This window comes from Roseovarius nitratireducens (genome assembly GCF_002925845.1).
GTDB lineage: Bacteria > Pseudomonadota > Alphaproteobacteria > Rhodobacterales > Rhodobacteraceae > Roseovarius > Roseovarius nitratireducens.
In genome coordinates this window covers 1-54902 of record NZ_PDNI01000065.1, presented here as the reverse complement: position 1 = coordinate 54902, position 54902 = coordinate 1, and the positions used below count along the sequence as shown (strand labels likewise).

At 67.1% G+C, this 54902-nt stretch carries 51 protein-coding genes, 1 tRNA gene and 1 pseudogene (1 of these 53 running past the window's edge); 23 read left to right on the top strand and 30 right to left on the bottom strand.

What is annotated here, in order from left to right; all coding sequences use genetic code 11:
* The 5 genes from CRJ03_RS13115 to CRJ03_RS13095 form a co-directional block, all read right to left on the bottom strand.
* A protein-coding gene (locus CRJ03_RS13115) for a TRAP transporter small permease (protein ID WP_104019328.1) crosses the window boundary here: on the bottom strand, nucleotides 1-483 show its 5' portion. It extends 183 nt beyond the left edge of the window; 483 of the gene's 666 nt are visible here — the first part of the coding sequence; it begins with the start codon at nucleotides 481-483; its stop codon lies beyond the left edge, outside the window.
* A gap of 92 nt (nucleotides 484-575) precedes the next feature.
* Nucleotides 576-1577, bottom strand: a complete 1002-nt coding sequence (locus tag CRJ03_RS13110) for a DctP family TRAP transporter solute-binding subunit (protein ID WP_104019327.1) — start codon at nucleotides 1575-1577, stop codon at nucleotides 576-578.
* Between the two features lie 251 nt (nucleotides 1578-1828).
* Nucleotides 1829-3058, bottom strand: a complete 1230-nt coding sequence (locus tag CRJ03_RS13105; RefSeq protein ID WP_104019326.1) for a sigma-54-dependent transcriptional regulator — start codon at nucleotides 3056-3058, stop codon at nucleotides 1829-1831.
* Nucleotides 3055-4815: a sensor histidine kinase gene (locus CRJ03_RS13100; protein ID WP_104019625.1), complete on the bottom strand. Its 1761-nt coding sequence runs from the start codon at nucleotides 4813-4815 to the stop codon at nucleotides 3055-3057. The genes CRJ03_RS13105 and CRJ03_RS13100 overlap by 4 nt, the downstream gene beginning before the upstream one ends.
* 49 nt (nucleotides 4816-4864) lie before the next feature.
* Nucleotides 4865-5449 (bottom strand): YqgE/AlgH family protein, encoded by a 585-nt coding sequence (locus CRJ03_RS13095; protein WP_240611671.1) that lies wholly within the window; start codon nucleotides 5447-5449, stop codon nucleotides 4865-4867.
* A 114-nt stretch (nucleotides 5450-5563) separates the two neighbouring features.
* Here CRJ03_RS13095 and CRJ03_RS13090 point away from each other — a divergent pair, with 114 nt between their 5' ends.
* Entirely contained in the window at nucleotides 5564-6376 is an 813-nt protein-coding gene (locus tag CRJ03_RS13090; RefSeq protein WP_104019324.1) for a protein-disulfide reductase DsbD domain-containing protein, read from the top strand.
* 133 nt (nucleotides 6377-6509) lie between these two features.
* On the opposite strand, the gene CRJ03_RS13085 is transcribed toward CRJ03_RS13090, so the two are convergent.
* The 3 genes from CRJ03_RS13085 to CRJ03_RS13075 form a co-directional block, all read right to left on the bottom strand.
* A complete protein-coding gene (locus CRJ03_RS13085) occupies nucleotides 6510-7337 on the bottom strand; it encodes an arginyltransferase (RefSeq protein WP_104019323.1) in 828 nt (275 codons plus the stop codon).
* Between the two features lie 75 nt (nucleotides 7338-7412).
* Nucleotides 7413-7859 (bottom strand): RDD family protein, encoded by a 447-nt coding sequence (locus tag CRJ03_RS13080; RefSeq protein WP_104019624.1) that lies wholly within the window; start codon nucleotides 7857-7859, stop codon nucleotides 7413-7415.
* A gap of 45 nt (nucleotides 7860-7904) precedes the next feature.
* Nucleotides 7905-8372, bottom strand: coding sequence for a YbaK/EbsC family protein (locus CRJ03_RS13075; RefSeq protein WP_104019322.1), 468 nt, complete (start codon nucleotides 8370-8372; stop codon nucleotides 7905-7907).
* A gap of 92 nt (nucleotides 8373-8464) precedes the next feature.
* Here CRJ03_RS13075 and CRJ03_RS13070 point away from each other — a divergent pair, with 92 nt between their 5' ends.
* The 5 genes from CRJ03_RS13070 (at nucleotide 8465) to CRJ03_RS13050 (ending at nucleotide 14053) form a co-directional block, all read left to right on the top strand.
* Nucleotides 8465-11257 (top strand): bifunctional [glutamine synthetase] adenylyltransferase/[glutamine synthetase]-adenylyl-L-tyrosine phosphorylase, encoded by a 2793-nt coding sequence (locus CRJ03_RS13070; protein ID WP_104019321.1) that lies wholly within the window; start codon nucleotides 8465-8467, stop codon nucleotides 11255-11257.
* Nucleotides 11258-11260: 3 nt separating this feature from the next.
* Nucleotides 11261-11533 carry a hypothetical protein gene (locus CRJ03_RS13065; protein ID WP_104019320.1) on the top strand — a complete coding sequence of 91 codons (273 nt, stop codon included), beginning with the start codon at nucleotides 11261-11263 and terminating at the stop codon, nucleotides 11531-11533.
* Between the two features lie 108 nt (nucleotides 11534-11641).
* The gene (locus CRJ03_RS13060) at nucleotides 11642-12277 is read left to right on the top strand and encodes a DUF6778 family protein (protein ID WP_104019319.1); all 636 of its coding nucleotides are present in this window, start codon (nucleotides 11642-11644) and stop codon (nucleotides 12275-12277) included.
* A gap of 37 nt (nucleotides 12278-12314) precedes the next feature.
* Nucleotides 12315-13511 carry an RSP_2647 family RNA methyltransferase gene (locus CRJ03_RS13055; protein WP_104019318.1) on the top strand — a complete coding sequence of 399 codons (1197 nt, stop codon included), beginning with the start codon at nucleotides 12315-12317 and terminating at the stop codon, nucleotides 13509-13511.
* On the top strand, nucleotides 13508-14053 hold the full coding sequence (locus CRJ03_RS13050) for an RSP_2648 family PIN domain-containing protein (RefSeq protein WP_104019317.1): 546 nt from the start codon (nucleotides 13508-13510) through the stop codon (nucleotides 14051-14053). Before CRJ03_RS13055 ends, CRJ03_RS13050 begins: the two co-directional genes overlap by 4 nt.
* A 293-nt stretch (nucleotides 14054-14346) precedes the next feature.
* Here CRJ03_RS13050 and CRJ03_RS13045 read toward each other — a convergent pair whose 3' ends face one another.
* The 4 genes from CRJ03_RS13045 to CRJ03_RS13035 form a co-directional block, all read right to left on the bottom strand.
* A complete protein-coding gene (locus tag CRJ03_RS13045) occupies nucleotides 14347-15531 on the bottom strand; it encodes a vWA domain-containing protein (RefSeq protein WP_104019316.1) in 1185 nt (394 codons plus the stop codon).
* Between the two features lie 7 nt (nucleotides 15532-15538).
* The gene (locus CRJ03_RS19950) at nucleotides 15539-15706 is read right to left on the bottom strand and encodes a hypothetical protein (RefSeq protein WP_165375314.1); all 168 of its coding nucleotides are present in this window, start codon (nucleotides 15704-15706) and stop codon (nucleotides 15539-15541) included.
* A 3-nt stretch (nucleotides 15707-15709) separates the two neighbouring features.
* Nucleotides 15710-17080 (bottom strand): DUF2927 domain-containing protein, encoded by a 1371-nt coding sequence (locus tag CRJ03_RS13040; RefSeq protein ID WP_104019315.1) that lies wholly within the window; start codon nucleotides 17078-17080, stop codon nucleotides 15710-15712.
* Between the two features lie 257 nt (nucleotides 17081-17337).
* The gene (locus CRJ03_RS13035) at nucleotides 17338-18981 is read right to left on the bottom strand and encodes a Hint domain-containing protein (protein WP_104019314.1); all 1644 of its coding nucleotides are present in this window, start codon (nucleotides 18979-18981) and stop codon (nucleotides 17338-17340) included.
* Between the two features lie 263 nt (nucleotides 18982-19244).
* On the opposite strand from CRJ03_RS13035, the gene CRJ03_RS13030 reads away from it, so the two are divergent.
* Nucleotides 19245-20303, top strand: a complete 1059-nt coding sequence (locus CRJ03_RS13030; protein WP_104019313.1) for an aminoglycoside phosphotransferase family protein — start codon at nucleotides 19245-19247, stop codon at nucleotides 20301-20303.
* A gap of 844 nt (nucleotides 20304-21147) precedes the next feature.
* Here CRJ03_RS13030 and CRJ03_RS13025 read toward each other — a convergent pair.
* Nucleotides 21148-21594: a tellurite resistance TerB family protein gene (locus CRJ03_RS13025; RefSeq protein WP_104019312.1), complete on the bottom strand. Its 447-nt coding sequence runs from the start codon at nucleotides 21592-21594 to the stop codon at nucleotides 21148-21150.
* A 182-nt stretch (nucleotides 21595-21776) separates the two neighbouring features.
* Here CRJ03_RS13025 and CRJ03_RS13020 point away from each other — a divergent pair, with 182 nt between their 5' ends.
* From CRJ03_RS13020 to ribD, 3 genes are all read left to right on the top strand, one after another.
* Nucleotides 21777-22346, top strand: a complete 570-nt coding sequence (locus tag CRJ03_RS13020; RefSeq protein WP_129590283.1) for a hypothetical protein — start codon at nucleotides 21777-21779, stop codon at nucleotides 22344-22346.
* Between the two features lie 135 nt (nucleotides 22347-22481).
* Nucleotides 22482-22955 carry a transcriptional regulator NrdR gene (gene nrdR, locus CRJ03_RS13015; protein WP_104019310.1) on the top strand — a complete coding sequence of 158 codons (474 nt, stop codon included), beginning with the start codon at nucleotides 22482-22484 and terminating at the stop codon, nucleotides 22953-22955.
* Nucleotides 22930-24057, top strand: coding sequence for a bifunctional diaminohydroxyphosphoribosylaminopyrimidine deaminase/5-amino-6-(5-phosphoribosylamino)uracil reductase RibD (gene ribD, locus CRJ03_RS13010; RefSeq protein ID WP_240611670.1), 1128 nt, complete (start codon nucleotides 22930-22932; stop codon nucleotides 24055-24057). The genes nrdR and ribD overlap by 26 nt, the downstream gene beginning before the upstream one ends.
* Nucleotides 24058-24161: 104 nt before the next feature.
* Here the strand turns inward: ribD and murD are convergent, their stop codons facing one another.
* From murD to CRJ03_RS12960, 10 genes are all read right to left on the bottom strand, one after another.
* Entirely contained in the window at nucleotides 24162-25589 is a 1428-nt protein-coding gene (gene murD, locus CRJ03_RS13005) for a UDP-N-acetylmuramoyl-L-alanine--D-glutamate ligase (protein WP_104019308.1), read from the bottom strand.
* A 337-nt stretch (nucleotides 25590-25926) separates the two neighbouring features.
* A complete protein-coding gene (locus tag CRJ03_RS19945; protein ID WP_104019307.1) occupies nucleotides 25927-26148 on the bottom strand; it encodes a tetratricopeptide repeat protein in 222 nt (73 codons plus the stop codon).
* A 492-nt stretch (nucleotides 26149-26640) separates the two neighbouring features.
* A complete protein-coding gene (gene mraY / locus CRJ03_RS12995) occupies nucleotides 26641-27723 on the bottom strand; it encodes a phospho-N-acetylmuramoyl-pentapeptide-transferase (RefSeq protein ID WP_104019306.1) in 1083 nt (360 codons plus the stop codon).
* On the bottom strand, nucleotides 27723-29159 hold the full coding sequence (locus CRJ03_RS12990; protein WP_104019305.1) for a UDP-N-acetylmuramoyl-tripeptide--D-alanyl-D-alanine ligase: 1437 nt from the start codon (nucleotides 29157-29159) through the stop codon (nucleotides 27723-27725). The genes mraY and CRJ03_RS12990 overlap by 1 nt, the downstream gene beginning before the upstream one ends.
* On the bottom strand, nucleotides 29156-30637 hold the full coding sequence (locus tag CRJ03_RS12985) for a UDP-N-acetylmuramoyl-L-alanyl-D-glutamate--2,6-diaminopimelate ligase (RefSeq protein ID WP_104019304.1): 1482 nt from the start codon (nucleotides 30635-30637) through the stop codon (nucleotides 29156-29158). Before CRJ03_RS12985 ends, CRJ03_RS12990 begins: the two co-directional genes overlap by 4 nt.
* A 24-nt stretch (nucleotides 30638-30661) precedes the next feature.
* Entirely contained in the window at nucleotides 30662-32446 is a 1785-nt protein-coding gene (locus CRJ03_RS12980; protein ID WP_104019303.1) for a peptidoglycan D,D-transpeptidase FtsI family protein, read from the bottom strand.
* Nucleotides 32443-32790, bottom strand: a complete 348-nt coding sequence (gene ftsL, locus CRJ03_RS12975) for a cell division protein FtsL (RefSeq protein ID WP_206018369.1) — start codon at nucleotides 32788-32790, stop codon at nucleotides 32443-32445. Before ftsL ends, CRJ03_RS12980 begins: the two co-directional genes overlap by 4 nt.
* Nucleotides 32790-33785, bottom strand: coding sequence for a 16S rRNA (cytosine(1402)-N(4))-methyltransferase RsmH (rsmH, locus tag CRJ03_RS12970; protein WP_104019301.1), 996 nt, complete (start codon nucleotides 33783-33785; stop codon nucleotides 32790-32792). Before rsmH ends, ftsL begins: the two co-directional genes overlap by 1 nt.
* A 3-nt stretch (nucleotides 33786-33788) precedes the next feature.
* On the bottom strand, nucleotides 33789-34292 hold the full coding sequence (gene mraZ, locus CRJ03_RS12965; RefSeq protein ID WP_104019300.1) for a division/cell wall cluster transcriptional repressor MraZ: 504 nt from the start codon (nucleotides 34290-34292) through the stop codon (nucleotides 33789-33791).
* Between the two features lie 765 nt (nucleotides 34293-35057).
* Entirely contained in the window at nucleotides 35058-36278 is a 1221-nt protein-coding gene (locus CRJ03_RS12960; protein ID WP_104019299.1) for a multidrug effflux MFS transporter, read from the bottom strand.
* A 202-nt stretch (nucleotides 36279-36480) separates the two neighbouring features.
* Here CRJ03_RS12960 and CRJ03_RS12955 point away from each other — a divergent pair, with 202 nt between their 5' ends.
* The 5 genes from CRJ03_RS12955 (at nucleotide 36481) to CRJ03_RS12940 (ending at nucleotide 39647) form a co-directional block, all read left to right on the top strand.
* On the top strand, nucleotides 36481-38013 hold the full coding sequence (locus tag CRJ03_RS12955) for an acyl-CoA carboxylase subunit beta (protein WP_104019298.1): 1533 nt from the start codon (nucleotides 36481-36483) through the stop codon (nucleotides 38011-38013).
* Between the two features lie 86 nt (nucleotides 38014-38099).
* On the top strand, nucleotides 38100-38438 hold the full coding sequence (locus tag CRJ03_RS12950) for a hypothetical protein (RefSeq protein WP_104019297.1): 339 nt from the start codon (nucleotides 38100-38102) through the stop codon (nucleotides 38436-38438).
* Nucleotides 38435-38836: a DUF6497 family protein gene (locus CRJ03_RS12945; RefSeq protein ID WP_240611669.1), complete on the top strand. Its 402-nt coding sequence runs from the start codon at nucleotides 38435-38437 to the stop codon at nucleotides 38834-38836. Before CRJ03_RS12950 ends, CRJ03_RS12945 begins: the two co-directional genes overlap by 4 nt.
* A 223-nt stretch (nucleotides 38837-39059) precedes the next feature.
* Nucleotides 39060-39197 (top strand): hypothetical protein, encoded by a 138-nt coding sequence (locus CRJ03_RS19940; RefSeq protein WP_164989188.1) that lies wholly within the window; start codon nucleotides 39060-39062, stop codon nucleotides 39195-39197.
* Nucleotides 39198-39287: 90 nt separating this feature from the next.
* Nucleotides 39288-39647, top strand: coding sequence for a hypothetical protein (locus tag CRJ03_RS12940; RefSeq protein ID WP_104019296.1), 360 nt, complete (start codon nucleotides 39288-39290; stop codon nucleotides 39645-39647).
* A 248-nt stretch (nucleotides 39648-39895) separates the two neighbouring features.
* On the opposite strand, the gene CRJ03_RS12935 is transcribed toward CRJ03_RS12940, so the two are convergent.
* On the bottom strand, nucleotides 39896-41143 hold the full coding sequence (locus tag CRJ03_RS12935) for a DcaP family trimeric outer membrane transporter (RefSeq protein ID WP_104019295.1): 1248 nt from the start codon (nucleotides 41141-41143) through the stop codon (nucleotides 39896-39898).
* A 253-nt stretch (nucleotides 41144-41396) separates the two neighbouring features.
* On the opposite strand from CRJ03_RS12935, the gene CRJ03_RS12930 reads away from it, so the two are divergent.
* Entirely contained in the window at nucleotides 41397-43442 is a 2046-nt protein-coding gene (locus tag CRJ03_RS12930; RefSeq protein ID WP_104019294.1) for an acetyl-CoA carboxylase biotin carboxylase subunit, read from the top strand.
* 4 nt (nucleotides 43443-43446) lie between these two features.
* The gene (locus CRJ03_RS12925; RefSeq protein ID WP_104019293.1) at nucleotides 43447-43965 is read left to right on the top strand and encodes a hypothetical protein; all 519 of its coding nucleotides are present in this window, start codon (nucleotides 43447-43449) and stop codon (nucleotides 43963-43965) included.
* Between the two features lie 14 nt (nucleotides 43966-43979).
* On the opposite strand, the gene CRJ03_RS12920 is transcribed toward CRJ03_RS12925, so the two are convergent.
* Complete coding sequence (locus tag CRJ03_RS12920; RefSeq protein WP_104019292.1) at nucleotides 43980-44429, bottom strand: DUF4174 domain-containing protein; 450 nt, start codon at nucleotides 44427-44429, stop codon at nucleotides 43980-43982.
* Nucleotides 44430-44580: 151 nt separating this feature from the next.
* Between CRJ03_RS12920 and CRJ03_RS12915 the strand changes: the two genes are divergently transcribed.
* Nucleotides 44581-45519, top strand: coding sequence for a hypothetical protein (locus tag CRJ03_RS12915; RefSeq protein WP_104019291.1), 939 nt, complete (start codon nucleotides 44581-44583; stop codon nucleotides 45517-45519).
* On the top strand, nucleotides 45491-47620 hold the full coding sequence (gene scpA, locus CRJ03_RS12910) for a methylmalonyl-CoA mutase (protein WP_104019290.1): 2130 nt from the start codon (nucleotides 45491-45493) through the stop codon (nucleotides 47618-47620). The genes CRJ03_RS12915 and scpA overlap by 29 nt, the downstream gene beginning before the upstream one ends.
* Nucleotides 47621-47647: 27 nt before the next feature.
* On the opposite strand, the gene CRJ03_RS12905 is transcribed toward scpA, so the two are convergent.
* The 3 genes from CRJ03_RS12905 to putA form a co-directional block, all read right to left on the bottom strand.
* Entirely contained in the window at nucleotides 47648-48019 is a 372-nt protein-coding gene (locus CRJ03_RS12905; protein ID WP_104019289.1) for a GFA family protein, read from the bottom strand.
* Entirely contained in the window at nucleotides 48016-48762 is a 747-nt protein-coding gene (locus tag CRJ03_RS12900; protein ID WP_104019288.1) for a rhomboid family intramembrane serine protease, read from the bottom strand. The genes CRJ03_RS12905 and CRJ03_RS12900 overlap by 4 nt, the downstream gene beginning before the upstream one ends.
* 106 nt (nucleotides 48763-48868) lie before the next feature.
* Nucleotides 48869-52300, bottom strand: coding sequence for a bifunctional proline dehydrogenase/L-glutamate gamma-semialdehyde dehydrogenase PutA (gene putA / locus CRJ03_RS12895; protein ID WP_104019622.1), 3432 nt, complete (start codon nucleotides 52298-52300; stop codon nucleotides 48869-48871).
* A 104-nt stretch (nucleotides 52301-52404) separates the two neighbouring features.
* Between putA and CRJ03_RS12890 the strand changes: the two genes are divergently transcribed.
* From CRJ03_RS12890 to CRJ03_RS12880, 3 genes are all read left to right on the top strand, one after another.
* Nucleotides 52405-52884, top strand: coding sequence for an Lrp/AsnC family transcriptional regulator (locus tag CRJ03_RS12890; protein ID WP_104019287.1), 480 nt, complete (start codon nucleotides 52405-52407; stop codon nucleotides 52882-52884).
* A gap of 31 nt (nucleotides 52885-52915) precedes the next feature.
* Nucleotides 52916-53467 carry a tetratricopeptide repeat protein gene (locus CRJ03_RS12885; protein WP_104019286.1) on the top strand — a complete coding sequence of 184 codons (552 nt, stop codon included), beginning with the start codon at nucleotides 52916-52918 and terminating at the stop codon, nucleotides 53465-53467.
* A gap of 66 nt (nucleotides 53468-53533) precedes the next feature.
* A tRNA-Leu gene (locus CRJ03_RS12880) sits at nucleotides 53534-53619 on the top strand.
* A 142-nt stretch (nucleotides 53620-53761) separates the two neighbouring features.
* On the opposite strand, the gene CRJ03_RS12875 is transcribed toward CRJ03_RS12880, so the two are convergent.
* Nucleotides 53762-53860: a helix-turn-helix transcriptional regulator gene (locus CRJ03_RS12875; RefSeq protein ID WP_104019285.1), complete on the bottom strand. Its 99-nt coding sequence runs from the start codon at nucleotides 53858-53860 to the stop codon at nucleotides 53762-53764.
* Between the two features lie 180 nt (nucleotides 53861-54040).
* Nucleotides 54041-54271, bottom strand: coding sequence for a hypothetical protein (locus CRJ03_RS20150; protein WP_129590281.1), 231 nt, complete (start codon nucleotides 54269-54271; stop codon nucleotides 54041-54043).
* 299 nt (nucleotides 54272-54570) lie between these two features.
* Here CRJ03_RS20150 and CRJ03_RS12865 point away from each other — a divergent pair.
* A pseudogene (locus tag CRJ03_RS12865) lies at nucleotides 54571-54902 on the top strand (hypothetical protein); the annotation flags it as partial.

The following is a 54902-nucleotide window of genomic DNA, read 5'->3' as shown; positions in this document are numbered from 1 at the left end:
TTCCTCGCCGTAGTTGATCCAGTCCTCGACGAACCGCAGAACCTCGGGCATCGGCACGCTCTCGACCTCATACCAGCCCTGCCCGCGGGCGTCGAAATTGAGCCCGGTGGGGAGCCAGCGCCCGGTGGTGGGTGGCAGTTCGGCAAACACCGACCAGTAATCCCACGCGCCCTTGAGCAGAAAGAGAGAGAAAACGAGACAGCACGCCACCGACACCAGCGCAAGCACGCGGCGTGCGGGTGGCGTCAGCATGTTTAGCACCACATCGACGCCGAGATGGGCGCGTTTCTTGACAGCGTAGGACGCGCCGAGCAACACCAGCCAGGCGAACATGAACACGGTCAGTTCCAGTGCCCAGAGAATATTCGAGTTGAACAGGTAGCGCGCGACGACATTGGCGAAGGTCACCACTGTCATCAGGCCGAGAAGCGCGGCGATCAGCGTCTCCTCGATCCGGTCCACCATGCTGTGACGGGTCTGCATCGTTCCCTCCTCCCCGGAGTACTTGCAAAAGGGGCGGGCCAATCGATTTTGGCCCGCCCCGTAGGCCGCGCGCTCAGGCGCGGCACGCGATCTTACATGCTGGCATTGATCGCCTGGGCCGCGTCGATGTTCTCCTGGCCGACATCGTCCGTGAACTGATTCCAGACCGGCTTCATCGCGTCTACCCAAGCGCTGCGTTGCTCGGGCGTGAGCGTGCGCACCTCGCCGCCGGCGTCGATAACCGCCTGCTTGGCAGCCTGGTTGACCTCGTAGGACTCCTTGTTGCGGGTCTCGGTCACCTCGTCCAGGATCGTCAGAAACTGATCACGCACCTCCGGATCGAGGCTGTCGAGCCAGTCGACGCTGGTTACCACCAGATAGTCGATGATGCCGTGATTGGTTTCGGTCACGCCGTCCTGCACTTCGAAGAACTTCTTGCCGTAGATGTTCGACCAAGTGTTCTCCTGCCCGTCCACGACCCCCTGCTGGAGCGCACCATAGACCTCGGAGAAGGCCATCTTCTGCGGGTTGGCACCCAGCTGCTCGAACTGTGCCACCAGCACGTCGGATTGCTGTACGCGGAACTTCAGCCCCTCGGCGTCGGAGGGCTCGATCAGCGGTACGTTGGCCGACATCTGCTTCATGCCGTTATGCCAGTAGGCCAGTCCCTGAAGGCCACGGCGCTGCATGGAATCGAGCAGCGCCTGCCCGTTGTCGGAGGCCTGGAAGGCATCGACGGCGTTGATGTCCTTGAACATGAAGGGCAGGTCGAACAGGCGAAACTGCTTGGTGAACTTCTCGAATTTCGAGAGGCTCGGCGCGGCGAGCTGCACGTCGCCCTGAAGCATTGCCTCGAGCACCTTGTTGTCGTTGTAGAGCGTGGAGTTGGGGAACACCTCCATGCACATCGTGCCGTCCATCTCTTCGTTGACGCGCTTTTCCAGCAGCGAGGCGGCGATGCCCTTGGGGTGTTTGTCGGTGTTGGTTACATGGCTGAACTTGACGACGATCTCGCCGTCGTCGCAGGCGGCCATCGCGGTGGTCGCGCCCGCGGTCAGAGCCAGTGCCGATACGGCAGCGGTCAGGAATTTCATCTTGGGTCTCCTCCCATAGGTTCTGAGTCTTCCACAGCGCCAGTGCGGCGCGGTACGGCCATGGTGGGAGAAACTGGCGCGCCACTCAAGTTTTTGTGCAATTGTCGGGCGTGCTGCCTGTTTTTGAAGCGTGTTCAGGCTATTACACACCACTCTTTGCATGGCGGCCTTGTACTTGCGTCATGGCTTGTGCGGTATTCCGCACTGGGGGCACAGTGATCGTGCGGATTTCCGCACAGTTTACTGGCGGCTTAGCGGCGGTAATCCTCGGGGCGAATCCCGTAGCGCGCCAGCTTGTCGTAGAAGGTCTTGCGTGGCAGCTTGAGCGCCTCCGCCGCCTGCGCTGCCCGCCCGTTCTGCCGCCCCAGTGCCGCGATCAGCAGCGAGCGTTCGAGCCGCGCCATCTGTTCGGCGAGACCCAGCTCCGCCGTGTCGGCACCGCTGTCGGGCATACCCAGTACGAAGCGCATCGCCGCTGACATGAGCGAGCGGGCATTGCCTGGCCAGTCCTGCGCCATCAGCGCGGCGAGGTGATCGGGGTTGATTTCCGGCGCGGCGAGCCCCGCCTGCTCGGCGGCCTGCGCGACGTAGTGACGAAACAGTACCGGAATGTCCTCGGGCCGCTCCGACAGCGCCGGGATGCGGACACGCAGCACCTCCAGCCGGTAATAGAGATCGGCGTTGAAGCGTCCGTTGGCGGCGGCCTGCGCCAGGTCGGCGGTGCTGCCTGCGATGAGCCGCGCCTCGCCGCCGGGGTCGAGCCGGTCGAGCAGGGCGTATTGACTCTCGGTGGGTAGGACCATCACTTCGTCGAGAAACAGGTTGCCGCCCGTCGCTTGCCCGTAAGCGGCATCGAGCCCGTCCGGGGTGAGTCCGGCCGCGGCGCGCTTGATGAAGGGGCCGTTCGCGCCCTTCGACATCAGGTGGATAACCTCGGCCACCTTGGACACGCCCGCACCGGGTGGGCCGGTGACCAGAACCTCGGTGCCCGCGCGCGCCGCCTGCCGCACCGTGTGACGCAGGCTCTCGGACAGACCCGAGGTGCCGAAAATCATGCGCGCCGCCGGATCGCCGGTTTCCAGCTGTGCCTTGAGGTGGCGGTTTTCCAGCACGAGGCGACGGGTGTTGAGCGCGCGGTCGATCACCGCGACGAGCTGTTCGGGCGCGCAGGGCTTTTCGAGAAAGTCGAAGGCGCCCGCGCCCATCGCCTTGACCGCCATCGGGATGTCGCCCTCGCCGGTCAGCAGGATGACCGGCAGTTCGGCGTCGATCCCGTGCGCGTGGTCCAGCAGGTGAAATCCGTCGCGCCCCGGCATGCGGATGTCCGAGAGGATCACGCCGGGGAACTCGGCGGCGATATGGTCCTTTGCCTCGATGAACGATCCGGTGGCGCGCACATTGCAATCCGCCAGTTCCAGAGTCTGCGCCAGCGCTTCTCGCACCGGGCGGTCGTCGTCCACGACGAGTACCTCGCGGTTCATGCCGCGCTCTCCCGCGCGTCGTTCCACTGGTCGAGTTCGATTGTGAATTCCGCGCCGCTCCCGGTGTTGCTGCCGGTGATGCGACCACCAAAGCTCTGCACCAACCCGTAGGAGATCGACAGCCCTAGCCCCATGCCCTCGCCGCCGACATCCTTGGTGGTGTAGAACGGATCGAATATCTTGTCGGGCTCATCGATTCCGGGGCCTGTGTCCCGCAGGCTCAGACGCACCGGTGCGCCGTCGGCGTGTTCGACCGTGATCGCGATGCGACGCTCGGGGCTCTCGCGCATGGCGTCGGCCGCATTGGTCATCAGGTTGACCAGAACCTGCCCCAGCCGGACTTCGCCGCCTTGGACAAAAACCGGTTGCGGCGGCCGCTCCCAGTCGATGGTGATCTTGTCCTTGCGGAGCCGCTCAGTCATCATGTCGAGCGCGGCATCCACCACGGCGCGGATATCGACGCGGCCCATTGGTTCGTTCTCGTTGCGCACGAAGGCGCGCAAGTTACGGATGATACGGCTCATGCGGTGTGCCATCTCATCGATGCGCGCGAGGTTCTCGGCGGCGCGGTCGGGGGCGTCGCGGTGCAGGAAGGCGGCGGCGTTGCTCGCAAATTGGCGGATTGCCATGAGTGGCTGGTTGAGCTCGTGGCTGATGCCGGCGCTCATCTTGCCCAGCGCGCTCAGCTTGCCGGCCTGCACCAGTTCGGCTTGCGCGCGGCGCAGGGCGGCCTCGGCCTCCTGCCGCTCGCCGATCTCGCGCTGGAGCGCACGGTTCGTGCGGCTGAGCGTCTCGGTGCGCTCGGCCACGCGGTGCTCGAGATCGGCATTGGCCGCGGCCAGCGCGCGGCGGCGTTCCTGCGCCAGCAATAGCAGCATTCCGAAGAACAGGAACAGCGCCGCCACCGCCCCTGCCTGAAGCGCGGCAAGCCGGCGTGCCGGGGCGGTATCGACAAGCGCCGCGCCGGTCATGCCGATGCGCGGCACGTCCTGAGCCACTCGCAGCGCCTGCCGTGGCAGGTAGTTGCCGAGGTCGATGTGCCAGATCTCGTGTGGTCCGCCCTCGCTTTGCTCCATCGGCACGGGCGCGCCGCCCGGCGGGATCAGTTGCGCCCGGTCCGATGCCTTGCGCCAGCCCAGAAGCTCGGATCGGTTGGACAGGAACACCGTCCCCGCGCCGTCCACCAGGAACACCGCCGTGCTCATGCCGCGCCAGCCGAACTCCATGTGCTCGGCCGCTGCCACCGAGATTACCGCGCCGGAGACGCTCCCGTCGCGTGCGAAGGTGGGAGCGGCGAATTCGAAGACCCTGCCGCCATGTGCGCGGGCGTCGGCTCGGGCGGTCCCGAGCGCGCCATCCATCGCGCGCTTGAACACCGCGGTGCCGGTAAACGCGCCGCCATGCACATCGGTTCCCGCGAGGATATTGCCCCCGGTATCGGTGTAATATAGGGCTGCCGCTCCGGTGCGGTCCGCAGCGGCGGTCAGAAGGCGCTCGGCCCGGTTCCGCGCTTGCGGCGCCGCCGGTCCGGTAAGCGCCACCAGCGTGGGGTGATCGGCCATCGCCACAACCTGGTCGCGGTAGCGTTGAAGATCGGCCACCAGCCCGCCCACCACCAGCGACAGGTCGGCCTTTCCGCGCTGCACGAGATCGTCCAGGGCCTGCCGGTATCCATATTGCCAGACCGCGCCGGTGATCATCGCCGATACCAGCAGGAACGGAATAACGAGGAAAAAACGTGGGGTCGCGCGCAGCATGGTGCGCAGATTACCGCGTCTGCCGCGCGGTTGGCCAGTGCCAACCGTCTCAGGCGTGCCCGGCATCTGACGACAGCGTCAGCGACGAGATGCCGAGGCGGGTGAGCGCGGTTTCCCATTTGTCGGCATCAATGCTGTCGAAGACCAGATCGGCATCGGCGTCGCAGGTTAGCCAACCGTTCTCTGCCAGCTCTGATTCGAGTTGCTCGGGCCCCCAGCCGGCATATCCCAGCGCCAGAATGGCCCGATCCGGCCCGCGGCCTTGCGCGATATCCTCGAGAATATCGAGCGTCGCCGTCATCCCGAACCCCTCCGCCACATTGAGCGTTGCGATGTCCGAGCGGTAGCCGTCATCGTGCAGCACGAAGCCCCGGCCATGCTCTACCGGGCCGCCGAAATGCACCGGCATGTCGCGCATTTTAGGGCCCGGGGTGATTGACAGGTGTTCGAGCAGGTCGCACATCTGGAGGTCCTGTGCGGGTTTATTGACGATCAGTCCCATGGCACCCTCGGCGCTGTGCGCGCAGAGATAGACGACCGAGTAGGCAAACCGCGGATCGCCCATTCCGGGCATCGCGATCAGGATCTTGCCGGTCAGGTCGACCGGCGCGGTGGACGGCATGGGAGCGCTCATACCCCGAGAATGGGGAGGGGAGCGGGACTGTGCAAGCGGTGTGTTGACGCGCGTGCAGGAATTCTCGCCTGTTTGTGAGTTGGCTTTGATCTCAAAATGCCCCATGTCAGGCCCATGTTCGCGAGATATCTCCTGTCTATCGTCCTCTTGGCGGTAACCGTGGTCGCACCGGCGTCGGCGCGCACGCCGCAGGATATGGTTGCGGTCAGCATCCTTCCGGGCTGGCGCATGGCAGATGGCACGCTAATGGCGGCGCTGCGATTCGAGCTGGCACCGGGATGGAAGACCTACTGGCGCGCGCCGGGCGAGGCGGGCATCCCGCCGCGGTTCGATTGGCGAGGGTCGCGCAATGTCGGCGCGGTCGAGGTTCTGTGGCCCACGCCACAGCAGACCACCACCAACGGGTTGCGTACCATCGGCTATTCGCACGACCTGATCCTGCCGGTTCGCATCACACCGGCGCGGACGGGGGAGCCTGTTTCGCTTGCCGGTGATCTGGAGATTGGCGTGTGCAGCGATATTTGTGTGCCGGTCGAGACGGAGGTGAGCCTTGATCTTCCGCTCGGCGGCGACGGCGACCGCGATCCACGGATCGCGGCGGCGCTTGCCGCGCGACCCTACACAGCCACCGAGGCCGGTGTCGGGCAGGTGATCTGCCGGGTTGCGCCGGTGGCGGGTGGCATGGAACTTGCCGTCGAGATCGAGATGGCGCAGATGGGCGCGCGCGAGATGGTGGTGGTCGAGAGCGGCGACCCCGAACTGTGGGTGGCGCAGGCCGAGACCGCGCGCGCGGGCGGTCGGATCAGCGCACGCACCGAAATCTACCATGTCGACGGGCGTGGCTTCGTGCTCGACCGCAGCGCGTTGCGCTTTACCGTGCTCTCCACCGGCGACGCCGTCGATATCCGGGGTTGCACGGGACGCTGAGGGTGTTCGCGCCCGCGGCGTGACACGTTTTCGCGCTCCCGCGCCCGGAGGCATTCGTTGATCTGGCATGTTCGGGTGGCTCGAAACCGGCATGTACGCCCAGGCAGGACGCCGCGGCACGGTTCAGACCCATTCAACCCCTGCGCCGCACCGGTCCGGTATCGGGTAGCGAGATATTGGCGACCTGTTCGGCGATCGGGTCGTTGACCAGCGGATGCGCCCGTGAGCGAAAGGCGTCGGGGTCATGGACGCGTTGCCAGCGCCCGCCCGCATAGACATCCAGCCCCGCAAACGCCGCCTTGTAGCCCATCTTGTCGCTGCCCGGCACCCAGTAGCCCAGGTAGACGTAAGGCAGCCCGATCTCGCGCGCGATCTCGACATGATCGAGGATCAGGTAGGTCCCGAGCGACGCCTTGGGCAAGTCCGGTTCGAAGAAGGAATAGACCATGCTCACCCCGTCATCGAGAATATCGGTGAGGCTGGTGGCCACGAGAGCGCCGGTCTCGGGGTCGAGATATTCCACCACGCGCGTGCGGATCGGTGTCTCCTCGATCATCGCGGCGAATTCGAACGTGTCCATGTCCGCCATGCCGCCGCTGGCGTGGCGGCTCTCGAGATAGCGGCGGAAGAGGGCGTATTGCTCCTCGGTAGCCCAGGGCGAGGCGACCTGCCGTTCGAGACCGGCGTTTCGACGCGCAACGCGCCGCTGCGTGCGCGAAGGGGAGAAATCCGCCACGTCGATCCGCGCCGAGAGGCACGCCGCGCAATCGGCGCAGGACGGGCGGTAGAGCACATTCTGCGACCGGCGGAATCCCTGTTTCGACAGCCCGTCATTGAGCCGCTGCGCCCCCTCGCCCTGAAGTGCGGTAAACAACTTTCGCTCCATCCGGCCCGGCAGGTAGGGGCAGGGCTGCGGCGCCGTCACGTAGAACTGGGGCGCTATGGGAAGCGTGTGTCTCATGCGGGTGTCCAGTGGTATTCAGCCCTGACGTTAACAACGAAACCCCGGCCCGCCAAGGGGAACGTCACCGCGCTGTTACATCGTGGCGCGACGGTTGAGCGCGACCGTGCCCAGCACCAGATCGCTCAATCCTTCGCCGCGCGGACGCGTCAGCATCAGCACAATCGAGATCACCTGCAACAGCGGCAGCGCGAAAGAGATCGCGAGCCCCAGCGTGTGCGCAAAGGCCAATCCGAGGTCGAAGCGGCGGCCATCGGCGGCGCGGAACTCGATCGCGACGAGGCGCATCCCCCATGTGGCCGAGCCGCGCGCGATGGTCACGACGCGATAGGCAAACCCGATCACAGCCATCAGAACCGGGAAGAAAAAAAGCCCGGTGAAGGCGGTAAAGGGCACCACCAGAAGGCTCAGCACGATGATTACGAGCGTATCGACGACAAAGGCCACCAGCCGCTTGGCCGCGACATCGGCGTAGAATTCGGGTTGCGTGTCGGGGTCGGGCAGGGCCCATGTGTCGTGCATCGCCATGCGCTATAGCTTGGCGAGGGGGCCGCCGATTGCAAGAGGTCAGGCGGTGAAATCCGCGCGTTGAGCCCCGGAAATCTCCATGAGCCGCCCCGGAGCGATCCCGAACAGGTGGCGCGGCGTGCCCGCCGCGGCCCAGACCTCATCGAAGCGCAGCAAATGCGGATCGAAGAAGGCACGCGGCGGCGTCAGGTGACCCACGGGCGAGACCCCGCCGATGGCAAAGCCTGTCTGCGCGCGGATCAGCGCGGCATCGGCGCGGCCCAGGGGCACGCCTGCCACAGTGCCTGCCGCCGCCAGATCGACCTGATTGGCACCAGAGGTGACGAACAGGATCGCGTCGCCGCTGCTTTCGTCGCGGAACATGATCGACTTGGCGATCTGCGCCACGTCGCAGCCCACGAGGTCCGCGGCCATCTGCGCGGTGGTGGCGTTGCCGGTCTCGATCGGCTCTATATCCAGACCGGCGCCGGCGAGGGCGCGGCGCACGCGGGCGACACTTTTGCTCATCTGTATCCTGTCGGTATTCCGTCGGTATTGCATCAGTGTTTCACGACGCCGGGCCATTGACCAGACCCGCCGCGCCTGTATCACTCGCGCTCATGACACTGGCAGATCGCCTCACCCGCAGCCCGCGCGCCTATTCCCCCGAAGAGGGGGCCGAGGCGCTGCGGCACGCGCCCGGCATGAGCGGCCCGGTGGCTGACCTCGTCACCGGGGCGGCGGGGAGCAGCCCGTTCTTGAAGTCGCTCGTGGAGAGCGAGGCCGATTGGCTGGTCGGCGCGGCGCAGGCCCCCGAGGCGGCGCTGGAGGCCATCCATCACGATCTGCGCGAGACCGGGGCCGACCGGCTCGGCCCCGAGTTGCGCCGCGCCAAGCGGCGGGTGGCGCTCATCACCGGGCTCGCGGACCTGGGCGGCGTGTGGTCGCTGGAGGAGATCACCGGGCACCTGACCGATTTCGCCGATCTTGCCTGCGATCTCGCGCTGCGCGCGGCGCTTGGCACCGAGATACGGCGCGGCAAGCTGCCGGGTATGGGCGAGGATGACATCGCCACCGGCGCGGGTATGGTCGTTTTCGCGATGGGAAAGATGGGGGCGCGCGAGCTCAACTACAGCTCGGATATCGACCTCATCTGCCTGTTCGACGAGACCCGGTTCGAGCGCGACGATTTCCACGAGGCGCGTTCCTCGCTCGTGCGTGCCACGCGCAGGATGTCGGCCATGCTCAACGACCGCACCGCCGATGGCTACGTGTTTCGCACTGACCTGCGGCTGCGCCCCGATCCGTCGGTCACGCCCGTGTGCATGGCGATGGCGGCGGCGGAGACCTATTACGAGAGCCTCGGGCGCACATGGGAGCGCGCGGCGTGGATCAAGGCGCGGCCCTGCGCGGGCGATCTCGCCGCCGGAGAGCGGTTCCTCGCCACGCTACGGCCCTTCGTCTGGCGCAAGCACCTGGATTTCGCGGCGATCGAGGACGCGCACAACATGCGGCTGGCCATTCGCGCACACAAGGGGTTGGGCGGCGCGTTCTGCCTTGAGGGGCACAACGTCAAGCTGGGCCGTGGGGGTATCCGCGAGATCGAGTTTTTCACCCAGACACGGCAGTTGATCGCGGGCGGGCGCGACCCGGACCTGCGGGTGCGCGGCACGGTAGAGGGGCTGGCACGGCTGGCGGAGAAGGGCTGGGTGCCGCAAGAGGCGGCGGATACGCTGACGGAGAATTACCGGTTTCATCGCGAACTCGAGCACCGCGTGCAGATGCTGCGCGACGCGCAGACCCATCTGTTGCCCAATTCGGCCGCCGAGTTCGACCGGCTCGCCGCCTTCATGGGGCGCGAGACCGGCGAGCTGCGTGACGAGATCGCCGAGCGTGTGGCGACGGTGGATGACCTGATCGAGGGGTTCTTTCGACAGGAGGCGCCGGGTGGGGACGCGGCGGAAGAGGTGCCGGAGGCCGCGTTCGACGAGGAGGTGATCGCGCGCTGGCACGGCTACCCGGCGCTGCGCTCGGAACGCGCGCAGCAGATATTTGAGCGGCTGCGCCCGGAGATCCTCGCGCGCCTCGCCCGTGCGGCCAATCCTGACGAGGCGCTTCTCGCCTTTGACGGGTTCCTGCGTGGGCTGCCCGCCGGGGTGCAGGTCTTTGCACTGTTCGAGGCAAACCCGCAGCTTATCGACCTGCTGGTTGATATCGTCGGCACCGCACCGTCGCTGGCTCAATACCTGTCGCGCAACGCGGGCGTGTTCGACGCGGTGATCGCAGGTGATTTCTTTGCGCCCTGGCCCGGGCGCAGGGCGCTCGAGACGGCCCTGGCCGAGCGGCTGGAGGCCGAGCCCGATTACGAGCGTGCCCTCGATCTCGCACGCCGTTGGCACAAGGAATGGCATTTCCGCGTCGGCGTGCACCACCTGCGCGGGCTGGTCGATGCGGCGTGCGCGGGCACGCAATACGCCGATCTTGCCGGGGCGGTGATCGGTGCGCTCTGGCCGCGCGTGGTGGCGCAGTTCGCCACAAGGCACGGGGTGCCGCCGGGGCGTGGCGCGGCGGTGATCGGGATGGGCTCGCTGGGGGCGGGGCGGCTGCACGCGCGCTCGGACCTCGACCTTATCGTGATCTATGACGCGGGCGATGCCGAGGGTTCGGACGGGCCGCGCCCGCTGTCGGTCCGGCCCTATTACGCGCGGCTCACGCAGGCGCTGATTACCGCGCTGACCGCGCCGATGGCGGAGGGGCGGCTTTACGAGGTGGACATGCGATTACGCCCCTCGGGCAACCAGGGGCCGGTGGCGACAAGCTGGCCGAGTTTCCGGAGCTATCAGGCGGACGAGGCCTGGACGTGGGAACACCTGGCGCTGACGCGGGCGCGGGTGATCGCCGGGGATGCCGGGCTGGCAGACGATTTCGAGGCGTTCCGAACCGCGCTCATCGCCGACAAGGCCGCGCGGGGGCCGGTGCTGCGGGCCGTGGCCGACATGCGCGCGCGCGTGGCCGGCGCCAAGCCGCCGGAGGGGGCTTGGGACGTCAAGCTGGGGCGCGGGCGGCTGTTGGAGCTGGAGCTGGTCGCGCAGGCTGGCAACCTTCTGGTCGGGCATGGCGCGCGTGATCCGGTCTCGGGGTTGCGCGGGGCTGTCGCATCCGGGTGGTTGGATGCCGCGGGCGGTGCAGCGCTCGAGGCCGCGTTCGGGCTTTGCTCCACCTTGCAGATGGTGGCGCGCCTCTTTGGGGACGGCCCGCTCGATCCCGACCGGATCGGCAAGGCGGGGGCGGCCTTTGTGCTGCGTGAAACCGGGGAGGAGAGCCTGGAGATGCTCGCGCATCGGCTTGACAGAACATGCGACGAGGCCGCCTGCGTGATCGACGCGGCGCTTGGCGCGGGCGAGGGAGGCTAGGCGATGGCGCGTGGCGACGCACTCGATCCCAAGGGGCTCATTCGCGAGGCCTATCGCATCGATGGCATCGACGAGGGCGAATGCCGGTCGATCTTTCTCGACTGGGCGCTATCGCTGCCGCAGGGGCAGGAGGTCCCCGCCGCGCTCGAGGCGCTGCTGGTGCGCCATGCCACCGACGCCCCCGACCACCCGATGACGGCGGTGCTGCGCGCAGGGCTCGCGCAGGCGGAAAGTCCGCGCCGCCGCGGCGGCTGGCGCGGGCGCAAGCGGGACTGAGCCCCCGCGCGGTGCCTGCCCGCGAAATGCACAGGGTTTGTCTAAAACGAGCCGTATTCTGCGTGCACAAAGAGCCTCGTTAATGAGGCTTTGTCCACGGAGACGACCATGTACCTTGTCAGATTGATTGCCGCACTCATGCTCGGTCTGGGCCTTTCGGCCTGCGCCAGCGTCGAGACCGCCACGAGAAACGCCCCGCTGGATGCGCCCGCGCTGCGGCCCGCCGCGGTGTCGCTCGACGTGCAGGAGGTACGCGTGCGCGTGCCCCGCAGTCTCAGGGTGTCGGAGGCCAACCGCTACCTTCCCGGCGGCGATATCGTCTGGCGCGAGGACCCGCCCGGAGATCGGCACGCGCAGGTGGCGGCGATCCTCGAGCAGGGGCTCGAACGCGGCGTCGCCGCGTTGCCCGTGGGCGTGGTGCCGGTGGTTCTCGATGTCGAGCTGACGAAATTTCACGCGCTGAGCGAGAAGGCACGCTATACCTTCGGCGGGGTGCACGCGATCCAGTTTACCTACACGTTGCGCGATCCCGAGACCGGTGTCGCGCTTACCGAGCCGAAATTCGTCAAGGCCGATTTCAAGGCGCTTGGCGGGCAGAAGGCGATTGCGGCCGAACGGCGCGGCATTACGCAGAAGGTGCGCATCACCGGGCAGTTGGCGAACGTGATCCTCGCCGAGCTTGGCGCCGGGGACGGCTATCGCGCGCAGGCGCTCGGCCTCATCGGCGCGCTCAACCAACTCTGAGCTTTCCGGAACAATCGAAACGGCGTAAGGGGGCGGCATGACATCGTCCCCTTATCCCGTGATCCGCCTGCGCCCCAAGGCCGAAGCCCGCGCCATCCGCCACGGCGCACCGTGGGTATTCGACAATGAAATCGTCACCGACCGGCGCACCCGCGCTCTGGCCCCCGGCACCATCGCGGTGCTGGAGGATGCCGAGCGTGCGCCGCTTGGTCTGGTCGCGGTCAATCCGGCCTCGCGCATCATGGGGCGGATGCTGGATCGTGACGCGGCCGCGCGGATCGACTCGGAGTGGATCGCGGCGCGGCTGGCGCGCGCCCACGAGATGCGGGCGCGGCTCTACGATGCGCCGTTCTACCGGCTGGTTCATGCCGAGGCCGATGGCCTGCCCGGCGTGGTGATCGACCGCTTCGACGATATTGCCGTGATCCAGCCAAACGCGGCTTGGGCCGAGGGTCTGCTGCCGCAGATCGTGGAGGCGGTGCAGGCGGTCACCGGCGTCACGACCGTGCTCAAGAACGCCGCCGGGCGCGCGCGGACACTGGAGGGGCTGGACGAGGAGAGCTCTGTTCTCGCGGGTCGCGCGCCTGAGGGGCCGATGCCGGTGCCGATGAACGGGGCCACCTACATGGCCGATCTCTTGGGTGGGCAGAAAACCGGGATATTCTACGACCAGCGGCCCAACCATGCCTTTGCCGCGCGGCTGGCGCGGGGGGTGCGGGTGCTCGACGTGTTTTCCCATGTCGGCGGTTTTGCCCTTGCGGCGCTTGCGGGCGAGGCGACGCATGCGCTGGCGGTGGACGGCTCGGCCCCGGCGCTCGACCTGGCGCGGGAGGGCGCGGAGCGGACGGGGGTGGCTGACCGGCTAGAGATCCGCCGCGGCGATGCGTTCGCGGTGATGGAGGCGCTGGCGGGCGAGGGCGCGCAATTCGACGTGGTGATCTGCGATCCACCGGCGTTCGCGCCGTCGAAGAAGGCCCTCGAAAAGGGGCTGCGCGCCTACGAGCGGGTGGCCCGGCTGGCCGCCGGGCTGGTGGCACCGGACGGCTACCTTGGCCTGTGCTCGTGCTCGCACGCCGCCGATCTTGCCCGGTTCCGCACCGCCTGCACGCGCGGTATCGGACGGGCAGGGCGCGACGCCGCGCTGATTCACACGGGCTTTGCCGGGCCGGACCATCCGCAGCACCCCCACCTTGCCGAGAGCGGCTACCTAAAGGCGCTGTTCTACCGGCTATGAGGGTGCTTCTGGATACGTGCGTGATCTATCCCACGGTGATGCGCGAGATGATCCTCGGCGTGGCCGGGGCGGGGGCGTTTGTCCCGCTCTGGTCCGAGCGGATCATCGGCGAATGGCTGCACGCGGCGGCGAAACTGGGCCCCGATGCGCAGGCGCAGGCGGCGGGCGAGGCGGCGCTGATGGGCGCGCGCTGGCCCGAGGCAAGTGTTGCCTGGAAGCCGTCGCTGGAGGCGCGGCTGTGGCTGCCCGATCCCGCCGACACCCACGTTCTGGCCGCCGCCATTGCTGGGTCGGCGGACGGTATCCTGACCCTTAACGCCCGCGATTTCCCGCGCAATGTGCTGGCCGAGGAGGGGGTGTGGCGGGCCGATCCCGATGGGTTCCTGCATGGCATCTGGCAGGCGCAGCCGGGGATGGTGGCGGAGGTGGCCGATGGTGTTCTGGCCAAGGCGCGGCACCTGTCGAAGGGAGATTGGGAGATGCGCCCGCTGTTGAAGAAAGCGCGGCTGCCGCGACTGGCCAAGGCGCTGTCGGGAGGGTGAGAGGGTGGTTTTGGCCGGGGGTGTTGGCCTGAGCGGTCTTTGGATGCAACGCTTGGGAATCCGCGCAGCGCCCGACCGCCGGGTGGGCGCAGTTCGGATTGTGTTATGCGATTTATGGTGCAAGATACTTCACAGATTACAGCTACTTGCGACGTTGAGGAGCGCCCGCCCGATGGGGCGGTCGGGCGCTGCGCGGCGGCGCGTTCCGCGCCTTGATTCCGCGCAAGTAGGCCAAGACCGGAAGGTCCGGTCCAGGCCAAGACCACCCCCAACCCCTGAGCACGGACGCCCCCTCAGCGCACCAGTGCCTTCATCCCCTGGTCGAGCCCTTCGAGCGTCATCGGTACCATGCGGTCGTCGAAAATCTCGCGGATCATGGCGATGGAATGGGTGTAGTCCCACTCGCGCCGGGGCACCGGGTTGATCCAGAGGTGGTCGGGCCATTGCGCGCGGGCGCGTTCCAGCCAGACCTGCCCGGCTTCGGCGTTCCAGTGCTCGTTGGCGCCGCCGGGATAGGCGATCTCGTAAGGTGACATGCTGGCATCGCCGACGAAGATGCACTTGTAATCCGGCCCGTAGGTGTTGAGCACCTCCCAGGTGGGCGTCTGCGCGTTCCAGCGCCGGGCGTTGTCGCGCCAGACGCCCTCGTAGAGGCAGTTGTGGAAATAGTAGTATTCGAGATGCTTGAACTCGGCGCGCGCGGCCGAAAACAGCTCTTCCACCACCTTGATATGCGGGTCCATCGAGCCGCCCACATCGAGAAACAGCAGCACCTTGACGGCGTTGCGCCGCTCGGGTCGGGTTATCACGTCGAGATAGCCATGCTCGGCGGTGGCGCGGATCGTGCCGTCGAGGTCCAGCTCTTCGTTTGCACCGTCGCGCGCCCATTGCCGTAGCCGCTTGAGCGCCACCTTGATGTTGCGGGTGCCGATCTCGACGCTGTCGTCGAGATTGCGGAATTCGCGCTTGTCCCAGACCTTGACGGCGCGGCGGTGGCGGCTCTCGTTCTGGCCGATGCGCACGCCCTCGGGGTTGTAGCCGTAGGCGCCGAAGGGCGAGGTGCCAGCCGTGCCGATCCATTTCGACCCGCCCTGGTGGCGGCCCTCCTGTTCGCGGAGACGGTCCTTGAGCGTTTCCATCAGGCGCTCGAAGCCGCCAAGTGCCTCGATCTCGGCTTTTTCCTCTGGGGTGAGGTGCTTCTCGGTCATCTTTTCCAGCCAGTCGGCGGGCAGGTCAACGGCTTCGAGCACGTCCTCGGCGCTGATGCTTTCCAGCCCCTTGAAGCTGGCGGCAAAGGCGCGGTCGAAGCGGTCGATGTGGCGCTCGTCCTTTACCATCGCGCTGCGCGCGAGGTAGTAGAACGCCTCGATGTCGTAAGTGACGAGCCCGGCGCGCACCGCCTCCAGAAAGGTCAGGTACTCGCGCAGAGAGACCGGCACGCCGCCCTGTCGGAGGGACTCGAAGAAGGGCAGGAACATCGTTGCCTCACACGGAGGCGCGGTGCAGGATCAGGGTGAGGAACAGACCCGCAAGCGCGAAGATCAGACCGTAGACGAAGGCGTAGAGCAGGATGTCGGCCAGCTTGCCCTTGCGCCGCCACGCGATCATGCTGCCCCCCGCGGCCCCGAGTATTGCGCCGATAATGACGATCATCGCCTATCCGTTCGGTCCCCTCAGAGGACTGAGCGCCCCCACTTCGCGGAGCTTGGCCTGCACGGCCCAATCCGCCCCATAGCCGTAGCGCGCCCAACCGAGACTGTCCAGCCTGACCGACTGTGCCTCGGCGACGCGGTTCTCGATCTCGAGCGCCTCGGCCTGGAGCATCTTGAGCGTGGCGACGAGCGCGGCATTTTCGAACCGTTCCGCCACGGCCACCTGCGGGGTCAGCATTTCGAGCGCCTCCTCGCCGTCGCCCCGGGCGATGGCATGGCTGGCAAGCTGTGCTGCCACGTAGGCGCGGTGCAGCCCGGTGCCGGGCATCGTGGCGTAGAATTTATCGGCGATCACGAATTGCTTGCGGGCGAAATCGGGGTCGCTGGATTGCGCGAGACGCCCCAGCGCGAAATGGCTGAAGGCGCGGCGGTGGTCGGTCCAGCCGACGGTCTGCGCGATGCGCACGGCGTCGATCGCGGCGGCGCGGCGTGCGGATGTGCGCGCGCCGGGGCCGAGCGCGGTCTGGATCGCGTCGATCCAGGCGCGTGGCGTCGGACCGGCGAAGCGCGGCGCGATCCGGTCGCCTGCGGGGTTGAGGCGGCTGAGGATCGCGGGCAGGCGCTGCGCCACCTCCTGGCGGGACATGCCCGCGCGCAGTTCGGGTGCATAGTAGGCGCGCAGGATCAGCATGTCGAAGCCCGTCAGAACGGCGTGCACGTTGTCGTCGTTGAACACGCTGTCGGAAAGCCGGTAGAGATCGTTGAGGGGCCCGAGCGCCTGCGCCAACTCCTCGTGGAGGCAATCGCGTGTTTCCTGCGGGCTGGCATCGTTGGGCACGAAGATCGCGATCTTCTCGCGCCGGGTGATGCGGGTCCAGTCGGTGGCTTGTGTGCCCCGGGCGCGGCGGTATTCGGCGAGGCTGTCGACATTGGGCACCACGAAACAGGCGGCGCTTGGCAGGTTGCGGCGGATGTCGTCGCGGCTCACCGCCTCGATGGTGATGTTGGCCGCACCACCCGAGACGCGGCGGATGTCGATCCGTGCCTCGTCGCGCAGCCGGTGGATCACCCGGTTGAGATCGGCCATCAGCGTGATCGGCACATCACCGGTCACGCGCACGGTGACGGGGCCCTCGAAGCGCGAGAACCGCTCTAGAACCCGCCCCGATTCCATCTGGAAGGCGAGATCGAGAAAGTCGCGCAGGATGTCGCGGTTCGCGCGTTGCGGCGGCACCGGGTTCGGGGCCGAGAAGCTCTTCATCGGGGGCAGCGCGCTGTCGTGTGACGGCGCTGCGCGCGACGCGGTATCCGACTGATACGAGGCGGGAACACAGGCGCCGAGAACCAGGCAGATGGGCAGGAAGACGTGGCGCATGGTTCCCTCGACTTGCAAATTCCCTGTGAACGCGCGCAAACGCGACGGGAACCAGCACTGGCCGCGGTTCCTGTTCTGGTTAAGGAGCGGCCAAGGCGAAACTGTGACACAGCCCCCGGTGTGGATCAAGCACGCGCCCGGGGGGCGTTCGATGGCTGCAATTCCAGCGCGTGGGTTTCCAAAATAGAGACAATCCCGGCGCACTGGCCGGGATTGTTTTGTTTTCCATAAGGCGGTTTTGCGTTGGCAGCGCGGGATCACTCCACCAACAGCCGAGCCTCGTGGTGCTTGAGAGAGCGGCGCGCGGCCTGGTAGGCCTCGGCGCTCGTGCTTTCCCGCAATTCGGGGAACAGGGTGAAGATTTCCTCGCGCGAGGCATCGCCCATGCTGTCGAGCACCTGCTCGCCGGGCTGAAAGCTCTCGGTCCAGGCCCCGTCGGACAGCACCACCTCGTGCCGGTCGCACATGAAGTGGATGTAGGTCGTGCCGTTGGCACGGACCTCGTCAATCCCCTCGATCCCGGTGAGGTGCTTGGCCGCTGCCAGGACCTCGCGTTCGCCGAAATAGAGCGCGGCACGCTCGGAGGTGAGCAGCAAGCGGTGCTGCGGGCTCACGAGCATGTCGCGCTCGGGCAGGCCGTGGCCGAGAGCACCGGCGCGGATCAGCACGGGCCGAAGATGCGGCGCTGTTTCCATGTCTGCGGCCCCGAGCGCACGCGCGCCCACCCAGCGGATTTCCTGCAGGCCGTTGTCGCGGGTGATGATCCGGTCGCCCTCGCGCAGATCCTCGACCGCCACCTCGCCGCGCGGCGTCGCGATCCGCGTGCCGGGGGTGAAGCAGGGGATGATGTTCTCGATATTCTTGAAGTCGACCTGGCCGGTCTTATTACCGTCACCATCGAAATACCGCACGAAACCGTCGTAGCCGTTTCCGTCACTGTCAGGACCGGTGATTTCGACCTTAAGTGTGCCGTCGCCCGCCGTGCCGGTCAAGTCGAGCGTGTCGTCGTCATTGCCGCCCGCCCCGCCGAAAACCACGTTCTCGGCGTCATTATCGAAGCCCTTGAACGTGTCGGCATCGTCACCGCCGCGCGACACGTCATTGCCGGATGCAGCCACGATCGTGTCATCGCCGCTGCCACCCTCCAACTGATCGTTGCCGTCGCCACCGTCGATGAAATCATTACCAGAGCCACCCGTTATCTGGTCGTTTCCGGCACCGCCCAAAAGGGTGTCATCGCCGTTGTCACCCGAGATATGATCGTCGCCATCCCCGCCAAGGATCGAATCGTTGCCATCCCCGCCGATCAGCACGTCATCGCCACCGCGCCCGTCGATCGTATCGTCGCCGGCGCCGCCATCGAAGAAGTTGCTGTACACGTCCGGGTCCGAGGTTCCCTGATGGTCGAACCCGGTGAGCACGTCGTCAAAGTCCGAGCCGATCACGCCGTCGATGCCGCCGATGATCGTGTCGTTGTCGGCATCCCCGCCCGACAGGCTGGAGGTGGAGAGGTCCACATTCACGGCCGCGCCGGAGCCGGAGTAGTCGATCACGTCCTCGTCGCGGCCGCCGTCGAACTTGTCGGCACCGGCGCCGCCGATGAAGACGTCGTCCTCGTCGCCGCCGCGCAGGATATTGGTGCCCTCGCCGCCGGACAGTGTGTCGGCGCCTTGTCCACCTTCGACCGTATCGTTGCCAGCACCGGCATCGACGTAATCGTCGCCCTCATAGGCGAAAATGACATCGTCGTCGCCGTCAGCGCCGTCGACCTGGTCGCCATCGACATCAATGAAGAGCGGCAGGATCACATCATCGTTTGTCGTTCCGTCGACAATCCCGTTCGGGCCTATCCCCGATCCCGAGCCTGAGCTTGAGCCCGATCCAAATCCAAAACCACTCATTTGCGAAATCCTTCTGTTTCCAGACCCGTAGATTCATGCTGCGACCCGCGGGCTGTCATGCGTGCCGACAGGTCGTGGTTGCCCACAACGCTGTCCCCCGGCAACAACTGGTCCTCACACGTCTCTTCCGGACGATGTGAAAAGCGATTAAGACTGCCGGAAAAAGCAGCGGCATGTGCGCTCGACGCGTTTCGACCACCCCATGCGCGGCGAGGTGGTGCTGCCTGGCCGGACGGGCAAGATACTGACTGAGGGAGAGCGCCATGACAGACGGCGAAACCGAGGCGGAGGCCGCCGAGATCGCTCGACGGGCCTCTAAGCTGCTGGGTCGGCGGGTGTTGCGCATCACCGCACCCGCCGCGCGCGATCAGGCCAGTTGGCGAATTCATCTGTCCGACGCCACCGTGATCGTCACCCGCCGCCCGGACCCGGAGCGAGCCGCACGCGAGCGGCTGGTCCTGACCCGGCTGGCACCGTTGACCGACGCGGTTCCGCGCCTTCTGGCCGCCGAGGGCGAACTGACGATCCAGTCCGATCTTGGCCGCGACCGCCTGAGTGTTGCGGCACATCGCGCCGACATCCGGCAGCGGCGCATATTGGCACAGAGCGCGGTCGCCTCGATTCTTTCGGTGCAGCGTGCGGCGGTTACGGCCGGGCTGGCCGACGAGCCTGCGCTGCCTGCGGTTGGGCTCGATGCCCAGATCACCGGTCGCCGTCTGGACATGATCGCGGCGCTGGCACATGCGCTCGGCGCGGAGCCGCCGGCCATGGACCGCACTCTGGTGACCGAGGCGATGGCCGTTGCCCCTGCCGGGTTCGTGCGGGGCGACTGCCGCGCGGGCAACGCCGTGCTGGACGCCGCCGGGAGGGTGCGTTGGTTCGATTTCGAGGACGCCGGTCGCGGTCCGGGGGCTGAGGATTTCGTCCGCCTTATTAACGACGAGACATGGCCAGTGCCGCCCGAGGAGATGCTGGATATCATCGCTGCGGGTCTCGACCCGCGGGATACCGATGATCCATCCGCTTACATCGCCGATCTGCGTGCCCGCGCAGTCCTTCATGCGGGCGGTCGTCTGGGCCGGATTCTGCGCCGTGCCCATCGCGAGGGCTGGCAGAGCCCCGCGGACATCCTGCGCCGCGACCGGCTGGGCGCGCATCCGGCGATGGCCGCTGCTCTCGCCGACCGGGCGGCGCAACTTGCTGCGGCCTGTCCGCTCTGCCACGGCGCGGCCCCCGTGTTCGTCATGGCCGGGCGCGCCGTGCGCGCTGTCTGGAAAGAGCCCAAGTCGGACGAAATTGCCAACCCGCCGGGCAGCACCTAGAGCTTCGTCAAACGGGACAGGTGTTTGCAAATGCTGGCCAACAGGCATGTCCTCGTGGCCATCGGCTTCGCTGTTGCGGTTATTCTGGGGGACGTCGAGAAACAAGTCGACAAACAGGTATGCACCGTTTTTGCCTTCGACCCTATGCATCGCCATGTCACAACTCCAATTTCGCGAAGCGGCCGGGACGACCGGTTCTCCGACGTTCGAATCCTCTGCCCCGGACCGATGAATATGCCGAAAGGCCGCGACGACCGTCGTAACCGCGAACGAGAGGGAAATGGCCTAGCGTCACGGCGGTGCCGTGCGATTTTGGAGGCCGGTCGATCGACCGGCAATCAGGCGATCACCTCTCCGTATGCGCGACGGATCGCGCAGCGGATACAAGCGGTCGCCCCCGTGACCTATGAACATGACCCCCCAGTTGGGCTGAGACCGTTTTACGTCAGTGCAAACGTTAGCCCAAGAAGAATCTTGTCATAATTGGGCCCGCAAACAGCAGGTTTCGAACGATTTTCGCCATCTTTGCCATGATCTTGCCATGATTGCCCGGGGGGATTGTTTCGCGCAACATACCCAAAAGTTGCGCCAATACCGGAAAAATCAGGCGTATCCGTTGGCTTTCACGCGTTCTGCCGGGCAACAGGGGCGCGATTGTTTCCAATACAAGGCCGTCGGTCCCATGTGCCGATGTCTGCCGCCATACGAGGCAAATGGTTAGTGTCGCCGTCTACAAAGCGGGACCAATTCGTTCAAAGACGTGTAATTGTTTCCAGTTTAGGGGCAATCCTGCCGGATGGCAGGGGCTCTTCCTGATTCGTCGGTGCCCGTAATCACGTTTGCGTTAATCCTGTCCCCGCCCCTCGGCGCGCGCGCGTGCCGCGGAACTTTCGGCCTCGCCCAGACCCATTGCGTCGCGCGCGAGGTCGAGCACGGCGACCTCTTCGGGCGCACAGTTTCCGTCCGACAGCACGACGTCCCACAGGGCTTCGAGCGCGGCGCGGCGCGCGTCGATGGTGACGCGGTCGCGGATCATGTGGCCGAAACGGTCGGTGTCCGGGGCGGCGCGTTCGAGTCGCTCACACGTCGCGCGCATGCGCGCCGCCTCGATCGGTCCGATCCCGTAAAGCGCTGCGAGCAACCGGTCGATTCGCTTGATTTCAGCCAGAGCATAGTCGCGGTCTGACTTGGCGATGCGCACCATCAGCGCCCCGAGGGCGAGCCGCTCGTCGGGTTCGGGCAGCGGGGCGGGTTTTGGCGCCGATAGCGCGGTGAGGATGCGGGACCACATACGTAAAGCCTAACCGCGCGTGCCGCAGGGCCAAAGCGGAAATTCGGCACGAACACTCCGGTGTGAACACTCTGTTCACAACCCACCCGTTTCTGCCGCATCGTTGCCACGATTGTTCCAAAGAAATCGCGTGTTGCGGCCAGAGCTTGTGCGGGATGCCCAATTTCACAGGATGATTGCATATGACAAGACCATTGTCGGCCCACGCGCGGAGTGATGAGACAAGCTCGGAGATTGGCAGGCTGGAGCCCCTGTCGGGTGACGCCCTCGCGGTGGCGCTCAACTCGATCGACTGGTCGGAGAGCCCGTGCGACGGGCTCGGACGGATCATGGCGCGCCGCGATGTCGATCTCGCGACCGCGCTGTGCGTGTTCTTTCGCGGCGCGCCGGAGCGGTTCAACTACCTGCCCAAGCCGCATGTGCCGGACGGGTATCGCGCGGTCGCGCGCCATCTCGACAACATCTGCCTGCGCATCAACAGCGGCTTTTACCTGCCGCAGCCTGACGGTCGGCTGGGGTGCCGGGATACGCTCGACCGGTGGCTCGACTATCAGCGCGCCGACCGACAGGAGGGGCGGTGTGGCCGGTGGGTGCTGGACGAGGCGGTGCTGATGCCGCTTTTTGATTCCGCGTGGTATTGTGAACCACGGTCGCACCACCGCGAACGGGATGCGCCAAGTCTGTGGCACGCGATCCTGGGGTCGTTGCGCGACCTGCGGGGGCCGCGCGCCTTCATGCGACTGCGCAAGTGACGGATGCGTCGGGCCCCTTGATCTGGGGGCGGCAAATCCCCCCTACCCAAAACCTTGCGGCTGTCCTATAGTGCCTGTGGATAACCGGGCGGCAGACCCACGATCCGAGAGGCAGAGAAGAAAAGGGGGACGGGGATGCGCTGCCCGTTTTGCGGAAATGTCGACACGCAGGTCAAGGATTCCCGCCCCGCGGAAGAGCATGTCTCGATCCGCAGACGGCGGTTCTGCCCGGGCTGCGGCGGCCGGTTCACCACCTATGAGCGTGTGCAGTTGCGCGACCTCGTGGTGATCAAGACCAACGGGCGGCGCGAGGATTTCGACCGCGACAAGCTCGAACGCTCGATCCGCATCGCCATGCAGAAACGCCCCATAGAGCCCGAGCGCGTGGAGCAGATGATCTCTGGCATCGTGCGTCGGCTAGAGAGCATGGGTGACACAGACATCCCCTCCAAGACCATCGGCGAGATCGTGATGGAGACGCTCGCGCGGATCGATACCGTGGCCTATGTCCGCTTTGCCAGCGTCTACAAGAATTTCCAGGCTGCCGACGATTTCGACCGCTTTGTGAGCGAGTTGCGCCCCGATGACGGTGCGCAGGCAAAAGACTGACGGCGTGCCCCACGACGATACTCGCTTCATGGCGCTGGCGCTGTCGCTTGGGCGGCGGGGGATGGGGCAATGCGCGCCCAACCCGGCCGTTGGCTGTGTCATCGTGCGTGACGGGCGCATCCTCGGGCGCGGGGTGACGGCACCCGGCGGGCGGCCCCATGCCGAACCGCTGGCCCTGGCGCAGGCCGGCGCGGCCGCGCGCGGGGCCACCGCCTATGTCACGCTGGAGCCGTGCGCGCATCACGGGGCCACCCCGCCCTGCGCCGAGGCGCTGATCGCGGCAGGTGTGGCGCGGGTGGTCGCCCCCTTCGACGATACCGATCCGCGCGTCTCGGGGCAGGGCTTTGCCGCGCTGCGCGCCGCCGGGATCGAAGTGGAGACCGGCATGCTCGCCGAGGAGGCGGCGCGCGAGCACGCCGGGTTCCTGCTGCGCAATGCCGAGGGGCGGCCCATGGTCACGCTCAAGCTGGCGACGAGCTTCGACGGACGGATCGCCACCGCCTCTGGGCACAGTCAATGGATCACCGGCCCGCAGGCGCGGCGTGCGGTCCATGCCATGCGCGCGCGCCACGACGCAGTGATGGTCGGCGCGGGCACGGCGCGGGCGGACGATCCGATGCTGACGGTGCGCGGTATGGGCGCGCGGCGGCAGCCGGTGCGCGTGGTGGTGTCGCGCAGGCTCGACCTGCCGCTGACGTCTCAACTGGCGCAGAGCGCGGGCGAGGCGCCGCTGTGGCTGTGCCACGGCGACGCGGTCGATCCGGAGCTCGCGGCGGCGTGGCAGGGGCTGGGTGCGCGGCTGCTGCCCTGCGCGGTGGTGGCGGGGCAGGTGGAGCCGGGATCGGTGCTGCGCGCGCTGGGGGCGGCGGGCCTCACGCGGGTGCTGTGCGAGGGCGGCGGGGCGCTGGCGGCGTCGCTGATGTCGGCGGGGCTGGTGGATGAACTGGTAGGCTTCACCGCCGGGCTTGTCATCGGCGCCGAGGGCTTGCCGGGGCTGGGCGCGCTGGGTCTGTCACGGCTCGACGAGGCGCCCCGGTTCGAGCTGGTCGAGACGCGGCCCTTGGGCGGCGACGTGATGCACCGCTGGATGCGGGCGGGGTGAGGGGTACGGGGGACAGGCCCGGTTGGCCTTGAGCGGACGTTTGGGATTTGGTCCCGGCGCGGCTCACCGCAACGACCGCTCAAGGCCAACCGGGCCTCCCAGGCTCATCCCCCCGCTGCCGAGTTCCCGTCGGTGCCAAGCCGTGTGCGCACCTCGGCGATGAAATCTTCACCGCGCCGTTCGAAATTGTCATACTGGTCAAAGCTTGCCGCCGCGGGGGCGAGGAGCACCACCTCGCCGGGCTGCGCCTCGGCTATCGCGGCCTCCACGGCGGCGGACATGGTGGTGCAGATCGCCGCCTCCACCCCGTCGAGCCCGAGCGCGAACTGCGCCGCCTCGCGCCCGATCACGTAGGCCTTGACCACGTGGGGCAGGCCGGGGGCGAGGGCGGCGAGGCCGCCCTCTTTTTCCAGCCCGCCGCAGATCCAGCGGATGCGGGGGAAGGCGAGGAGGGCCTTGAGCGCGGCATCGACGTTGGTGGCCTTGCTGTCGTTAACGATCCGCACGCCGCCCGTTTCGGCCACGAGCTGGCTGCGGTGGGGCAGGCCGGCAAAGCTGTGAAAGCCCTGCTCGATCACGCGCGGGGCAAGCCCCGCGGCGCGGCAGGCGGCATAGGCGGCGCAGGCGTTCTGGTGGTTGTGCGCGCCGGGCAGGCCCTTGACTTCGCGCAGGTCGATGGCGCCCACCTGCTTGCCCTTTCGGGTCTCGGCGAGAAAGCCCTTGCGCGCGAACACGGCCCATCCCGGCCCGGAGAGCTTCTGCCCCGAGGAGACGCGGATCACCCGGTCGTCGGCGGGGGCTTCGCTCAGTTGCCCGGCGAGGAAGCGGCCCTCGTCCTCGTCCACGCCGATCACCGCGCGGTCGGGCCCGCCCTCGGCAAAGAGCCGCCGCTTGGCCGCGAAATAGCCGCCGAGCCCGCCATGGCGGTCGAGATGGTCGGGGGAAAGGTTCGTGAAAACAGCGATATCGGGGGTGAGGGCGCGGGCCAGTTCGGTCTGGTAGCTGCTGAGTTCGAGCACGATCATGCCGCCATCGCCCGGCGGGTCGAGATCGAGCACGCCGCGCCCGATATTCCCGGCAAGCTGCACGGGCTTGCCCGCCTGTGCCAGGACATGGTGGATGAGGGCGGAAGTGGTTGATTTCCCGTTGCTTCCCGTCACCGCGATCACCTTTGGCGGGGTATCAAAACGGTGCCACGCATCGGTCGCGAGCGAGCGGAAGAAGAGGCCGATGTCGTTATCCACCGGGATACCAAGGCCAAGGGCGGCGGCGACCACGCGGTTGGGGGCGGGGTAGAGATGCGGGATGCCGGGCGAGACGATGAGCATGTCGAGCCCTGCCATCGCGCCGTCGCGGGTGAGGTCGGCGATGGCGATGCCCTCGGTTTGGGCGGCGTCGCGGGGGGCGGGGGTGTCGTCCCAGGCCACCACCTCGGCGCCCCCGGCCATCAGGGCCCGCGCCGCCGAGAGGCCGGAGCGGCCCAGCCCCAGCACCGCCACGCGCCGCCCGGATACCCCCTGAACCTCGATCATCGCGCCCTGTCCCCCTCGGATATGCCAGCGCGGGGCAGAGTGCCCCGGCGGGGCGGCGCGCGCAAGCGGGTTAACGAGAGGTTGCGCAGGGCGCGCGGGGGGATGGGTGGGGAGGGGCGAATCAGCAGGTTAACAAGGGGGATGGGGGGAAATGGCACGTCGGTATCGCGTCGGTATTCCGGCGGTATCGCGACGGTGCGAGGGGCGGGGAGAGGGGGAGGTTAACGGCGCGCGCGGGGGTGTGCAGGCGTCATTCTCCGGCTTGACCGGAGGACCAGTTGCCGGGGAGGTCCTCGGGTCAAGCCCGAGGATGACGGTGGTGCAGGGGGGGCGGAGGTCAGTCGTCGGGGAGGGCGGCGAGATCGCGTTCGACCACCCCGAATTGCGGATGGTTGGTGGGAAGCGTGGCGCGGAAGATGGCGAGCGCCCGCTCCAGCAGCGGCCGGGTCTCTGCGGCCCGGTTCAGTTTTACCAGCACACCCGCGAGGTTGTTAAGGTGGGTGGTGATGGCCCAGGTGAACAGAAGTACGGCAACCAGCCCCCCCCCCGGTTCCGCCAAGTTCCTTGCTGTGGTCAGAGAGAAAACCCAGAAATGCATCCAACATCGGTAAACCGTTCGCTTGCTGCTCGCGATCACAATACCCGTTTGAGGCGATGTGGGAAGGGTCGCATCCCCCGCGCGGAATCGAGGCGCGCCCTGCGCGCCGCCGCGCATCGTCATGCCAGAGGCATGCCTTCGGCATGACGCCGCCCCCCGGCCCGGCGATATGACTGCCACCTGCGCGCCGCGCGGGCCTTTTTCGGATTTGGCTGCCATAAAGTGCGGCAGAACTACCGTTGGATCGCCGCGCCGCGGCCCGTCGATGCGCGGCTTGTCCGACCGCCCCCTCGGGCAGGCGCTTTTACAACGGTGCAAATAGCTGACAGATAGCAGGTATCTTGCATCATAAATCGCAGAGCGGAAGCGGGCTTGCGCCCACCCGGCGGTCGCGCGCTCGCGCGGCTCAGCGCGTGATGCTCGACGGCAGGTCCAGGCTGGAAACGCCCGCCCCTACCGCAATTTCAGCGTCGCCAGCCCGATCATCGCCAGTATCAGCGCGATGATCCAGAAGCGGATGACGATCTGGGGCTCGGCCCAACCCTTCTTTTCGTAATGGTGGTGGATGGGGGCCATCAGGAACACGCGCTTGCCGGTGCGCTTGAAGTAGATCACCTGCACGATCACGCTGAGCGCCTCGGCCACGAACAGCCCGCCGACGATGCCGAGAACCAGCTCGTGCTTGGTGGCCACGGCGATGGCGCCCAGCGCGCCGCCCAGCGCGAGCGAGCCGGTATCGCCCATGAACACCGCCGCCGGCGGCGCGTTGTACCACAGGAAGCCCAGGCCCCCGCCCACGAGCCCCGCCACGAAGATCAGGATCTCGCCGGTTCCCGGCACGTAGTGCAGCCCGAGATATTCGGTGAAGTCGGTGCGCCCCACCGTGTAGGCGATGATGCCGAGCGCGCCCGAGGCGATCATCACCGGCATGATCGCGAGCCCGTCGAGCCCGTCGGTGAGGTTGACCGCGTTGGCCGAGCCGACGATCACGAACATGGCAAAGGGCATGAAAACCCAGCCCAGGTTTACCAGCACGTCCTTGAACACCGGCAGCGCCAGTTGAAGCTGCAACTCGGCGGGGTGGTGCCAGGTGGCCCAGCCCGCGGCGGCGAGCGCGATGGCAAAGCCGAGGATCAGCCGCACCCGCCCCGGCACGCCCTTGACGTTGCCGCGCGAGACCTTGGCGTAATCGTCGGCAAAGCCGATCAGCCCGAAGGCCAGCGTGACGAACAGCACCAGCCAGACATAAGGATTGTCGAGCCGCGCCCACAGCAACGTCGAGGTGACCAGCGCGCCGACGATCAGCAGGCCGCCCATGGTGGGCGTGCCGGCCTTGGTGAAGTGGGTCTCGGGCCCGTCCTCGCGGATCGGCTGTCCCTTGCCCTGGCGGCGGCGCAGCGACAGGATGAGCGGCGGCCCGAACAGGAAGCCGAAGGTGAGCGCGGTGAGGAACGCGCCACCCGCGCGGAAGGTGATGTAGCGAAACAGGTTGAACACGTCGCCGCCATCCGACAGGAGGGTGAGCCAGTAGAGCATTAGCCTTGGTCCTTTTCCTGATGGCGGTCCGCGCGGCGCAGCGCCTCGGCGACGAGGCTGACGCGGCTGCCCTTCGATCCCTTGACGAGCACGACATCGCCCGCGTCCACGAGCCGGTGCGCGCGTGTGGCGAGTGCCTCGGCGGTGGCGGCCTTGTGGCCGCGCTTGGCGTCGGGCAGGGCGTCCCACAATGCGCGCATCCGCGGGCCCACGCAATGCACCTCGTCCACCGCCTGCATGGCAGGCAGTTGGGCGAGGGCGGCGTGGAGCGCGGCCTCGGTCGGGCCCAGCTCCAGCATGTCGCCGAGGATGGCGATGCGGCGTCCGCGCGCCACGCGGCCCACGTCGTCGAGCGGGCGGGCGGCGGCGAGGATGTCGAGCGCGGCCGCCATCGAGGCGGGGTTGGCGTTGAAGGCGTCGTCGATGAGGTCGATGCTCATGCCGTCGGCGGCGAGGTCGAGCACCAGCCGTTCGCGCGTGCCGCGCCCCTCGGGCGGGGCCCAGGCGGCGAGGTCGGCGATGGCCACCGCGCGGTCGAGGCCGAGCGCCTGAACGCAGGCCAGGACCGCCAGTCCGTTCATCGCGAAGTGCCGCCCCGGCGTGCCGATCTTGTAGAGCAGCGGCGTGCGCCAGGCGCGGGCGCGCGCCACCGTGGAGGTGGCGTGCAGGTCGGCCGACAGCAACCGGTGATGCGCGCCGCGCGCGCGGCCAAAGCTGATGGTGCGGGTGGCGTGGGTCGTGGCGGCCGCGCGCAGGATCGGGGCGGTGTCCACGTCGGCGTGGTAGAGGGCGGTGCCGCCGGGCTCCAGCCCCTGAAAGATCGACGCCTTCTCGCGGGCGATGCCCGCGAGATCGTCGAACGCCTCGAGATGGGCGGCGGCGACGGTGGTGATCAGCGCGATATGGGGCCGGGCCATGCGCGATAGCGGCGCGATCTCGCCCGGCGCGTTCATGCCGATCTCGATCACCGCGAATTCGGTGTCGGCGGGCATCCGTGCCAGCGTCAGCGGTACGCCCCAGTGGTTGTTGTAGCTCTGGACCGAGGCGTGGGTGCGGCCCTGGTGCGACAGCACCGCGCGCAGCATCTCCTTGGTCGAGGTCTTGCCGACCGAGCCGGTGACGGCGAGCACGCGGGCGGGCGTGCGCGCGCGGCCCGCGCGGCCCAGCGCCTCGAGCCCCGCCTGCACGTCGGCCACCACGAGGAGCGGCGCGTCGGCGGGGGTGCCCTCGGGGACGTGGCTGACCATCGCTGCCGCCGCGCCCCTGGCCAGCGCGTCGGCCACGAAGTCGTGGCCGTCGCGTGCCGCGCTCAGCGCCACGAAGAGATCGCCGGGCCGAAGCGTGCGGGTGTCGATGGAGACGCCGCTGGCGGCCCAGTCAGCCGTGTTGTGCCCGGCGGTGGCAGCGGCGGCGTCTGTCGCGGTCCAAAGCGTCATGCCACGCCCCCGTCGAGGACCGAGACGGCGAGGCTCGCCTGTTCGGCGTCGTCGAAGGGCAGCACGTCGGCGCCCACGACCTGCCCGGTCTCGTGCCCCTTGCCGCAAATCAGGAGCGCGTCACCGGGGCCCAATGTGTCCACCCCGCGCAGGATCGCCTCGGCGCGGTCGGCGACCTCGGTCGCGCCGGGACAGCCCGCGCGTACCGCGGCGCGGATCGTGGCGGGATCCTCGGTGCGGGGGTTGTCGTCGGTGACGATCACCGCGTCGGCGAACTGGGCTGCGGCCTGTCCCATCAGGGGCCGCTTGCCGCGGTCGCGGTCGCCGCCCGCGCCGACGATGGCGGTGAGCCGGCCCATGACGTGCGGGCGCAGTGCCTTGAGCGCGGTGGCCACGGCGTCGGGGGTGTGGGCGTAATCGACGAATACCGCCGCGCCGTTGCCGCGCGTCGCGGCAAGCTGCATCCGCCCGCGCACGGTGGTCATCGCGGGCAGGGCGGCGATCACGCGGGTGGCATCCGCCCCGGCGGCGATGGCGAGGCACGCGGCAAGCGCCGCGTTTTCCGCCTGGAACCCGCCGATCAGGTCGAGCCGGACCTGGTGGGCGCGATCCTCCCAGTCGAAGCGGAGCACCTGCCCGGTGGCGTCGAAGCGCTGGCCGGTGATGTGCAGATCGGCCCCCGGGCGGCGGCCCACGGTGATGAGGTCCTGCCCGCGCGCCGCCACGATCTCGGCCATGTGGGTGCCGTGGGGGTCGTCGATATTGACCACGGCCACCCCGTCCTCGGGCAGCACACGGTCGAAGAGCCCGGCCTTGGCCGCGAGATAGGCGGCGAAATCCGGGTGATAATCGAGGTGGTCCTGCGTGATGTTGGTGAACGCCGCCGCCGCGAGCCGCACCCCGTCGAGGCGGCGCTGGTCGAGCCCGTGCGACGAGGCCTCCATCGCGGCGTGGGTGACGCCCTGGGCTGCGCAGTCCGCCAGCAGCCGATGGAGCGTCACCGGCTCGGGCGTGGTGTGGCTCAGGGGCGCACGCACCGCCCCCTCGACGCCCGTGGTGCCGAGGTTGACCGCGGCAAGGCCCAGGGCCTCCCATATCTGGCGGGTGAAGGTGGCCACCGAGGTCTTGCCGTTGGTGCCGGTGACGGCGACCATCACCTCGGGCTGGGCGCCGAACCACAGCGCGGCGGCATAGGCCAGCGTCTGGCGCGGGTCTTCGGCGATGACGAGCGCGGCATCCGAGCCCGCGAGCGCGTCGGCGGCGAGGCGCGCGCCCGCGGCATCGGTCAGGATCGCGCCGGCGCCCCGGTCAAGCGCGGTGGCGATGAAGCGTGCGCCGTGGGTATGCGTGCCGGGCAGGGCGGCGAACAGCGCGCCGTCCTCGACCGCGCGGCTGTCGGTGGCGAGCGCCGTGACGCGTGCCTGCCGCCCGCCCTGCGCGGTCAGCCCCAGTTCTGCCAGTGTTCGGATCTGCGCCACGCGCCTGCCACCCCGGTTGTCATCTCAGTTCGATGCCCGCCTTATAGCAGCCGCCCCGACCTGTTCAATCGCGGGCCTGAGGCCCAGAAGCGGTGCGGTGCGGCGGATGATCTCGGCGGCCACCGGCACGGCGGTCCACCCGGCGGTGCGGCGCGGCTCCTCGCCCGAGGTCTCGACCGGCTCGTCGAGGGTGACGACGATCACGTAGCGTGGATCGTGGGCCGGGAACATGCCCGCGAAGGTCGCGATCACCCGGTCCTCGTGATAGCCGCCGCCACCGGCCTTTGGCTTGTCGGCGGTGCCGGTCTTTCCGCCCACGGCATAGCCCGGGACCTCGGCGAGGCTGGCGGTGCCATCGGTCACCACCCGGCGCAGCAAGTCGCGCATCGTGGCCGATGTCGTCTCGGAGATGACACGCGGCCCGGGCGCGCGATCCGGATCGCGCAGGAGCGTGGGCGTCACCCGCCGCCCGCCGTTCACTACCGTGGCATAGGCGGCCGCAAGATGCAGCGGGCTGATGGCAAGGCCATGCCCGTAAGAGATGGTCATGGTCGACAACTCGGACCATTTCGGCGGCAGGAGCGGCTGGCTGCCGCTGGCCTCGGTGATCTCGAGCGGCACGGGATCGAGCAAGCCCAGCGTGCGCAGAAACGCCTGCTGCCGCTCGGCCCCGATCTCGACGGCGATGCGCGCGGTGCCCACGTTGGAGGATTTCACCAGCACCTTCTCGACGCTCAACTCGCGTCCGTAGTTGTGGAAATCGCGGATCCGGTACTTGCCCCATGTCATCGGGCTCTGGGTGTTGATCATGGTGTCGGGTTCGACCTGCCCGCGTTCCAGCGCCTGCGCGATGGTGAAGGTCTTGAAGGTGGAGCCGAGCTCGTAGACGCCCTGCACCGCGCGGTTGAACAGCGGGCTGTCGTCGGGATTACCCTGCGCGGGTGGCGCGGGCCGCTGGTTGGGGTCGAAATCCGGCAGCGAGGCGATGGCGACGATCTCGCCGGTGTCCGCCTCCATCAGGATGCCCGCGGCGCCCTTGGCGTTCATGATGCTCATGCCGCCGGCGAGCACCTTTTCCATCGCCGCCTGCACGCTGAGATCGAGCGACAGCGCCAGCGGCTCGTGGGCGCGGGCCGGATCGCGCAGGCGCGCGTCGAGCGCTTTTTCGATCCCGGCCACGCCCACGATCTCGGCGGCGCTGACGCCCTCGTCGCCAAAGCTCGCCCCGCCCAGCACATGCGCGGCGATCTGTCCGTTGGGATAGAGCCGCATCTCGCGCGGGCCGAACAGCAACCCCGGCTCGCCGATGTCGTGCACGGCCTGTTTTTGCTCGGGGCTGAGGGTGCGGCGGATCCACAGGAACTTGCGCTTGCCGGTGAAGCCCCGCAGCAGCCGCGCGCGGTCGAGGTCGGGGAAGATGGCGGCCAGTTGTTCGGCGGCGCCCTCGGGGTCGATCATCTGCTGCGGCTGGGCATAGAGGCTGTAGGTGTCGAAATTCGTGGCCAGCACGCGGCCCCGGCGATCGGTGATATCGGCGCGCTGGGCGAGGATGCGCGCGCCGCTCGCCCCGGCGCGGGGTTCGGCCGGTTCCGACTGTGCCAGCACCGCCATCTGCCCGCCGATCACCGCGAACCCGGCGAGAAACAGCCCCGCCAGCACCAGCAGCCGCCCCTCGGCCCGGCGGCGGGCACGGTCGCGCATTTCCTCGTGGCGCAGGCGGATGTTTTCGCGCTCGATCGCGTCGGGGTTCTCACCCTTGCGGCGGGCATCGAGGATACGCGCGAGCGGGCGCAGCGGGGTGCGGATCATGGGCGCCCTCCGTCGCTCATGACATCGACGGGGTTCGTGATGGTGAAATCCGGTTTGGTCTGCGGGTAGGCGACCTGGTCGATGCGCCCGAACTGATGCGGTTGCAACGGCATCAGCCCGAGCCGGTCGTAATTCATCTCGACCAGCGCCGCGAGCCGGTCGGGGCGGTTGAGATACGCCCATTCCGCGTTGAGCATCCGCAGCCGCTGGCGTGCGGTGGCGATGTCGGATTGCAGCGTGTCGGCGCGCGCGAGCGCCTCTTGGGTGCGGTAATTCTCGCGGTAGGCCCAGAAGGCGAGGCCGATCACGGCGAGCGCGGTGAGGACGTGAACGAAGCTGCGCATCATCTCTCTCCTGCGAGCAGGGGCAGCCCGAGCGCGGTGCGGTCGCTTGTGCCCGGCGGGGCGTCGGTGCGGATGCCCATGCGCAGCCGCGCCGAGCGGGCGCGCGGGTTGGCGTCCAACTCGTCGGCATCGGCGGCGATTGGCTTGCGCGACGGCAGGGTGAACTGCGCGGGTTTTGCCGCGGCCTCGGGGGCGTGGCGGCTGCCGCCGCCGCCGTGTCCGGCGCGGTCCTGGAAGAAGCGCTTGACGATGCGATCCTCGATGGAATGGAAGGTGACGACCGCGAGCCGCCCGCCGGGGACCAGCGCGCGCTCGGCGGCCTCGAGCCCGTCCACGAGGGCGCGATATTCGTCGTTGACGGCGATGCGGATGGCCTGAAACGTGCGGGTGGCGGGATGTACCTGCCCAGGCTTGGGGCGCGGCAGGCAGCGTTCCACGATGGCCGCGAGCGCGCCGGTGGTCTCGAAGGGGGCCTCGGTGCGCGCCCGCACGATGGCGCGGGCGATACGCCGGCTGGCGCGCTCTTCGCCGTAGAGGAAGAGGATGTCGGCGAGGCGGGCCTCGGGGGTTTGGTTGACCAGATCGGCGGCGGTGGGGCCTTGCTGGCTCATCCGCATGTCGAGCGGGCCGTCCTTTTGGAAGGAGAACCCGCGTTCTGGCCGGTCGAGCTGCATTGAGGAGACGCCAAGATCGAGCACGACGCCGTCGAGCGCGTCGGCATAGCTGTCAAGTTGCGCGAAATTGCCCTGCACGAGGCTGAGCCGGTCGCCATATTCGGCCCCCCAGTCCTGCGCCATTTCGATGGCCAGAGGGTCCTGGTCGACGCCGATCACGTGCTCTGCCCCCGCGTCGAGCAGCCCGCGCGCATAGCCGCCTGCGCCCAGCGTGCCATCAAGCCAGGTGCCGCGCACCGGGGCCACCGCCGCCAGCAGCGGGCGCAAAAGGACGGGGACGTGCGGGGCAGGAGAGGGCGGTGTGGCAGCGGCAGCGGCCATCGTTCAGGCGCCTTCGGGATTGTCGAGCAGGATGAGCGGGTCGAAATCGTCGGGGAATTCGTCGAGCCATTCCTCGGTCTTGGCGAGTTCCTCGGACTCGTAGGTCTCGGGCTTCCATATCTGGAAGGTATCGCCCGCGGCGATGAAGAACGCCTCGCCCTCGAGGTCGATCTTGCGGCGCAGCTTGGCGGGCAGCACCAGCCGCCCGGTCTCGTCGATGCTGGTGGGAAAGCTCTGGCCGTGGAACAGCCGCTGAAGATGCTTGCGCGCGTTCGAGCCGCGGGGCAGGGCGGCGATCTTCACATCCACCTCCTGCATCGCCTCGACCGTGTAGCATTCGAGGAAATTGCGGCGGTGGTCGCCGTAGACGATGATGAGCTCGGGGCTGAGGCCGTCGGTCCAGTTGGGGTCGGAGGCCTCTATCACACGGCGATAGAGGGCCGGGATCGATACCCTGCCCTTTCCATCCACCTTGTGGAGGCTCTCGCCCCTGAATATTCGGCCCACTGTCCCGCTGGTCCCTTGTTGCGCCCCCGCGTCCCGAAAACCGCCCCCCCGATACGAAACAGCGGGTTGATCTGCTGCCACTGATCAACCCGCCGCCCTCGTCCCGCCTGAGCGGGGGGTCCGACTGCGCGCGCCACCTGGGGGGATGTCTGCTCGCCCGCGCGCCGGAACTCTTTGTTCGATGAAGCCGGGTGCCTGTATGAAACCTGACTTGGGAGTTCTCCGGAGGTCTTGATGCCTCTCTATGATCCCGTCCTCATCGTGTTTCCTAGATAATATGGGAAATCATCCCATGGCAATCATTTTCTGCGTTTCTCTGCATGTTTTGATGCCCTGTGTGCCCTCTCGGAATAAGAATGTGTACCAATATTCAGATATTTTTCCCTTCATATAGGTCTTGATTATCAAAATGACGCAATATATGCCACTCATTCGAAACTTCCCATGATTTCCAAGAAAGTTGTGAATTTGGCTTGGAAAATGCTCGGAAACATCGCGATTCCTGAGGTTCAACCGGCCTGGGGCGTGGAGTCTGGTGCGAATCGCGTGTGATTTGATTCGACTTTCCGGCCTTCGCTGGCCGCGCTCGTGTTCGCGCCAGATGTCGGCCCACGATTTCCCGTGGGAGCCGTGATGTGCCGGTGAGGTCGGACGGTGTGGGCGGCTGTGCTGTTTTGAAGCGCCCGGGGTGGAGGTGGGGTTCGCGGGCCTTGGGCTGACGGTGGGTGGATCGCGCGGAGCGCTGGTGCCGATCAGCCGCGCCTTCTAGCCTGCCAGCCCCAACCGCCGCTCGCGGCGCATGACCAGCCGGATGGTGACGACGCCCGCGACCCCGGTGGCGAACATCAGCCACAACAGCGGGAATGCCCCGCGTTCGGGCGTCAGCAGCAGCCCCGCCAGCGCCGAGAGCACGGCCCCCAGCCCGATCATCAGCGCGCCCGAAAGGCCGCTTGCCGTGCCGGCGAGGTCAGGCCGGATCGATAGCGCGCCGGCGGTGGCGTTGGGGATCACCATGCCGTTGCCCAGCCCCATGAACATCATCAGCCCGAAGAAGCTGAGCGGCGTGCCGAAGCCCGCGTAGAAGAGCGTGAGGTTGAGCCCGATGCCACCCGCGTTGAACAGTGCCCCCCATAGCACCATCCGGTTGACGCCGATCCGCGTGGAAAAGCGCCCAGAGGCGAAATTGCCGAGGAAATAGCCAACGGCGGGCGCCCCGAACAAAAGCCCCAGAAGCGAGGGCGACAGCCCGAACACCTGGTCGCCGACAAAGGGCGCACCGCCGAGATAGGCGAAGAACGACCCCGAACTGAGCCCCGCTGCCAGCGCGTAGCCCCAGAACCGGTAGGAGGTGAGAAGCGCGGGATAGTCGCGGAACTGCTGTGCCAGGGTGCGCCCCGAGAGCGGCGCGGTCTCGCCCAGGTCGTACCAGCACAGCCAGAACAGCCCGGCGCCCAGAACTAGGAGCGCCCAGAAATTCGCTTGCCAGCCGAACGCCTCGTCGAGCAGTCCGCCGAACGCCGGGCCGATCATCGGCACCACCGCCATGCCCATCGTCACATAGCCGATCATCGAGGCCGCGCGGTCCTGGGGCACCATGTCGCGCACGATGGCACGCGACAGCACCATCGCCACGACGATGCTGGCCTGCACCATGCGGAAGGCGAGAAAGACCGTGACGGTCGGTGCGAGCAGGCAGCCGACCGTGGCGACGAGGAACAGCCCAACCCCCCATAGCACCACCGGGCGCCGCCCCCAGCGGTCCGAGACCGGCCCCATCAGCAATTGCAGCCCCGCGTTCACCGCGAGATAGAGCGCCACGGATAGCTGGATCAGCCGATACTCGGTGTCAAAATACGCCACCATCCCGGGCAGGGACGGCAGGAAAATGTTGATCGCCAGCGCCGACAATCCCGCCATCAGGATCAGCGTGACGATATGTGGTGGGGTTGAGCGATCCAGAAACCGGACCTTGACCTCGGACTGCATGGCGGCACGCTAGGCGTATCGAATGGAGATGTCCATTTGCATAGGGTGCAAAACCGGGGTTGATTTGCCGATTTGCAGATATTCAAGAATTTGTTCGCAGCAATTTGCAAATTTGCGGGATTCCGTTTGGCCCCGTGATCCCGACTGCGTATGGTGCGCGCCAACGACGGCCGGGGAGGCCCGGTGAGGAAAGGGGACCGCCATGAAAGATATCCTTCAGGAACTCGAAACCCGCCGGGCCGATGCGCGGCTCGGGGGCGGGCAGGCGCGCATCGACGCGCAGCACGGGCGCGGCAAGCTTACCGCGCGCGAGCGGATCGAGCTGCTCCTTGACGAGGGCAGCTTCGAGGAATTCGACATGTTCGTCGCGCATCGCTGCACCGATTTCGGCATGGAGAAGAACCGCCCCTACGGCGATGGCGTGGTCACCGGCTGGGGCACGATCAACGGTCGGCAGGTCTATGTCTTCAGCCAGGATTTCACCGTGCTGGGCGGCTCGGTCAGCGCCACCCATGCGCAGAAGATTTGCAAGATCATGGACATGGCCATGCAGAACGGTGCGCCGGTCATCGGCATCAACGATTCGGGCGGCGCGCGCATCCAGGAGGGGGTGGACAGCCTCGCGGGGTATGGCGAGGTGTTCCAGCGCAATATCGAGGCGTCTGGCGTGATCCCCCAGATCAGCGTCATCATGGGCCCCTGCGCGGGCGGCGCCGTCTATTCCCCCGCGATGACCGATTTCATCTTCATGGTGAAGGACAGCTCTTACATGTTCGTCACCGGCCCCGACGTGGTGCGTACTGTGACCAACGAGCAGGTGACGGCGGAGGAGCTGGGCGGCGCGCTCACCCATACGCGCAAGTCGAGCGTCGCCGACGGGGCCTTCGACAGCGATGTCGAGGCGCTTGCCGAGGTGCGGCGGCTGGTGGATTTCCTGCCGCTGAACAACCGCGAGAAACCGCCGGTGCGCCCGTTCTTCGACGAGCCGGGCCGCGTCGAGGCGAGCCTCGACACGCTGATCCCCGAGAACCCCAACATGCCCTATGACATGAAGGAGCTGATCCTGAAGATCGCGGACGAGGCGGATTTCTACGAGATACAGGAGGAATTCGCCAAGAACATGATCACCGGCTTCATCCGGCTGGAGGGGCAGACCGTGGGCGTGGTGGCCAACCAGCCGATGGTGCTGGCGGGGTGTCTTGATATCGACAGCAGCCGCAAGGCGGCGCGGTTCGTGCGGTTCTGCGACTGTTTCGAGATCCCGATCCTGACGCTGGTGGACGTGCCCGGCTTCCTGCCCGGCACCGGGCAGGAATATGGCGGGGTGATCAAGCATGGCGCCAAGCTGCTCTTTGCCTATGGCGAGGCGACGGTGCCCAAGGTCACGGTGATCACCCGCAAGGCCTATGGCGGGGCCTATGACGTGATGTCGTCAAAGCATTTGCGCGGCGATTTCAACTATGCCTGGCCGACGGCAGAGATCGCGGTGATGGGCGCCAAGGGCGCGACCGAGATCATCTACCGCGCCGATCTCAAGGACCCCGAGAAGATCGCGGCGCATACCGAGAGCTACGAGGATCGGTTCGCCAATCCGTTTGTCGCCGCCGAGCGCGGCTTTATCGACGAGGTGATCCAGCCGCGCAGCACGCGGATGCGCGTGAGCCGCGCGTTTGCGTCCTTGCGCAACAAGAAGATCGCGCTGCCCTGGAAGAAGCACGACAACATCCCGTTGTGAGGCAATGGGGGCGCTGCCCCCGCCGCCGCGAGCGGCGCCTCCGCCGGAGTATCTGGATCAAGAAGAAGCAAGGAGAGGCGCAGGACATGGCCCGCGACCGATGGCATCTGACCCACGAGGAGGACGGCGCGCTGACGCTGGCGCGGCGGCTGCCCGTGCGCTTCGATCTGGCGGTCGAGGGGCGGGTGCCAGAGGCATCGCGTGCCCGTGTCGCGCACCGGTTGCGGCAGGACATGTGGCGGGCGCTGCGGCATTTGCGCGGCTTTGCCCCCGTGGTGCGGGTGTGGCGCGTGCCTGGCGGCCTGCATGTGCGCGCGGGCGGCGCGGTGGCGGGCCGGTTCGCGCGGGCGGAAGCGGAGGCGCGGATCGCCGCGCTGTTCCAGGATCCGGCGCGCGTGGCGCGCTGGACGGGGGTGGGCGGATGAGGCCGCTGGCGGGCATGGTCGCCGGCGCGCTGCTGGCGCAGGCCCCCGCAGCCGCAGCGCAGGAGGAGGCGCTGCGGCTGCCCTCGGGGCTGGAGGCGCGGCTCTTCGAGGTGGTGAGCGACCGGCCCTCTGGCGGCGGGCTGATCTATCGGTTCCGCTATGTCGCCGATGGGTTCACAGCCGTGGCGGAGCGGTTCGATGCCATCTCCGGCGATCTTGTGTGGCTGTGCGAGACGCACGCGCTGCCCCGGATTTCGAATATCGGCCCGCAGCCCGGGCAGGTGGTTGTTTCGCTGGCCGACCGCGAGTCGGAATTCGGCGTCTACGACGAGGCGGTCACGCAGGTCTTCGAGGCCTACCGGATCGAGAATGACCGTTGTACATGGGAGATGTTCTGATGTCGTCGCGATATCGCTCACGCAAATGGACCGGCCTTTGGCGAGGTGCGTCTTTGGGGACACATGCGCGTGGGATCGCGCATTCAATGTATTCAAATCGCTCGATTTCCGCTAGCGTTGTCTCAGGTTGCGCCCAAGCGACCTTTACCTCGCCAACGTGGCGGGTTTCGGCATTGTGCCCGAACGCGCCATCAACCGAAGACACGAGAGACAGGAGTATTACATGTCCAAGACCCTCAAGAGCGTTCTCGCCCTTGGCTTCGTTGCCGTCGTCGCCGCGTGCGCACAGCCGGCCGAGGAAGAATTCGTCGTGGTCGAGCCGGTCACGACCGAGCCGGAGCAGACCGGCAAGTACAAGTAAGCCCTTCGGGCTGACGGCGGGACGGGCGGTATCGTCCGTCCCGCCACACCTGCCAAACGTGCCGCACCTCTGCGTCTTTGGAGGTGCAACATGTTGAAACATCGCGGTTTTCCGGGGCGTCTTGCAGGTACAGACTACCAGTTCACAATCAGGCGGGGCAACCCGCGCGGGATCACGCCGCTCATCGCGCGCGAGCGCTATCGTGACCGCAAGCCAATTGACAGGCGTGCCGATACCGAGTTCCTGCGCGCCATCTGGGAGCATTTCGGCGACCAGCCCTTTGAACGGGGCAACCTCGATGCCGGGCGGCTGAGCTGGCTGCTGGGGCGCGAAATCAAGCCCGCAGAGGACCCGTTCGATCCGAAAAGTTACGAGGCGTTGCTGGTACTTGACCTGGGCGTTGCCCGGCAGAGCTTTCCCGAGGTGTTCGACGGTGGGGATGCACCATGAGTCGGGCCGGGATCGGCGGAGTCTCGCGCAGCCGGGCCGGTTTCCGGCGGTCGCATGCCGAGTGCGGGGCGCGTGTGATGCGGGGCTTGGCCCGGGCCGCCGTCGCTGACAGTCTTTTTGGAGCCATGGATCGTCTTTCCCCGAGCGCGCCATTTCGGCGCTTGGTCCATGGTGTCCCCTCTTGCGGGCAGTCCGGTGCCAGGTTGGTCTCCGGGCTGCCCCTTTTTGTGGGTGCAGGTGCCCGGGGCTCAGAAGCTGAACTGAACCGAGGTTTGCAGGCGCGTGGCGTCCTCCGAGGCGCCGCTGACAAGCTCGCGCTCGACCCAGCTCAGTTCTGCGCCGACGGTCATGCGATCGACCGGCTTGTAGAAGATCGACGCGTGCACCGTCTGGTGCTGGTCGCTGTCGGTGGGCGCGAAGGTGTCCTCGACCGAGTAGAAGCCGTAAGACAGCCCCGCCGTCACCTTGTCGGAGAAGTCGTGCGACACCTGCGCGGTGGCGCCGTAGGACTCGATGGTGTTGAGCCGTCCGGTGGCATCGACGAACGCATCCTGCCCGGCGCCGTCGATGATGTACCGGCCCACGCCGTCGCCATAGGTGAACGAGCCGACGATCCGGCCTCCCGCCCAGAGCGGTGCGCCGCCGGCGATGTTGATGCCCCAGCCGGTATCGCTGTCGCCGCCCATCTGGCGCGGGGCTTCGAGGTCGCGCAGTACCAACGCCCCGCGCAGGAGGGTGTCATCCTGCTGCCACTTGGCCGCGAGCACGAGGTCGGGCGACTGGTCGAAATCCGAGTTGTTGCCCGAGAAGGCACCGCCGATGGTCTCGCCGATGGGCACGGTCGCACCGCCGACCACGCCGCGACCGGAGAATTCGCCGTTCTCGAGCGCGACGGAGACATCGAGCCCCTTGCCCGCCGGGAAGGTGTAGCGAAGCTGCGCCTGCCGGATGAAGGGAATGCCCGAGGGGCCCTGGAAATCGACCGTCGAGGGGTAGGCCTCGATCGGCATGAACGTGGTCCAGGTCTGGCCCGCGGTCCAGCCGTTCCAGCGGCCATAGGCGTGGCGCAGGCGCGGGCGGTGCGAGCTGGACTGCACATCGTTGCCGCGGGTGCCGAAGAAGTCGATCTCGACGAAGGTGGTGAGCGGCCCCTTGTCGGTCTGGGTATCGGTGCGGAAGTTGAGCCGCGTCTGGCGCACATGGGCGTCGAAGCCGCCGCCATCGGGCGCACCGATCACGAGTCCGGGGACGAAGGTGGTGTCGCCCTGTCCCTGGTCGAAATCGTAGATCAGGTCGAGCTTGGTGTAGCCGCCGAAGGTGAGTGTCGTGCCCGCGGGCAGGTTGACGTGCCCGCGATCCTCGAGTTCGTTCACACGTTCGGTCAGCGCGCGCACCTGTTGCTTGAGTTCCGCGTCGCTCTCGGCGAACGCGGGGGCGGCATGGATTGCCACCAGCAGCGCGGATGGCGCAAGGGCCATTGCGACGTGTCGTTTCATGGGGTGGTCTCCTCCCGGTTGTGGTGTCAGGCGGGCACGCTGCGCGCCCCGCAGGCCGCGTCGCACAGGCGGCCTGTCCCACAATGGCAAGCGGTTGGATCACGCGCCCCTAACGTCAAGGTGATCTACGAGAATGTGTAAGCGTTTGAAAAAAAGTGATAATAAATCTTTCGTTACAGGCCCGTTACGGGAATGTGACACTGTCTGCGCGCCCCGCCGCGCGGGCCGGAACCGCTAGAGGAAGGGACGAGGAATGTTCAAGAAAATCCTGATCGCGAACCGGGGAGAGATCGCCTGTCGGGTGATAAAGACCGCGCGCAAGATGGGGATCGCCACCGTCGCGATCCATTCCGATGCCGACGCGCAGGCGCTGCATGTGCAGATGGCCGACGAGGCGGTGCATATCGGTCCCTCGCCCGCCAACGAGAGCTATATCGTCATCGACAAGGTGATGGACGCGATTCGCAAGACCGGCGCCGAGGCGGTGCATCCGGGCTATGGCTTCCTGTCGGAAAACCCCAAGTTCGCCAAGGCGCTGGAGGCCGAAGGCGTGGCGTTTGTCGGCCCGCCGGTGCGCGCGATAGAGGCGATGGGCGACAAGATCACCTCCAAGAAAATCGCGCAGGAGGCGGGGGTGAGCACGGTGCCCGGCGTGATGGGCCTGATCGAGGACGCGGACGAGGCGGTGAAGATTTCCGGCGAGATCGGCTATCCGGTGATGATCAAGGCGAGCGCGGGCGGCGGCGGCAAGGGCATGCGCATCGCGTGGAATGACGAGGAGGCGCGAGAGGGCTTTCAAAGTTCGAAGAACGAGGCGGCCAGCAGTTTCGGCGACGACCGCATCTTTATCGAGAAGTTCGTCACCCAGCCGCGCCATATCGAGATACAGGTGCTGTGCGACGCTCATGGCAACGGCATCTACCTGGGCGAGCGCGAGTGCTCGATCCAGCGCCGGAACCAGAAGGTGATCGAGGAGGCGCCGAGCCCGTTCCTCGATGAAAAGACCCGCCGCGCGATGGGCGAGCAGGCGGTCGCATTGGCCCATGCCGTGGGCTATGCCAGCGCCGGGACGGTGGAATTCATCGTCGACGGTGAACGCAATTTCTTTTTCCTCGAGATGAACACGCGCTTGCAGGTGGAGCATCCGGTGACCGAGCTTGTCACCGGCGTGGACCTCGTCGAGCAGATGATCCGCGTCGCGGCGGGCGAGAAGCTGTCGATCACGCAGGACGACGTGACGCTCAAGGGCTGGGCGATGGAGAGCCGCCTTTATGCCGAGGACCCCTATCGCGGCTTCCTGCCGTCGATCGGGCGGCTCACGCGCTATCGCCCGCCGCAGGAAATCGCCGCCGGGCCGCTGCTGGAGACGGGCAAGTGGCAGGGCGATGCCCCGAGCGGAGAGACCGCGGTGCGCAACGATACCGGCGTCTACGAGGGCGGCGAGATCAGCATGTATTACGACCCGATGATCGCCAAGCTATGCACATGGGCCCCGGACCGTGCGCAGGCGATCGAGGCGATGCGCGTGGCGCTCGACAGTTTCGAGGTCGAGGGGATCGGGCACAACCTGCCATTCCTCAGCGCGGTGATGGATCATGCGAAATTCGTCTCGGGCGACATCACCACTGCGTTTATCGCCGAGGAATATCCCGACGGCTTTCACGGGGTGGAACTGGCCGGAGACATCCTGCGCCGGATCGCGGCAAGCACGGCGGCGATGCACCGGGTGGCGGAAATCCGGCGCACGCGCATCTCGGGGCGGATGGACAACCACGAGCGCCACGTCGGCGAGGACTGGGTCGTGAGCCTTCAGGGCGAGAGCTATCCGGTCACCGTCTCTGCGGACCGGGAGGGCGCGAGCGTGCGCTTCGAGGATGGTGCCATCCTGCGCGTCGCCAGCGACTGGACGCCCGGCAATCAGCTTGCGCGGCTGGACGTGGATGGCAGCCCGCTGGTGCTCAAGGTGGGCAAGATCACGCAAGGCTTCCGCATCCGGAGCCGCGGGGCCGATCTCAAGGTCAATATCCGCACGCCGCGGCAGGCGGAACTGGCGGCGTTAATGCCCGAGAAACTTCCGCCTGATACGTCGCGGATGCTGCTCTGCCCGATGCCCGGCATGATCGTGAAGGTCCACGTGGCCGAGGGCGACGAGGTGCAGGAGGGGCAGGCGCTGTGCACCGTGGAGGCGATGAAGATGGAGAACATCCTGCGCGCCGAGCGCAAGGCCGTGGTCTCATGCGTCAATGCCGCGCCGGGCGACAGCCTCGCGGTGGACGAGGTCATCATGGAGTTCGAGTGAGGGGATGACCCGCGCCCCGCGCCATAATCCCGTGCCGGTGGCCTGTCTTGCCGCGCTGGTCATCCTCGCCGCCTGTCAGCGCGAGCAGGAGGCGGCGCAGCGGGTGTGGCTGGGGCATTGGTTCGCGCTGGGCGAGACGCTGTCCTTCGTGGCAAGGCGGGACTGTGCCGTGGGGCTCTACTCTGTGGTGAACGCGGAGGTGAAATCGGCCCTGCCGGTTACCCGTGACGTGGCGCAGATGCGCCGCGAGATCGCGGGACGGGGGGCGGCGGCGCTCGATCTGCCGGGGCAGGCGGCGGATGTGGCGCTGGTGGCGATGGCCAACCACCACCGCGAAACCGGCATGGCGATGCGCCGTGCCGGGATCGAGGCGCGGGCCTGCATGGACGCGCGCAGCGAGAGCGTGTTTCGCCATGCGCTCGATGACGGAGAGACGGTGCTGGCCTGGGACGGGGCGCGCCGCGCGCTCCTGCTGATGATGCCGGGCGAGGGGCTGCTCGTCGTGGCGATGGGGGAGGGCTGAGCGATGACCTGTGGTCAGCTTTCGCCCGCCTTGCCCTCGCGCATCTCGCGCTGGCGCGCCGGCAGCTTGTCGATGGAGCGCACGATCTCGCGCACGTGCCACGGCGCGGGCTTGCGCAGGTATATCTCGCCGTCCTTGCCGATGAGCACGAGGTTGAAGCCGCGCGGGCGCAACCGCTGCCGCACCTCCGAGCGCGCGGACGGGTCGGCATCGGTAATCACCACGACGTCGCGATACGTCAGCGCGTCGAGCCGGTCGGTGATGTATCCCATCTGCTCGATATATTGCGGATCGGCGGGCGTGTCGGAGAACACCACGAGCAGGCGCTTGATCCAGAGGAAATCGGTTGAATCGACCTCCTCGGCGTTCATGATCGAAGGCACCTCCTCATCGGGCGCGCTGTCCTGTGCGGTGGCGGGGACCGCCGCGAAGGCAAGCAGAGTGAGGGCGAGTAACGGTTTCATGCGATCTCCTGTCCGGCAAGATATAGGCGGATCGTGCCGGAATGCGAAGCCCGTTTGGCCGCATCGGGAAAAAACGACGCGGTTAATCCCGCGCTCACGTGTTGGTGGCATCCTGCGACCGGACGCCGGGCAGCAAGGGACGCGCGCGATCATGGATATCATTCTTCACCTCGGGGCCCACCGCACCGCCACAACGAGCCTGCAACGCCACGCGCAGGCGCAGACAGCCGCGCTCGCCGCGCACGGGCTGGCGTTCTGGGGGCCGCCGGTCACCCGCGATGGGCTGCTGGCCGGGGTAATTCCAGCGCCGGGCGACCATTTCGAAGCTGCGCGGGCCGCGCGCGCCCGCGGGCGGATCGCCCTGCGCGTGGCGCAGGCGCGGGAGGCGGGCGTGACGCGGCTCGTGGTCAGTGACGAGAACTTGATCGGCGCGCCGCGCACCTGCCTGCGGTGTCACCGGCTTTATCCCGGGGTGGGCGAGCGCATGGCGCGCCTCGGCGATGCCTTTGGCGGGCGGATCACCCGCGCCGTTCTGTCGATCCGGGCGCAGGACGCGTGGTGGGCCTCGGTGCTGGCCTATTCGGTGGCGCGTGGCCACCGGCTGCCCTCGGCGGGTGATCTCGACCGGCTGGTGACGGCGGGGCGGCAATGGCGTGACGTCATTGCGGACGTGGCCTGCGCGCTGCCGGGGGCCGAGATCGTGATCCTGCCGCATGAGGAATTCGCTGATCGTCCTGCCGCGCGTCTGGCGTTGATGACGGGCGAGGCCGACACGGGACATGGGCACGAGGCCGCCGCATGGCTGGGCCGCGCGCCCGACCTGCCCGCGTTGCGCCGCGCCGTGGCGCGCCGGGGCGGCGATGCCGCGCGCCTGCCCGGTGGCTCCGGGCGCTGGCACCCGTTCGGTGCCGCGCAGGCCGCCGCACTGAAAGAGGCTTATGACGACGATCTGTTCTGGCTGCGCGCCGGGGCGGACGGGCTGGCACGACTGGCCGGGGAAACCGGACCGTTGAACGCGGGGATACAGCCGCGCGACGGTCATCCGACAAGAGGACAAGACGATGGCATCGAAGAAAGACACCTGGCGTGAACTGGCCGAGGCGGAACTGAAGGGCCGCCCGCTTGACGACCTGACATGGCAGACGCTCGAGGGGATCGCGGTCGAACCGCTCTACACCGAGGAGGATGTCGAGGGGCTGCCGCACATGGGCAGCATCCCCGGGCAGGCGCCCTTTACCCGCGGCGTCAAGGCGACGATGTATGCCGGCCGCCCCTGGACGATCCGGCAATATGCCGGGTTTTCCACGGCAGAGGAATCGAATGCCTTCTACCGGCGCAACCTGGCCGCCGGGCAACAGGGGGTTTCGGTCGCCTTCGATCTCGCCACCCATCGCGGCTATGACAGCGATCATCCGCGTGTCGAGGGCGATGTGGGCAAGGCGGGCGTGGCCATCGACTCGGTCGAGGACATGAAGATCCTGTTCGATGGCATCCCGCTCGACAAGGTTAGCGTGTCCATGACCATGAACGGCGCGGTGATCCCGGTGCTGGCCAGTTTCATCGTCGCGGGCGAGGAGCAGGGGCACGACAAGGCGCTACTCTCGGGCACCATTCAGAACGACATTCTAAAGGAATTCATGGTGCGCAACACCTATATCTACCCGCCCGCACCGTCGATGCGGATCGTGTCGGATATCATCGGCTACACCGCCGAGCACATGCCGCGATTCAACTCGATCTCGATCTCGGGCTACCACATGCAGGAGGCGGGCGCGAACCTCGTGCAGGAGCTGGCCTATACGCTGGCCGATGGACGCGAATACGTGAAGGCGGCGATTGAGGCGGGGATGGATGTAGACCGCTTCGCGCCGCGGTTGTCGTTCTTCTTTGCCATCGGCATGAATTTCTTCATGGAGGCGGCCAAGCTACGCGCCGCGCGGCTGCTGTGGCACCGGATCATGACGGAATTCGGCGCGAAATCCGAGAAATCCAAGGTGCTGCGTACCCATTGCCAGACCTCCGGTGTCAGCCTGCAGGAGCAGGACCCGTACAACAACGTGATCCGCACCGCCTATGAGGCGATGAGCGCGGTTCTGGGCGGCACGCAGTCGTTGCACACCAACGCGCTTGACGAGGCGATCGCGCTGCCCACGGATTTCAGCGCCCGGATCGCGCGCAATACGCAGTTGATCCTGCAGGAAGAGACCGGCGTGACCAACGTGGTCGACCCGCTGGCGGGCTCTTACTACGTCGAGAAGCTGACACATGACCTGGCCGAAAAGGCGTGGGAGCTGATCGAGGAGGTCGAGGAGATGGGCGGCATGACCCGCGCGGTCGAGAGCGGCATGCCCAAGCTGCGCATCGAGGAGACGGCGGCAACAAGGCAGGCGATGATCGATCGGGGCGACGAGGTGATCGTCGGCGTGAACAAGTATCGCAAGGAGAAAGAAGACCCGATCGACATTCTCGATGTCGACAACGTCAAGGTGCGTGACAGCCAGATCAAGGCGCTGGAGCGCATCCGCGCCAGCCGCGACCAGGCGGCCTGTGATGCTGCACTCGATGAGCTCACTCGCCGCGCGGTCGAGGGCGGCAACCTGTTGGATGCGGCGGTCGAGGCCGCGCGCGCACGCGCCACTGTGGGGGAAATCAGCATGGCACTGGAAAAGGAATTCGGTCGGCACCGCGCCGAGGTACGGACGCTCGCGGGCGTCTATGGCGCGGCCTACGAGGGCGATGCGGGGTTCGCCGCGATCCAGCGCGATGTCGAGAAATTCGCCGAGGACGAGGGCCGGCGACCGCGCATGCTGGTGGTCAAGATGGGACAGGACGGGCACGACCGCGGAGCCAAGGTGATCGCCACGGCGTTTGCCGATATCGGCTTTGACGTGGATGTGGGGCCGCTCTTCCAGACGCCGGAGGAGGCGGCGCAGGATGCCATCGACAACGATGTGCATGTGGTCGGAATCTCTAGCCAGGCAGCGGGGCACAAGACGCTGGCGCCCAAGCTGATCGAGGCGCTGCGCGCGCGCGACGCGGGCGACATCATCGTGATCTGCGGCGGGGTCATCCCGCAGCAGGATTACGAGTTCCTGCAAAAGGCGGGGGTCAAGGCGATCTTTGGGCCCGGCACCAACATCCCCGACGCGGCGCGCGATATCCTCGATCTCATCCGCGCGGCGCGCGGCTGAGGCAAGGTGTCAGAGCGGGGATAAGGATCAGCGGTCAGAGGGGTGGTTGACGCCGTCCTCCCACGGGATGGGGTCGAAATCGCGCGGGTTCACCCCCTCGATCGCGCCGAGATTGACGCCGTATTCGTTCGGGTTGGACCGGCGCCGGTGATGGGTGTAGATGCCGCAGCGGCTGCAGAACCAGTGCTGCGCCGTGCCGGTGCCCCATTGGTAGAGCGTCAGCGCGGCTGCGCCCTTCACGATCTCCAGATCGCCCAAGGCGACGCTGATCGTGGCCGGGCCGCGCCGTCGGCAGAAGCTGCAGTCGCAGCGATGCGCATCGCCGAGATTGGGGTCGACCGGGCGCAGGCGCAACTCGACCGCGCCGCAATGGCAGGTGGCCTTGAGCGGGGCGGTCATCGGCGTCTCCCGACGCGCGGTATGGGCGTGCGGCGAAAGCGGTAGCGTGTCCCGGGGTTGGGCGGCACCCCGTCATGGAGCGCCCAGAACCGCGGCCCGCCCAGCCGCAGGAACACCGGCAGTGTCAGGATTATACCAGCGACGAAGCCGCCGGCATGGGCCCAGTAGGCCACGCCGCCCATGTCCGGATCGCTGCCCAGCCCCGCGACCACCTGGATGGCGAACCACAGCAGCAGCACCAGCGCCGCCGGGATCGTGATGATCCGCACGAAGAAGATGATGATGATCAGGATATCGACCCGCGCGCGCGGAAACAGCAGCATGTAGCCCCCCATAACCCCCGCGATCGCCCCAGATGCGCCCACCGTCGGCACCATCGAGCCCGGTGCGCCCATTACCTGCGTGGCCCCCGCCGCCAGCCCCGAGGCGAGGTAGAAGGCGAGGAAGGGCAGGTGGCCCATCCGGTCCTCGAGATTGTCGCCGAATATCCACAGGAACAGCATGTTGCCCGCGAGATGAATCAGCCCGCCGTGCAGGAACATCGAGGTGAACAGCCCCGCATACTCTCCCCGTGCCGTGACCAGCGCGGGGATCATCGCCCAGTCGCGAAAGAACAGCCTGAGCGCGCGCTCGTCCGAGAAGAGCTGCCAGTAGCTCAGGAACACAACCACGTTGAGCGCGATGAGCGCCCAGGTGACATAAGGGGTCGACCCCGACGGGTTGTGATCGCGGATCGGGAACATGGGCGAAAGCTAGCGCGCTTTGCCCGGCTGGGAAAGCAGGGGCACCGCTTTCTTGAAAAGAAAGCGGTTCGAAATCTTTTGAAGATTTCGGGGCCCAGCCCTGCCGTCAGGACATGCCGCCCAGAAGCGCCGCGTTGCCGCCCGCCGCGGTGGTGTCGACGCAGACATGCCGCTCGAGCAGGGCGTGGCCCAGGTCGGGCATGCCTGTGACAAGCGGCAGGATCGGCCCCGCGCGGCGCGCAAGCGCGTCCGCGTAGGCGCGGGCGTCTGCGTCGTTGCCCCACCAGAGTGCGCCGGACATCCCGCCGAGCGTGACGAGCGTTTCGGGATCCACCCGGCCCGTGGCCGCAACCGCGACGCCGCCGAGCGCCTCCACCGCTTGTTTCTGCGCCTTCGCCGCCTCCTTGCCCGGCCCGAGACACAGAAGCGCTGCGCGCAGATGGGTGGTGAGCCGGTTCGATTCACCCGTGGGCCCCGGCAGAACGAGCGCCTCGCGCGGGCCGTGCGGCGCGGCGTTGGCGCGGTCGAGCGCCTCTTGCACCGATGCCACCGGCATCGCCGCGTCCCATTTCTCAGCCCGTTGCGAGGCGGGGTTGGCCGAAAAGCGCGCGAGATAATGCGGCCCGCCGGCCTTGGGTCCGGTGCCGGACATGCCCTCGCCGCCGAATGGCTGGCTTCCCACGATGGCGCCGATCTGGTTGCGGTTGACGTAGATGTTGCCTGCGTGCACGGCTTCGGTGACGTGCTGCACGCGGTCGTCGATCCGGGTCATGAGGCCAAAGGTCAGCCCGTAGCCGGTGGCGTTGATCGCCCCGATCACCCGGTCGAGATCGCGCGCCTTGTAGGTGGCGAGGTGCAGCACGGGGCCGAATATCTCGCGCTCCATATCGGCGATGCCGTTCACGCGGATCAATGTCGGCGCGATATAGGTGCCGGCGTTGGGCGTCTTCAGTTCGTGCATCAGGCGGCCCTCGGCGCGCGCCTGCTGGATATGCTCGGCGATGCCCGCGCGCGCCTCCTCGTCGATCACCGGGCCGCAATCGGTGCTGAGATTCCACGGGTTGCCGACCACGAGCGCATCCATCGCGCCGGTCAGCATCTCGGTGAAGCTTTCGGCGATATCCTCCTGCACGTAGAGACAGCGCAGCGCCGAGCAGCGTTGTCCGGCGGATTGAAAGGCCGATTCCATGATCGCCTGCACCGCCTGTTCTGGCAGCGCGGTGCTGTCCACGATCATGGCGTTGAGCCCGCCGGTTTCGGCGATGAGCGGCGCGCCGGGGCGCAGGTTGTCGGCCATGGTCTTGCGGATTTTCATCGCCGTGTCGGTGGAGCCGGTGAAGGCCACGCCGCCCACGCGGGGATCGGATGTGAGCATCGCGCCCACCTCGCCCGCGCCGGGCAGAAGCTGCAGCACCGTTTTCGGCACGCCCGCGCGGTGCATCAGGCTCACGCCCAGATGCGCGATGAGCGGGGTCTGCTCGGCGGGTTTGGACAGCACCGCGTTGCCCGCCGCCAGCGCCGCCGCGATCTGCCCGGTGAAGATGGCGAGCGGGAAGTTCCAGGGCGAGATGCAGGTGAAGGTGCCGACGGGCGTGCCCTCGGGGGCATTCGCCGCGTAATAGCGCAGGAAATCCACCGCCTCGCGCAGTTCGGCCACCCCGTCGGGGATGGATTTGCCGGCCTCGCGGTGCAGGATGGCGAATATCTCGCCGTGGTTCTCCTCGTAGAGATCGGCCACCTTGTTCAGGATCACCCCGCGTTCGGAGGCAGACGCATCCCACGGTGCGGCGGCGGCAAGCGCGGTTTCGACATCCCCGGGGCTGGCCCATGCCGCGGTGCCGGGGGCATCCGCCGGGTCGGCGGGGTTCTCGACCTTCTCGGGCGGTTGGGGATCGGCCTTGCCTGCAAGGATCGGCCCGGCCTGCCAGGCCTGGGTGGCAAAGGGCGCGCGCGCCGCCTCGATAGCGTCCAGCGTTGGCTGGTGGCGCAGATCGAACCCGCGCGAATTGGGCCGCTCGGGCAGGAACAGCTCGGGGCCGGTGGGCAGGTGCGGCACGGGGTCGTTGACCGCCTCGAACGGGTCGCGCGCGACCTCCTCGGGGGGCACGCTCTCGTCCACGATCTGGTTGACGAAGCTGGAATTCGCGCCGTTCTCCAGCAGGCGGCGCACCAGATAGGCCAGCAGGTCGCGATGCGCGCCGACGGGGGCGTAGATGCGGCAGCGGGTGCCCTCGGATTTCAGGATGATGTCGTGCAGCGCCTCGCCCATGCCGTGCAGGCGCTGGAACTCGAACGTGCCCTTGTCGGTGGCCATGTCGAGGATCGCCGCCGCCGTGTGGGCGTTATGTGTGGCGAATTGCGGGTAGATGCGGTCGGTCATCGCGAGCAGTTTGCGCGCGTTGGCTATATAGCTGATGTCGGTCGCGGGCTTGGAGGTAAAGACGGGGAAGCCGTCGACGCCCGCCACCTGGGCGCGCTTGATCTCGGTATCCCAGTAGGCGCCCTTGACCAGCCGCACCATGATCCGGCGGTCGAGCCGCGTCGCGAGGTCGTAGAGGAAATCGAGCACCTGGCCCGCGCGCTGGCCATAGGCCTGCACCACCACGCCGAAGCCGTCCCATCCGGCGAGCGCGGGCTCGCTGAGGACCGCCTCGATCACGTCGAGCGAAAGCGACAGGCGGTCGGCCTCCTCGGCGTCGATGTTGAGCCCCATCCGCGCCGATTTCGCCAACAGCGCGAGCGAGCGGAGGCGTGGCACGAGCACGTCCATCACCGTCTCGCGCTGCGCCACCTCGTAGCGCGGGTGCAGCGCCGAGAGCTTGACCGAAATGCCGGGATTGTCGCGAACGTCCGCATTCTTGCAGGCATTCGCGATGGCGGTGATCGCGCGGGAATAGCTCAGGTGGTAGCCGGTGGCGTCGGCCTCGGTACGCGCGGCCTCGCCCAGCATGTCGTAGGAATAGCTGTAGCCCTTTTTCTCCATCCCCGCCGCGCGGTCCATCGCGCTCTGGATGGTTTCGCCCAGCACGAACTGACGGCCCATCTCGCGCATGGCGCGGCCCACGGCGGTGCGGATCACCGGCTCGCCCAGCCGCTTGACCGCGCCGCGCAGCGTGCCCACGAGGCCCGGCGCCTCGTCCTTGAGCACGCGGCCGGTGAGCATCAAGGCCCAGGTCGAGGCGTTGACCAGCGGCGAGGTGGAATGGCCCATGTGCCGGCCCCAGTCCGACGGTGCGATCTTGTCCTCGATCAGCGCGTCGATGGTCTCGGCGTCGGGCACGCGCAACAGCGCCTCGGCCAGGCACATGAGCGCGATGCCCTCTTCGGTCGAAAGGCCGTATTCGGCGAGGAATACCTCCATCAGCCCCGGGCTCGCCTGTCCGCGGATGGCGCGCACGAGATCGGCACCCCGCGCCGTGATGCGGGCGCGATCCTCCTCCGAGAGCGCCGCCATGGCGGTCAGCCGGTCGAGAACGACGCGCTCATCGGCATAGGTCTCAAGCTCGATGGCGCGGCGCATGTCGGTGTCGTAAGGCATGGGATCCCCCTTGAATTGCCAAACCATGTTAACACCTGTTCAGGGGTGACTTTTCCTGTTTGATGTGGTTTGACAGATCGATCCGGTCTTTCACGGGGATAATCATGAGCCAGAATGACCATTCCGATCTCGACAGGTTCGACCGGGCGATTCTGCGGGTGCTGGCCGCGGACGGGCGCATCAGCGTCACCGATCTCGCGCGCGAGATCGGGCTGTCGAAATCGCCCACGCAGGCGCGGCTTCGGCGGCTGGAAAAGGCCGGTGTCATCACCGGCTACCGTGCCTTCTTTGACCCGATCCGCCTGGGGCTCGATCATGTGAGTTTCGTCGAGGTGCGGCTCGACAACACCCGCGAGAGCGCGCTGGCTGCGTTCAACGCGGCGGTGGCGAAAATCCCCGAGATCGAGCAGGCGCATCTCATCGCGGGCAGTTTCGACTACTTGCTCAAGGTGCGCACGCAGGACATGACCGAGTATCGCCGCGTCCTGGCCGAGGCGATATCGACCCTGCCGCACGTGGCCAGCACCTCGACCTACGTGGCGATGCAGGCGGTCAAGGAGACCGTGCTCGGCGATGTGATTTGATTTTGCGCGGCTGCATGCCATCATAATAACCATGCTACGTGTTGTCGCCCTCCCGCTCTTGTGCCTGCTCGCACCTGTGGGCGCGCTCGCCTGTCCTGCCCCGCCCGATCACGGCGCGGCGCTCGACACGCTTTTTGACCGCGTGCAGGACGCAGAAAGCGAGCAGGATGCACGGCTGCTGTCCATCGAGATGTGGGATCTCTGGTCCGACGCGCCCGATGCCCACGCGCAGGAATTGCTCGACGAGGGGATGACCCGCCGCGCGTCTTACGATTTCGAAGGGGCGGTTGCGGCGTTCGACGCGCTCATCGACTATTGCCCGGACTATGCCGAGGGCTACAACCAGCGCGCCTTTGTCAATTTCATCCGGCAGGATTATGCTGCGGCGCTGCCCGATCTCGAACGCGCGGTGTCGCTCTCGCCGCGGCACCTTGGTGCGCTCACCGGCCATGCCATGACGCTCATGGCTCTGGAGCGTCCGGGCGAGGCGGCGCTGGTGTTGCGCCGTGCGCTCGATCTCAACCCGTGGTTGACCGAGCGGCACCTCTTGCCGGTGCTGGAACGGGCCGAAGAGGATATCTGAGCGTTCCCCGTCTCAAGAAATGCGTTTTCCTCGCCGCCCGCAGACGCTAGGACAGCGGGGCCTCGTGCGGGCGTGGCGGAATGGTAGACGCATGGCACTTAAAATGCCTGGGCCGAAAGGCCGTGCCGGTTCAAGTCCGGCCGCCCGCACCATTATTAACCCGTAACCATTATGTTTTCGCGGTATTTTCCATTCTCGCATTCGTCCTGGTCCGCCACTTGGTCCGCCAGTTGATCGACAAAGTTTTCCAGGTCGCGAAGGTGCCAGACAGTGCAGCCCTCCCGCTTTATCGGCTCAGGGTACCCCCGCCTGCACGCGCGCGTAGAGCGTGCTGCGGCTGATTCCCAGCATCCGGGCGGCATCATTGGCGCGGACAAGGAAGGGCGCGGACATTTATAACTGTATCCGTGAGGGTGCCGAACGGGAGAAGTTCTGACTGTGGAGCTGGTGACGCATCCGATGGAGATCGGGATCACCGATCGGGTTTGGGGAGTCGCCGATCTCCTGGCGCTCACGGATGCCTATTTGGCCGAGCGGAAAACTCAAGGAACAGAAAACCGGAACCGGTTTGGTCTATTCCGGACCTGCCAGCACTCCCTCGTCAGCCAGCTCGGCATGGATGCGGCGCGCGCAATAGGTCTCCTTTGACGCGAAATGGATCTTGCCGATCCGTTCGGACAGGCCGCTATCGGAAACAGCGCGTGCCGATGGTGGTCGCCTGGCCCACGCATGGAACCCGCTGCGGGATTCGCCCATGACCCTCGCCATCATCTGTATGGGGAAAACGGCCTGGTTCGCGGTCATGAACTCGAAGACCTCGACGAGCCGAGCTCGTCCCGCGCAAACCAGGCCGAAGCCTTTGACAGGATATCGCGCTCCATTCGAAGTTGCGCAGTAACAGATGGTGCTAGGGCATGGTCCCGAAAGCGTCTCAAGCGCTGAAGTCGCGCCTTGTGTGCCGATGCAGATCAAAATTGCAGAATAGTCGCATGGCGGCAGCCGGAGTTAGACGCTTTTGCAGAAGAAATTGGAACGACATCCAGTGATCTCCGTTGAATCGACTAGTGGCATAGCGCCGCGAACCAAACCAAAGGAGAAATAACATGCGTATCGACCTCAAGGAGATTGCCGGACTTGGTGCCGTCCTTGCGGCGTTGGCCGCCGGGCCTGCGCTGGCACAGGGAATGAGCAATTGGGATACCGACGGCGATGGCTTGCTTTCGCAAGATGAGTACGTTGAAGGCTGGCGCCTGGCCCAGGGTGAGCAGGACGGCACGTTCAGCAAATGGGATCAAGATAATGACGGCGTGCTCACCGAAGCCGAGTTCAATGCAGGTGTCTTCATGAATTATGACCGCGATCGTAGCGGCATGATCGAGAAACCGGAATTCGAAAAAGCTGACCGCGACATCCGCGAGGGCTTCTGGAAGCAACT

Excerpts from the sequence above, each read along its gene's own strand:
- CRJ03_RS19940 (WP_164989188.1), top strand. The coding sequence starts at position 39,060 with ATGTCCAAGACCCTCAAGAGCGTTCTCGCCCTTGGCTTCGTTGCCGTC.
- CRJ03_RS13020 (WP_129590283.1), top strand. The coding sequence starts at position 21,777 with ATGACAAGACCATTGTCGGCCCACGCGCGGAGTGATGAGACAAGCTCG.
- CRJ03_RS13100 (WP_104019625.1), bottom strand. The coding sequence starts at position 4,815 with ATGCTGCGCGCGACCCCACGTTTTTTCCTCGTTATTCCGTTCCTGCTG.
- CRJ03_RS12935 (WP_104019295.1), bottom strand. The coding sequence starts at position 41,143 with ATGAAACGACACGTCGCAATGGCCCTTGCGCCATCCGCGCTGCTGGTG.
- CRJ03_RS12955 (WP_104019298.1), top strand. The coding sequence starts at position 36,481 with ATGAAAGATATCCTTCAGGAACTCGAAACCCGCCGGGCCGATGCGCGG.
- ribD (WP_240611670.1), top strand. The coding sequence starts at position 22,930 with ATGACGGTGCGCAGGCAAAAGACTGACGGCGTGCCCCACGACGATACT.
- CRJ03_RS12950 (WP_104019297.1), top strand. The coding sequence starts at position 38,100 with ATGGCCCGCGACCGATGGCATCTGACCCACGAGGAGGACGGCGCGCTG.
- CRJ03_RS12905 (WP_104019289.1), bottom strand. The coding sequence starts at position 48,019 with ATGACCGCCCCGCTCAAGGCCACCTGCCATTGCGGCGCGGTCGAGTTG.
- CRJ03_RS13065 (WP_104019320.1), top strand. The coding sequence starts at position 11,261 with ATGGCGCGTGGCGACGCACTCGATCCCAAGGGGCTCATTCGCGAGGCC.
- CRJ03_RS13110 (WP_104019327.1), bottom strand. The coding sequence starts at position 1,577 with ATGAAATTCCTGACCGCTGCCGTATCGGCACTGGCTCTGACCGCGGGC.
- CRJ03_RS12885 (WP_104019286.1), top strand. The coding sequence starts at position 52,916 with ATGCTACGTGTTGTCGCCCTCCCGCTCTTGTGCCTGCTCGCACCTGTG.
- CRJ03_RS13040 (WP_104019315.1), bottom strand. The coding sequence starts at position 17,080 with ATGCGCCACGTCTTCCTGCCCATCTGCCTGGTTCTCGGCGCCTGTGTT.
- CRJ03_RS12940 (WP_104019296.1), top strand. The coding sequence starts at position 39,288 with ATGTTGAAACATCGCGGTTTTCCGGGGCGTCTTGCAGGTACAGACTAC.
- CRJ03_RS13050 (WP_104019317.1), top strand. The coding sequence starts at position 13,508 with ATGAGGGTGCTTCTGGATACGTGCGTGATCTATCCCACGGTGATGCGC.
- CRJ03_RS12930 (WP_104019294.1), top strand. The coding sequence starts at position 41,397 with ATGTTCAAGAAAATCCTGATCGCGAACCGGGGAGAGATCGCCTGTCGG.
- CRJ03_RS13085 (WP_104019323.1), bottom strand. The coding sequence starts at position 7,337 with ATGAGACACACGCTTCCCATAGCGCCCCAGTTCTACGTGACGGCGCCG.
- CRJ03_RS12980 (WP_104019303.1), bottom strand. The coding sequence starts at position 32,446 with ATGATCCGCACCCCGCTGCGCCCGCTCGCGCGTATCCTCGATGCCCGC.
- CRJ03_RS12920 (WP_104019292.1), bottom strand. The coding sequence starts at position 44,429 with ATGAAACCGTTACTCGCCCTCACTCTGCTTGCCTTCGCGGCGGTCCCC.
- CRJ03_RS12875 (WP_104019285.1), bottom strand. The coding sequence starts at position 53,860 with ATGTCCGCGCCCTTCCTTGTCCGCGCCAATGATGCCGCCCGGATGCTG.
- nrdR (WP_104019310.1), top strand. The coding sequence starts at position 22,482 with ATGCGCTGCCCGTTTTGCGGAAATGTCGACACGCAGGTCAAGGATTCC.
- CRJ03_RS20150 (WP_129590281.1), bottom strand. The coding sequence starts at position 54,271 with ATGACCGCGAACCAGGCCGTTTTCCCCATACAGATGATGGCGAGGGTC.
- scpA (WP_104019290.1), top strand. The coding sequence starts at position 45,491 with ATGGCATCGAAGAAAGACACCTGGCGTGAACTGGCCGAGGCGGAACTG.
- CRJ03_RS13055 (WP_104019318.1), top strand. The coding sequence starts at position 12,315 with ATGACATCGTCCCCTTATCCCGTGATCCGCCTGCGCCCCAAGGCCGAA.
- CRJ03_RS13060 (WP_104019319.1), top strand. The coding sequence starts at position 11,642 with ATGTACCTTGTCAGATTGATTGCCGCACTCATGCTCGGTCTGGGCCTT.
- CRJ03_RS12990 (WP_104019305.1), bottom strand. The coding sequence starts at position 29,159 with ATGACGCTTTGGACCGCGACAGACGCCGCCGCTGCCACCGCCGGGCAC.
- putA (WP_104019622.1), bottom strand. The coding sequence starts at position 52,300 with ATGCCTTACGACACCGACATGCGCCGCGCCATCGAGCTTGAGACCTAT.
- CRJ03_RS19950 (WP_165375314.1), bottom strand. The coding sequence starts at position 15,706 with ATGATCGTCATTATCGGCGCAATACTCGGGGCCGCGGGGGGCAGCATG.
- CRJ03_RS12925 (WP_104019293.1), top strand. The coding sequence starts at position 43,447 with ATGACCCGCGCCCCGCGCCATAATCCCGTGCCGGTGGCCTGTCTTGCC.
- rsmH (WP_104019301.1), bottom strand. The coding sequence starts at position 33,785 with ATGGCCGCTGCCGCTGCCACACCGCCCTCTCCTGCCCCGCACGTCCCC.
- ftsL (WP_206018369.1), bottom strand. The coding sequence starts at position 32,790 with ATGCGCAGCTTCGTTCACGTCCTCACCGCGCTCGCCGTGATCGGCCTC.
- CRJ03_RS12890 (WP_104019287.1), top strand. The coding sequence starts at position 52,405 with ATGAGCCAGAATGACCATTCCGATCTCGACAGGTTCGACCGGGCGATT.
- CRJ03_RS13045 (WP_104019316.1), bottom strand. The coding sequence starts at position 15,531 with ATGTTCCTGCCCTTCTTCGAGTCCCTCCGACAGGGCGGCGTGCCGGTC.
- CRJ03_RS13090 (WP_104019324.1), top strand. The coding sequence starts at position 5,564 with ATGTTCGCGAGATATCTCCTGTCTATCGTCCTCTTGGCGGTAACCGTG.
- CRJ03_RS12915 (WP_104019291.1), top strand. The coding sequence starts at position 44,581 with ATGGATATCATTCTTCACCTCGGGGCCCACCGCACCGCCACAACGAGC.
- CRJ03_RS13105 (WP_104019326.1), bottom strand. The coding sequence starts at position 3,058 with ATGAACCGCGAGGTACTCGTCGTGGACGACGACCGCCCGGTGCGAGAA.
- CRJ03_RS13070 (WP_104019321.1), top strand. The coding sequence starts at position 8,465 with ATGACACTGGCAGATCGCCTCACCCGCAGCCCGCGCGCCTATTCCCCC.
- CRJ03_RS13095 (WP_240611671.1), bottom strand. The coding sequence starts at position 5,449 with ATGAGCGCTCCCATGCCGTCCACCGCGCCGGTCGACCTGACCGGCAAG.
- CRJ03_RS13035 (WP_104019314.1), bottom strand. The coding sequence starts at position 18,981 with ATGAGTGGTTTTGGATTTGGATCGGGCTCAAGCTCAGGCTCGGGATCG.
- mraY (WP_104019306.1), bottom strand. The coding sequence starts at position 27,723 with ATGCTCTACTGGCTCACCCTCCTGTCGGATGGCGGCGACGTGTTCAAC.
- CRJ03_RS12960 (WP_104019299.1), bottom strand. The coding sequence starts at position 36,278 with ATGCAGTCCGAGGTCAAGGTCCGGTTTCTGGATCGCTCAACCCCACCA.
- CRJ03_RS12945 (WP_240611669.1), top strand. The coding sequence starts at position 38,435 with ATGAGGCCGCTGGCGGGCATGGTCGCCGGCGCGCTGCTGGCGCAGGCC.
- CRJ03_RS12900 (WP_104019288.1), bottom strand. The coding sequence starts at position 48,762 with ATGTTCCCGATCCGCGATCACAACCCGTCGGGGTCGACCCCTTATGTC.
- CRJ03_RS13075 (WP_104019322.1), bottom strand. The coding sequence starts at position 8,372 with ATGAGCAAAAGTGTCGCCCGCGTGCGCCGCGCCCTCGCCGGCGCCGGT.
- CRJ03_RS13080 (WP_104019624.1), bottom strand. The coding sequence starts at position 7,859 with ATGCACGACACATGGGCCCTGCCCGACCCCGACACGCAACCCGAATTC.
- CRJ03_RS13025 (WP_104019312.1), bottom strand. The coding sequence starts at position 21,594 with ATGTGGTCCCGCATCCTCACCGCGCTATCGGCGCCAAAACCCGCCCCG.
- CRJ03_RS13030 (WP_104019313.1), top strand. The coding sequence starts at position 19,245 with ATGACAGACGGCGAAACCGAGGCGGAGGCCGCCGAGATCGCTCGACGG.
- murD (WP_104019308.1), bottom strand. The coding sequence starts at position 25,589 with ATGATCGAGGTTCAGGGGGTATCCGGGCGGCGCGTGGCGGTGCTGGGG.